Here is a 43,171-nt window from a genome sequence, read left to right on the forward strand (position 1 = left end):
CGTGCTGGTCTTCGCCGAATCGGGCGTCGAGCTGTGGATCGACCACACCGCGATGACCGGCTTCGCCGCCCGCGGCCGCGAACTGCTGGAGCGCTTCGGCACCGACGGCCGCACCCCGCGCATCATCGCCCACTACCAGCCGCTCTACGCGAGCCTGCTGTCGGACGCGCCCGACCCGATCCTGTCCTTCGACACCGCCGCCCGGATCACCCGTCTGCACCGAGGGTCGGCACCCGGTCCAGGCTGATTCCGAAGAGGTCGCGGTACGCCGCCAGCACCTCCGCGTCGTCGCCCAGCTCCCGCTCGTGACGGCCCGTCGCGTCGGTCGTCACGAGTGTGCGGCCGCTGAGCGTGATCCGGCCGCCGTCGACCGGAAGCGAACACACGAGCGACCGGGTGAAGTGCGCCTTCGGGGACGTGCACTGCCACCAGCAGGTCGCCTCGAAGTCGCCGAGCCGCCGCGGACGCGTCTCCATGCGGTATTCCGGCGTGCCGTCGAGCAGGACGTCCAGGTCGCCGTCGGGTGCGTCCCGGATCTCGAACACCCCGCCAGGATCGGCCTGTTCACCGCGCATGTCGAACCGCAGCGGGTACTCGCTGTGCCGGCCGAAGCCCACGTCGGCGAGCCACACCGCGTCCTCGCCGGGGGCGGTCACGCGCAGCGCGAGGTGGTCGTACGGCGGCCCGAGGCCGTCCCGGCCGTGCACGCGCGCGGCGAGCAGCTCGACGTCGTACCCGAGCGCGGTGAGCAGCAGGGCGAACGTGCCGTTGAGCTCGTAACAGAACCCGCCGCGCCGGTCGACGACGATCTTCCCGTAGAGCCGGTCCTCGTCGAGCGAGACGCCGTCGCCGAGGTGGATCGCCAGGTTCTCGAACGGGACGGCGCGCAGGTGGCGCGCGTGCAGCTCGCGCAGCGCGGCTCCGTCCGGGCGGGCCGGGCGCTCGGCGCCGATCCGCCGCAGGTACGCGTCCACCTGCTTGTCATCCATCGCCATTCGTCTTTCATATACCCGCGTGCCCTCGCGGGTCGTGATCGACGGCGGCGTCGGAGGCGCCGCGTACTGTCGGCCGGATGGACATGGACCCTGACGGCGGAGTCGCCGAGGACGCGCTGGCCCGGCTCCGGGAGATCTGCCTCGCCCTGCCGGACGCGTACGAGGAGGCCGCCTGGGTGGGGCGGCGGTGGCGGGTGCGCGACAAGACGTTCGCGCACGTCGTCACCGTCGTGGACGGCCGGCCGCCGGCGTTCGCGAAGGTCATCGGCCACGACGGCCCCGCCACCGTGGTGACCTTCCGCTCGGCGGGGGAGGAGCTCCAGGCGCTGTGCCGCGCCGGGCACCCCTTCTTCCGGGCGGGCTGGGGCCGCGACGTGGTCGGCATGTACCTCGACGACGCCACCGACTGGGGCGAGGTCGCCGAACTGATGACCGAGAGCTTCTGCGTCATGGCCCCCACGCGCCTGCGCGACCGCGTAGACCGCCCGGCGGAGTGACCATGACGGAGTGACTAGTACCGCGGTTTGCGGGTCAGGGCGAAGCCGCCGGCGAGGAAGACGACGCCGACGATGCCGGAGATGATCGCCGCGGTGGTCTCGGCGGGCTTGTCGGCGGCCTTGAGGACGGCGGTGACAAGGCCCGCCACGCCGCTGATGAAACAGAAGATCGTGATGAAGATCTTGAGGCTGGGGTTCACGGGGCATCCGGTCCCTTCGTGGGCGGGATGTCGGGCAGGGTGTTGACGGTGTTTTCAGACGGATCGCGCGAGGGGTCCGGCGCTGTACCGGCTGCGGTGAAGCCGAGGAGCATCACCCAGGCGTCCGGGTCGGCTCGGAAGCGGTTCCAGCGGTCGGCGGCCAGGGCGACGTCGCGGAGCGTCAGCACCCCGGAGGCGACCAGCGGTTCGAGGCGCTGCGGACCCAGGTGGGCGGCGAACGCCTCGACCGGGTGACGGTCGGTGGTGGCCGCGAACGGGCGCATCGCCACGTCGGCGAAGCCGGCGGCGCGCAGCATGCGGGTCAGCCGCCGCCCGATGTCGCGGTCGCCGCCCGCGCGGCGCTGCGCCTCGCCCAATGCGGCGTGCAAGTAGGCGAGTTCGGGATAGATCGGGTCGGCCATGCCCCAGCAGCCCGCGTCCACCTCGGTGACCGCGATGCGGCCGCCCGGTCGGAGCAGCCGCAGCGCCTCGGCCAGCACGGGCGCGGGATCCGGCACGTGCTGGAGGACGTAGCGCAGCAGCACGGCGTCGGCGCTGCGGTCCGGGAGCGGGACGCGGGTGGCGTCGCTGATGGTGACGGCGGTCTTGGCGTCCCGGGGGATGTGCGCGGCGAGCGCGGGGTCGTGGTCGACGGCCTCGACGCGCAGGCCGGGGTACGCGGCGCGCAGCCGCTGGGTGACCGCGCCGGAGCCGGCGCCCAGTTCGACCAGCACGCGCGCGTCGGGACGCAGGACGCCGAGCGAGCGCAGCGCGTCCAGCTCCTCGTCGAAGGACAGCGCGGCCTGCGCCTCCAGCCGGGCGAGTTCGCCGTGCAGGCCGCCCGCGGTGGTGTGGGCCGGGTCGTAGGAGCCGGGTTTGGGGCGGGGGCGTACGTACGGCTGTGCGGCGGGTACGTACGTGTCCGGGCTCATTGTGTCTCCCGCGGCCCGGCGACCATGCGCATGCCGTGCTTGGGCCGCAGCGTCACGAGTGCCTCGGGGACGACGGGGTGTCCGGGCACCAGCGTGAGGCGTACGTGCTGCGCGATGGTCGCGAGGACGAGCGTGGCCTCCAGCATCGCGAAGTGCTGTCCGATGCAGATGCGGTCGCCGCCGCCGAACGGCAGGTAGAGGTGGCTGGGAAGGCTCGTGGTGTCGGCGAACCGGTCGGGCAGGTAGGCGTCGGGGCGGTCCCAGTACTCCGGGTGCCGGTGCAGCATCCACTGGCTGACGCAGACCAGCGTGCCGGGGGCGACGTCGTACCCGCCGACGACGTCGGGCCCGGTCGCGCGCCGCGAGGTCAGCCACACGGGCGGGTACAGGCGCATGGCCTCCTGGACGGCCCGGCGGCACGCCTCGAGGCGCGGGTAGTCGGCGGCGGTCGCCCGGCGGCCGGCGAGGACGCGGTCGACCTCGCCGTACACCTTGGCCGCCTCCTCCGGATGCCGGTCGAGGAGATAGAGCGTCCAGGTGAGCGACTTGGCGGTGGTCTCGTGCCCGGCCATGACGATGGTGAGCACCTGGTCGCGCAGGTCGGTGTCGGACACGATGTGGTGCGAGGTCATCATCGTGTTGAGCAGGTTGGCCTCGTCGGTGCCGGTCGCGCGGCGGGCGCTGATGAGCGTGCGGGTGACGGCGTCGAGGAACGCGCGGCCGCGTCGGTAGTCGCGGTGCCGCTGGGCGGTGTCGGCGGGGTCGGGGTCCTCTGCGGGGATGTAGTGGCCGATGAACCTGTTGACGTCGTCCACAGCGCGGCCGAAGCCCTCGCCGACGCCCTCGATGTTCGCGCCGAGGATGGCCCGGGTGATGACCGCGAGGGTCAGCGCGGTCAGGTGGTGGTCGACGGCGAGCGGCTGGCCGGACGCGATGGCTGGACGCCAGGCGGCGAGCATGCGTTCGGCCGCGTCGACGATGACGGTGTCGAAGCGGGCGACCTCGGCCGGACGGAACGCCGGTGCGCACATGTGCCGTTGCGCGGCCCACTCGGGGCCGTTGCTGGTCAGCAGCCCGTTGCCGAGCAGCGGCCGCAGCATGAAGTCGTCGGGCGTGCGCTTCTTGGTGTAGTTGGCGCCGTTGTCGCGCAGCACGTGGCGGGCCCACTCGGGGCGGTTGAGCGTGTAGACCGTGTCGCCGTCGGCCTGATGCATCGTGATGTCGCCGTACCTCCGGGCGAGTTCGGCGAGGAAGTCGAGCGGTGCGCGGCGCATGGCCGGCATGTCGACGGGCCCGGCGGGGCCGGGCGGCCGCCTGCGGGCGAGTCCGACGTACGTATCCAGGGTGTCCATCGCGACGGAACCTCCGCATTCCGGCGGTGCCTCGGCAAGTGCGTACACGCTGTTTCGTATGAATGCGTAGGCCGGTCCCGGGAATTGCGTACACGGCGGTTCGGGAAGCGCCTACGTATTGCGTATCGACTATTCCGGCCGTCGTGAATGTACGGCGCCGCAGGGGGCCTTGGCAATACTTAGAGAATGCCCCGAATCGCCCTGTGAAACTTACGTCTTGGCAGTGTTCGGGCGGTGTGCCACTGTTCCAAACGACGCCGGCACACAAGGTGCTGTGGCGCTGAAATGAGGAGCGGTAAACATGGCTCTGGATCCTCAGAAGCGCGCGGAATTCGTCAATGCCTACACCCGTGCGCTGATCAACGCGTGGTCGAGTGAGGAATACGCGGCGCGGCTGTCCACCGACCCGCGCTCGGCGCTGGCCGAGGCCGGCCTGGAACTCCCGGCCGACGCCGAGGTCGTCATCGTCCGCACGGTGCCCGACGGCAAGCAGGACGGCAACCTCGACGTCCAGGTGGACTTCTGGGAGGTCGGTCTGGCGACCGGCCGCTACGAGTTCCACATCCCCGAGACCCCCATGGTCGACACCGCCGAACTCAGCGAGGGCGACCTTTCCGACGTCGCGGCCGGCGGCACGTACTGCTGCTGCCCGTGCTGCTGCTGCACCTGATATCGGGACCCGTCCCCGGCCGACGTTCTTCGGCGCCGCCCGCCATGCCGGAAAAGAGGGAAGCCGTGCGGAAGAACGTCGGCCGGGACCCCGTGGTCGTCCGCGGACTCACCAGGAACTACGGGAAAACGGCCGCGTTGCGCGGCGTCGACCTCGAGGTGCGGCGCGGCGAGGTGTTCGCGCTCCTCGGCCCCAACGGCGCCGGGAAAACGACGACCGTGGAAATCCTGTGCGGTGCGCGCGGGCGCACCGCGGGCGACGTGCGGGTCCTCGGCTGCGACCCGGCCGAGGACCGGCGCGCGTGGCGCGCCAGGATCGGCGTCGTCCCGCAGACCACCGGCGCGTTCCCGGACCTGACGGTCCGGGAGGTCGTCCGGTCGTTCGCCGCGATGTACCCCGCGCCGCTGCCGGTCGACCGTGTCCTCGACATGGTCGGCCTCGCCGCGCGCCGGGACACGCTCACGAGCACGCTGTCGGGCGGGCAGCAGCGCCGCCTCGATGTCGCGGTCGGGGTCGTGGGCGATCCCGAACTGCTGTTCCTCGACGAACCCACCACGGGCCTGGACCCGGCCGCGCGGCGCGAGGCATGGGAGCTGGTGCGGTTCTTCGCGGCGCGCGGCACGACGACGCTGCTGACCACCCACTACCTGGACGAGGCCGAGGAACTCGCCGAACGCGCGGCGGTCATCGTCGCCGGGCAGGTCGTGGCGTGCGGCGGCCTGGCGGACCTCGGCGGGCGCGGACACCGGCCCGCCACCGTCGCGTTCCGCGCGTCCGGCGCGCTGGCGGGACGGGCGATGCCGGCCGGGCTGCCGGGCGACGCGCGAGTGGACCGGGACGGCGATTCGGTCGTCGTCCACACGGACACCCCCACCGCGGCGCTCGCCGCGCTGCTGCCGTGGGCAGCCGCCGCAGGCGCTCTGGAACTGCCCGAACTGCGGGTGCACCGCGCCACGTTGGAGGAGGCCTACCTTGACCTGATCGGTGTGCGGAACGCCGCGCACCCGGGCGACGGCACCGACACCGACGGGAAGGAGCGCGCCGCGTGATGCCCGCGTCGACCACCAGGCCGCGCGGAGGCGGCCGTCCGGAGAGGCCGAAGGGGCCGGACGGCCGCACCGCCGCGCCGCGCACCGAGCCGGCACCGCTCCGCGGCGGACTGTGGCGCGCGTGCGCGGCCCGTTCGTCCGTCGAGCTCAAAGGCTTCTTCCGCAACAAGCAGTCGCTCGTGTTCACGCTGAGCTTCCCGCTGCTGCTGCTCGTGGTCTTCGGTGCCATCTTCAAGGGCAAGGCCGCCGGGACCGACACCGACCTGCGGCAGATGTTCATGGCCGGGACGATCGCCGCGGGCGTGATGAGCACCGCCTTCTCCGGCCTGGCGATCAGCGTCGCGATCGAGCGCGACACCGGCCTGGTGCGCCGCCTCGCGGGTACACCGATGCCCAAGTCGGCCTACTTCGTCGGCAAGTTGGTGCGGGTCGTCGTCACGACGGTGCTGGAGACGGCGCTGCTGATGACCGTCGCGATCGGGGTGTTCGGGCTGCCGCTGCCGGCGACCGGCGGGCGGTGGTTCGTCCTCGGCTGGGACCTGACGCTGGGCACCGCGGCGTGCACGCTCCTCGGCTTCGCCTACAGCGCGCTGATCCCCAACGCCCGCTCGGCCGCCGCGGTCGTCACACCGGTGTTCATGGTCATGCAGTTCATCTCCGGCATCTTCTTCCCGTTCCACGAACTGCCGCCGTGGATGCAGGAGATCGCGGCGTTCTTCCCGCTCAAGTGGATGGCCCAGGGGCTGCGGTCGGTGTTCCTGCCCGACTCGTTCACCGCGGTCGAACCCGCCGGTACGTGGGAACTGGGCCGCACCGCGCTGGTGTTGGCGCTCTGGACGGGTGCCGGCCTCGTACTGACCGCCGCGACCTTCCGGTGGCGCGGCCCGAGGGTGCGGTGAACCCCGCACCGGGGAGGGAGACGAGACGGCGATGCCCGTGACCGTGCGCCTGCCGGAGCACCTGACGCATCCGTTCGCGCCCGCCGGGCGGGCCGATCCGTACCCGGCGTACCGCTGGCTGCAGACCCACGATCCGGTCCACCACGACCCGTCCACCGGCATGTGGCTGGTCACCGGGCACGCGGACTGCGCCGCCGCGCTGCGCGAGCCCGGGCTGTCGGCGCAGCAGGGGCAGCGGGAGCGGGCCCGCGACGACGCCCTGCCGCCGTCGATGCTGACGACCGACGGCGCGGAGCACCGGCGGCTGCGGGCGCCGGGCGCGCTGCTGCTCGGGGCGGGGGCGCTGGCGTCCGTGTGGAGCGGTGTCTCCGCCGAGATCGGTGCGCTGGTGGACGAGTTGACGCGTACCGGCAAGGAAGTGGACGTGGTCGCGGACATCGGGACGCCGCTGTCCACGGGGGTGTTCGCGCGGCTGTTCGGTCTGCCGGGCGAGGACCGCGCGGCGTTCGCGGCGCTGGCGCAGGCGGCGTCCGTCAACCTCGACCCGCTCGCCGGACCCGCGGCGGCCGCACGCGGCCGGTTCGCGATGGGCATGCTCACGCGCACGCTCGACGCGCACGCCGAACGGCTGCTCGCAGCCCCGGTCGGGACGGCCTGTCCGATGGCGGCGCTCGTCGCCGACACCCGGCTCACGCGCGCGGAGGCGCTCGGGATCCTGGCGCTCGCCGTCGTCGGAGGCTGGCAGCCGCTGGCGGAGGCGACCGGCAACGCGCTCGCCAGGGTGTCGCGTTCCCTGGTGCTGCGCGGGGGCCTGGCGGCCGCGAACGAGCGGACCGCGTTGCGCTACGCAGACGAACTGCTGCGGCTGGAAACGCCGATCCCGTTCACGGCCCGGGTCGCCGTGCGGGACGTCGCGCTCCCGGGCGGGACCGTTCCGGTCGGGGCCAGAGTGCTCGTGGTGCTGGCCGCCGCGAACCGCGACCCTGCGGTGTACGACCGGCCCGACGAACTCCTGCCGGACCGCGACGCGGCACCGCACCTGGCGTTCGGAGGAGGCGGGCACTACTGCCTCGCCGCCCAGCTCGTCCGGCAGGCACTGGCCTCGCTGCTGCCCGAACTCGCCCGCAGGTTCCCGCACATGGCGGCGTCGGCGGCGCCCCTCGACTGGGACACGTCGCGGCTCGTCCCGAGACGGCTGCGGCGGCACGCGGTGCGGCTCACGGCGGACGAACCGGCGACGAGGGTGGAGGGACGCGCATGAGCGGGCGGACCAACGGGCGGACGACACACGTCGTGGAGGCGACGACCGTGCGGCGGCTCGCCGCGGGTACGGCCGGCGATCCGCTGGACGTGCTGGTGGTCGGTGCCGGCGTTGCGGGCCTGGCGTGCGCGGCCCGGCTCGCGTCCGCCGGACTGCGGGTCGTGGCGTACGAGGCGTCCGGACGGATCGGCGGGCGGATCCGCAGCCACCTGCCGGACGACGGCACACAGGCGTGGGAGCTCGGCGCGCAGGTGGTGCACGGGGACCGCAACCCGGTGCACGCGATCCTGGGCGGGGGCGGCCCCACGCGGACCGAGGGGGGAACGGTGCCCGGGGTCAGGCCGGGTACCGCCGGGGCGCCCGGAGCCAGGCCGGGCGCCGCCGGGACACCCGCCCTCACCCCCGTCCCGCGCGACATCCGTGCCCGGGTCGTCGACGGCGGCATCGCCCGCGACATGGGCGTCCTCGCCGCAGGGCGCCGCGCCCCGTGGGTGTTCGAGCGAGCGCTGCTCGCCGACCCGGACCTGCCCCTCGGGCTCACCGTGGACGAATGGCTGCTGCGGCAGAACCCGACCGCCGACGAACTGCGGGCCTGCCGCGCGTGGTTCCGGCAGAACCAGGGCGCCGACCCGGAACGGCTCAGCGCGTACGGCGTCGCCGCCATGCTGCGCGGTGACCGGAGCGGCGTCGGCGAGTTCGCGGTACGCGGCGGCTTCGAGGCGCTGCCCCGTCACCTCGCGGCCGGGCTGGACGTCCGCCTGAACCGTCCCGTCGCCGCACTGCGGCACCGGCCCGGCCACGTCGAGGCCGACACCCCGGACGGAACCGTGCACGCGAGGGCCGCGGTCGTCGCCGCGCCGCCGTCCGTCGTCGCCTCGGGGCGCCTCGCCCTGGATACCCTGCCCGCCGACAAGGCCAAGGCCGCCGCCGAACTTCCCCTCGGCGACGGCTTCTGCGCGCTCGTCACGCTCTCCCGGCCCGCCCCGGCCGCGACCGTCGTGCTCGACCTGGACGGCGTCGCCGGCTTCGTCACGTGCCGGGCCGGGCGCCCCGAGGTGTCGGTCGTCGCGAAGGCCGGCGCCGCCGACCGGGCCCGGCAGGCCGCGGCGGACCCGACCGGACTGGCCGTCCTCCTGGCGACCGCGCTGCCGTGGACGCTCGGCGCCCGCGTCGTCGCCGTGGAGACGGCCGACTGGGGAACAGAGCCGTGGATCGGCGGCGCGTTCACGGCGCCGCTCGCCGGAGCCCCGGACGCGTGTGCGCGTTGGGCCGAACCGGTGGACGAGACCGTGTACTTCGCGGGCGAGGCGACCGTCACCGACAGCGGGCCGCCGTGGGTGCACACGGTGCTCGCGGGGGCCGAACGGGTGGTGCGGGACCTGCGGCAGGCGGTGGTGCGGCGATGAACGACGCGACGTCGCCCCCTGCGGGAGTGCCCGTGCCCGTGCCGGTGCACACCGGATGGCACCTGATCGCCTTCACCACCGAGCTGACCGGACCCGTCACGCCGCTCGCACTCGGCCGGAACCGCCTCGTCGCCGTGCGCGGCGGCGAAGATCCCTCCCAAGTACGGGTCTTCGACGCGACCTGTCCGCACCGCGGTGCGCACCTCGGGTACGGCGGCAAGCTCTCGGGCGAGCACCTGATCTGCCCGTTCCACGGCCGCCGCATCGCCCTCGGCGGTTCCGACCCGCGCCGGTCGGCGGCCGAACACCCCACGATCACGTGGGGCGAGGCGGTGTTCGTACGACTCGGCGACGACCCCGCCGACGACCGGGGGTTCACCCGGGCGGTCAAGGAGCTCAGCTCCTCCTACTCACTGGTGGGCGCGGTCTCGCAGCCGGTGTCGGCCGACCCGGCGCTCGTCGTCGAGAACGCCTTCGACCTCGACCACTTCACCGCGCTCCACAAGGTGCCCAGGATCCGCGAAGTGCGGATGTGCCCGGACGTGAGCGGCGAACTCGCCGTCGAGGCACGGTTCATGATGACCACGTCGCCCTGGCGCGATGATCGCGGTCGCGAGCAGGTGCGCTGGCGCATCGCGACCACGGGCGTCGTCACGTGGGACTACCAACCGCGCTTTTACGCACGGGCGTTCAGCCCAGGCGTCGTGGTCACCGAGTTCGGCCCCGACGGCGACGTGCACGTCATCGTGACCGGAGCCGTCCCGGCCGCGCGCGGCGGGAGCACGGCGCGCGTCGCCGTCGGGGTCCGGGCCGGCCGCGAGGCGGACCTGCCGATGCTGGTCGTCGGCAGCAAACGGGCGCTGGCCGAGGACGCGTTGATTTGGGACCACCTGGACACCACCGCCCCCGCGCACTACGGCGCGCGGGACCGGCCGGTGTTGGCGTACCACGCGTTCTGCCGGGGCTTCGGCGACGTCGGCGCCCCCGGGTGCGGGGAAGGCGGGCGGCCGTGACCGACCTGCACATCCGCACCCACGGCACCGGGCCCGCGGTGCTGTGGATCCACGGCTACACGATGGACTCCTCGACGTGGCGGCCCCTGTGGGACCTGCTGCCGGGCCACCGGCACCTCGGTGTGGACCTGCCCGGGCATGGGGCCTCCGGCCCCCTCGCCTACGGCACGACCCTGCCGGCGCTCGCCGCGCGACTGGCCGAACTGGCCGACGACGAGGACGCGGTGCGCGTCGTCGCCCTGTCCTTCGGCTCGCTCGCGGCCCTGCAACTCGCCGCCGACCACCCGGACTCCGTCGAACGCCTCGTCCTCGCGGCCCCGACCGTCGCCGGCGCCCCGCCGGACCTGCACGCCGCCCGCCGCTACCGCGAACTGGAGCTCCTGTACCGGATGACGGGCCGAAGCGAGGCGATGACCGACCTGTGGATGACCTCTCCTCCGGACATCTTCCGCGGCACCGAGCGCCACCCGGCCCTGCGTGCCGAACTGCGCACCGTGGTCAATCGCCATCGCTGGACCGAACTGGCGGACGGCGCCATGACGTTCCTCACCGCCCACCGGCACACCGACACGGACCTGGGCCGCATCACCGCCCGTACCCTGGTCCTGGTCGGCGACGACGACATGCCGCAGTTCACGGCCAACGGACAGCGGTTACGGGAGGTGCTCCCCGACTGCCGACTGGAGACAGTTCCGGAGGCAGGGCACCTGCCGCTGCTGGAACGGCCCGGCGATGTCGCGCCGTTACTCGCGGCGCATCTGGCCTGAGCTGCGGCGTCGTCACGCCACCTGCGTGCTCGGTCCACGACCGGGTGCGCCCGGGGCCCGGGCCGTTACCGCGCTGTGCCGTGTACGGCTCCCGCGCTGAACGCACGTCGTCGACCAACCGCGCCGCGTGCCGGCAGTCTTCGGCGAGCCCGCGCAGCGTCCGGTTGGCCTCGGGCCACAACTGGCCGGCCGGGTCGTCGGCCAGCTGCGTCAGGGTCTGGGCGACGCGCACCAGCGGGGCGTGCAGTTCGTTGTCGATCAACGCCGCGAACGTCCGCTGGTGCTCGATCAGGGCCTGGAAGGCGGACCGGTCCGCGAACGTCACCACCGCGCCGAGCACACGGTCGCCTTCGCACACGGCGACCGTTGACAGTTCGACCGGGAGGGGAGTGCCGTCCTTGCGCCACAGCGTCGCGACGGGGAGGCGGTGGTCGCGTCCCGACACCAGCGTGTCGAGGAGTGCCGACGCCTCCGCCGGCAGGACGGTGCCGTCCGCATGCGACGGCATGACCATGGGCAGCAGCGCGTGGCCGTCCAGTTCGCCGGCGCTGTAGCCCAGTGCCTGCGTGGCGACGGGGTTCGCGAGCACCACGCGGGCGTGGGCGTCCACACCGATGACGCCGTCCGTCGTCGCGCACAGGATCATCTCGATCTGCCGGTGCAGACGCCGTAGTTCCGCCTCGACGACGATGCGGCCCGTGAGGTCCTGAATGGTGATCAGCAGCAGGTTGGCGTCGTCGTGCACCAGGCTGCGGACGGCGACCTCCGCCGTGAACTCGAAGCTGTCCGTGCACCGCACGGTCATCCTGAAGGCCAGTTCGTCCGCGGGCGCGTGGGCGATGCCTCCCGGCGTGCAACTGAGGTCGAACTGCGGGAGTACGTCCAGAACACCGCGACCCACCAGATGGGTTCCGTGGGCCTGGAGGCTGTCGGCGGCTTCCGTGTTCGTCATGACGATCGTGCCGTTCGCGTCAATGAGCAGAACCGCCAGGGGAAGTGCGTTGAGCACCGTTGCAAGACGTGCGTGTTCCATGCGACCGCCAATCCCGAGTCGATGTCAGCTACGACGACGGCGCCACGCGAAGACCAGCATGACCGCGCCACCCGCCAGCACGACGGCCGCGGCCGCGACCACCGGGGTCATGGACGACCCGCCGGTCTGCGCGAGCGGACCGCCGGGCTGTGCCGGGGCGTCGGGTGCGCCGGGCGACGCGGGAGCGGACGGAGCGGGCGCGCCGGGCCCGCTGGACGGAGCCGAGGGCGTGGGCGCGCCCGGCGTCGCCGGCGGTGCCGGTGCGGCGGGCTGTCCGGGCTGTCCGGGCTTGCAGGTGAAGACGGGGGAGCCGGTCCACGGATAGTTGTGGGTCTCGTTGCCGGTGCCGTGCACCGTCAGGTTTCCGCCGACGTACACCCGGCCGTTGGTGCTCGCCGTGAAATCCCCGGACGCCTTCGGCGCGACGATGGAACCCATGAAATTCCCGCCGCCGCCGAGTGCGATCGACGCGCTGTCCCGGAAGTTGTAGAGAATGCGCGTGGCGGCGTCCCCGAAATGCGTCGAGCTGTACAGGTCGACGCGGTCGTCGTTGAAACCGACGGACATCGGCGAAATCTTCACGTCGTGCGTTCCGGTCACGTTGACGACCAGTGAGGAGCCCGCCGGAATCGCCCGGAAAACGAAGCTCGACGCGCCGTCGAGGTCTCCCGCGGATATCTCGAAGACCTGCAGCCCGCCGGCCGCGGTGCTCGTGAACGTGACCGTGCCGCCGGCGCGCACGCTGCTCCCGGTGGGCTTGAGCGACCCGAGCGAGGCGGACTCGCTCTCGACGGCCTGCCGGAACCCGGAGTACGTGCCGAGCGCGTCGGCGGCGCCGAGCCGCGCCGCCCGGCCGCCGCCGTTCGTCTGGAGCACGCCCTTCTCGTCGATCACGCCGCCCACCTGCACGGAGCCGCCGTACCGTGGGCCCGCCGTGAGGCCGGACCCGACGTCGACCGTCGTCCCCTTGGCGATCGCCAGGTCGCCGCCCACGGCCAGCATCACGTCGCCCGGCGCGGGGATGATCCCGGACCCGGCGCCGACGCGGCCGACGTTGAAGATCCCGCCGTTGTCCTTGGCGAAGGTCGCTTTGCCCTGCACGACGAGCAGCCCTTCCGCCTCGGCGGCCGCGCCGTCCACCGTGTAATTCCCGCCGGTGAAAAGCGCGACGTTGCCGTCGGTGAATCGCGGCACGTGCCCAATTCCCGGCGCGGCCCCCGAGGCGGGGCAGGACTGCGACTGTCCGGCTGTCTCCGCGGCGAATGCGTGCGCCCCGACCGACAGGCCGAATGCGGCCGCGAAGACGATTGCCGTGCGGCTCCTGGCTGTGTTGATGCTCACGGCAAGGACGCTAGCAGCCGTTCCCGCGGGATCGGCATTTGACGGGAAGTCGCTGGTTAATATTGGTTGTTCCGCTGCTTAAGAGCTTCCTAAGCGGGTGCGGAATGATTCCCGCAGGCCGCGATCCCGGTCGCGAGGGAGCGGGACCGCGGCGTCGGTGTGGTGTCGTCAGTCCCAGCCCACGGTTCACGCCTCCTTCGATGCCAGTCGTGCCGGGAGGGCGCCCGGGGCGTCGATGAAGGCGGAGCCGGGGCCGTGGGCCTTGCAGAAGCGGTTGACCATCAGCGGGAAGCCGCGGTTGGTGGTGGCCGCGTAGTCGGCGAGGGCGTTGACGCGTTCCGGGGTGCCGCCGGCGTCGAGTTCGGTGCGTAGGTCGGGGGAGCGGGACAGCTGGAACATGCCCGCCTCGGTCAGGCCGCGGTCGAGCCAGCGGGACCAGGCGGCGTCGCGGTCGGGCTCCTGGCCGGCGAAATGGTGGACGGCGCGCACGCGCGGCCCGGTCGGGGGTACGGCGTTCCCGGTCGGGGTGGTGCGCAGGGCGATGCGGCGGCCGGAGACGTACGCGACGCGGATGCCGCGGCGGACGCAGAACGTCAGGGCCTCGGCGGCCGTGTCGCAGATGGCCTCGCCCTTGTCGTTCAGCGAGGTGTTGCACAGCATCGGGACGCCGGTCGCGTCGCGGAAGGCCGCCAACGCCCGGTGGAGCAGCGGGTTGTCGTCGCGCGCCAGGGTCTGGTGGCGTGCCGAGCCGTCCAAGTGGACGACGGCCGGGACCCGTTCGCGGACCTCGGGCCGGACGTCGACCGCTTCGAGCATGTACGGCGAGGGCCGCCGCTGCACGAACCAGTCCTCGGCGTGCTCGGCCATCACGATCGGCGCGACGGGCCGCCACCACTGACGCTGTTTCACGTCGTTGAGCCGGTCCTTGACGGCGCCGGAGCGCGGGTCGCCGAGCAGGCTGCGGTGGCCGAGCGCCCGGGGGCCGATCTCGGCGGCGCCGTCGACCCAGGCGACGATGTCGTCGGTGACGTCGGCGGCGAAGCGGACCGGGTCGAACTCGGTGACGTCGGCGATCCAGGGCGCGAACTCCTCCAGAGAGGAGGGAAGATCGGACACCGGGGAGCCGTGGTACGCGTTGCCCAGCCGCCACTCGGCGTCCCGGAACGCGCCGGTCCCGTACAGTCCGAGCAGCCCGAGCCCGAGGGCCTGCCCCGAGTCGTTGGCGCACGGGGGCGCGAGCAGGCCGCGGAAGCCGTACTTGTCCAACAGACGTGTGTTTCCCGGGCAGTTGAGGGCGTAGCCGCCGCTCATCGAAAGGTAGGCGGTGGACGGGTCGACGTGGGCGGTGGCGCAGAGCAGGTCGATGTTGCGGGCGGCGACGAGTTCGCACGCCTCCTGCACGATCTTCATGACGGCGCTCTGCAGGTTCTCCTCGGGGGAGAACGCCGGGTCGTCGGCGCGGTTGGCGAGGCGGCGTCCGGCTTCGGCGACGACGCCGCGCACGAACCGGTGCGCGGGCGCCCAAGGCGCGGCCCGCCCGCCGAACAGCTTTATGCCGGCGAGGGCTTCGGCGGTCGGGTACGGGATCGCCGTGCGGCACGCCGAGGCGAGGGCCATGAGCGTGCCGGGTTCCTTGCCGAACATCGTCTCGGCGGCCGTGTACAGCGGCCCCGGCGACTCGACCGGGAGGAACGTCAGGGAACCGCGCACCGATACGCAGCCCGCGTACCAGAAGTCCTTGGTGGCGCGGTCCTGCACGAAGTCCGGCCCGCTGTCGACGGCCGTCGCCACGATGGTCTCGTCCTTGAACAGCCGGGTGTCCATGAGGAGTCCGCTGAACAGGTGGGCGAGGCTGTGCACGGGGAACGCGCCGGCCCCCGCCGGGACCGGGACCGGCGCGCTGCCCGGCAGTCCCGGGGTGCCCCACACGGTGCCGACGTCGTCGAGGGTGAGGCCGACGGTGCCGAGCAGCGCGTCGAGGAACTCCCGGGCCCGCTCAGGGGTGTAGAGCGGCCAGAAGTGGTGCTTCTGCCCGCTGATCCGCTCCAGTTCCCACAGCCGGACGAGGTCGACGCCGCGGGGCCCGCGCCGCCACAGGGCGATGCTCTGGTCGTGGCGCGTCCCGAGCACGGCGTGGTCGCCCGGCGGGGAGAGGTAGCAGGACAGCAGGTACTCGGACGGAGGCCCGACACCTCCGCCGACCCCGGCGCCCATCGGGTCAGGCCTCCGCGTCGGGCCGGTCGCCCGGGCGGTCGCAGCGCCGTACGTCGACCACGTTGCCGTGCACGAGCGGGATGCGCTCCGCCCAGTACATCGCCTCCTCGTCGCCGGGCAGGTCGATGATCCACAGTCCGCCGGGTTCCTGGACGCCGTCCTCGGCGCGGGGTTCCTTCGCGGCGATGTCGGGCCGGGCCAGGCGCGCCCCGTAACGGATCGTCAGCCGGGCCTCGGCGATCTCGCGGCCGAACCTGACGTGCTGGGCGAAGAGGTCGTCGCGCTCCTCGTCGGTCATCTCGTCCCAGATCTTCTCTTCACCGTAGATGACGAATGCGTAGTCCATGCGGTCCTCCGCGGTCGGGCCGGGTCTGGATGGTGGGTCAGGACATCTGGCGGGCCGCCAGCCGGGCGAACACCCCGTCGGTGTCCCGCAGCAACTCCTCGTAGCCGCCCTGCTGGACGACGCGGCCCCGGTCGAGCACGACGATCTTGTCGGCGTCGGCGACCGTGGAGAGCCGGTGCGCGATCACCACGCGGGTCGCGTTGAGCCTGCGGGTGCTCTCCGCGACGAGCTTCTGGGTCGGGTTGTCGAGCGCGCTGGTGGCCTCGTCGAAGAACACGATGCGCGGGCGGGCGACGAGCGCGCGGGAGATCATGATGCGCTGCCGCTGCCCGCCGGAAAGGGTGTTGGTGCCTTCGGACAGCACGGTGTGCATGCCCATCGGCATGGCGCGGATGTCGTCGGCGATGCCGGCCATCTCGGCCGCGGCCCACGCGTCGTCGAGGGTGCGCCCGGTGCTGCCGACGATGTTGGCCTTGATGTCGCCGGCGAGCAGCGAACCGTTCTGCAGGACGACGCCGCACTGTCGGCGTACGGCGGACACGTCGAGCTCGGCCAGGTCCTGCCCGTCGTACAGCACCGTCCCCGCGATCGGCGTCTCGAAGCCGAGCAGCAGCCGCAGCACCGTCGACTTGCCGCTCCCCGACGGCCCGACGAAGGCCACGAACTCGCCGGGCTCGATGGTGAACGACACGTCCTCCAGCGTCAGCGGACCTTCCGTGCCGTACCGGAAGGACACGTGGCTGAGCCCGAGCCGCCCGGACAGGTCGCCGGGGTCGGCGCGGAAGCCGGCGAACTCGGTCTCGGCGCGCAGGATCGGCTGGATCTTCTCCAGCATCGGGACGACGCCCATCGCGGTGATGGCCGCGGCGCTGAACTGGAGGCTTGCCGCGAGGAGCAGGTTGAACGCGGTGAAGAACGCCAGGAACGCGGCCACCGAGATCTTGTCGCCCATCGGCCCGGCCACCAGCGCGAACAGCACGCCGGAACACACGAGCGGGAAGGCCGAGTTGAACGTGGTGACGGTGTTCTGCACACGCCGCGAAGCGGCCGCCATCGCGCGGCCCTTGGTGAACTCGGCGGCCCACACCCCGAACACCCGGTCCTCGGCTGCCGTCACGCGCAGCTTCGGCACCGCGTTGAGGACCTGGAAGACCCGGGACGACATGGCCTGTTCGTGCTCGTAGAGCCGCCGCTGCCAGCGCACCTCGGCGCGTCCGGCCAGCGCCGCGAACCCGGCGCCGACGAGCACCAACACCGTCGCCAGCAAGGCCAGTTGCACGTCGTACCAGAACAGCAGCCCCAGGTTGGCCAGCCCGGTCAGCAGCCCGAGCGTGGCCGTGGTCATCATCCCGGAGAGCATCTCCTGCGCCGCGCTGACACCCAGCACCGTCGTGCCCAGTTCGCCGGTCGAGTAGCGCGTGAAGAACGCGGCGGGAAGGGACAGCAGCCGGGTCCACACGCCGACCTGCATCGCCGAGGTGGAACGGCTCTCGATGCGCAGGACCGCGATGTTCTGCACCACCGCCAGTGCCGCCACCACGAACGCCGAGGCGATGACCACCACGGAGCCCTGCACGATCAGGTCGCGGCGGGCCTGGGAGACGAACGTGCCCAGCACCGCCCCGGTCATGATCGGCACGAGCAGGCCGATGACTGCGACCAGCGTGCCGGTCAACGCGAACGTCCACAGGTCGCCGCGGTGCCCGCGGAACCCGAAGCGCAGCAACGCGCCCACGCTGCGCACGTCGTCGGGCAGCGGCTGGTAGAGCATGGTGGCCTGGTTGTGCAGTTCGGCGGCGAGCTTCGGGGTGACCGGACGGACCGCGCCCTGCTCGGCCACCACGTACCGGCCGCCGACCGGCAGTAGTGCGACCGGGCGGTTCCCGGCCTTGCGGCGCCCGACCAGCGGGCCGACGTCCCGTTGCCACCACGGCCCGTCGAGCCGGACGACGCGGGTGCGGACGCCGGACGCGAGGGCGATGGCCTGGAGTTCGTCCAAACCGCGGCCCTGAGCGCTCGTCACCGGCGCCTTGACCGTGAACCCGAGGTGCGAGGCCACCAGCCGGGCGGCGGCGAGCGTCGGCGAGTCGTTGGCGACGTCGGCCAACCTGATCCGCGCGTCGGTGTCGTGCAGCACGGCGTCGAAGCCGCGCGCCGCCCGCGCCAGTGCTCCCGAGTCGCGGTCGCGCCGCTCGGTGAGGACCTTCTCCTCCAGCGTGCGCGAACGCTGCACACGCCGGTCGACCATGAACAGCAGCCGCGCGGCGTGCGTGACGATGCGGCTCCACAGCACGCCCTCGTCCAGCAGCTCCGGCATGCCGCGCGCCCGCACCCGGGCGGGACCGCCGACGGCGACCAGCCAGTCGCGGCGCGTGACACACACGTCGGCGCCCGCGGTGAGCTGCCCGGCGATACCGTCCGGCATCTCCACGGTGCCCTGCTCGACGTGCACCCACAGTGTGCCGTCGACCGAGCGGGTGGCCTCGCCGTCGTCCAGCTCGGTGACGCCGCCGGACTCGCCGTCGGCCGCCAGCGGGACGAAGTCACGCGGCGGCAGCGCGTCCCGCAACGCCTCGGACAGCGCGACGATGCCGGACTCCAAGCCGTCGAGGAACTGCTCGACGGCGAGCCGCCGATCGTCGTCGCTCAGGTCAGCGGGGTAGGACGGCCCGGCGCGGCCGGTCAGCGCCTCGAGGCGGGCGTTGGGGACGTACCGCAGCACCGTGCCCAGCACCGGCCGCCCGACGATGCAGTGCCGGGGGCCGGGCGGCGAGCCGACCAGCACGGCGCCGGGGCCGACCCGGTTCAGGAACGTCCAGCGGCCGATCGGGGCGCCCTCGTCGAGCTGGACGGCGAACAGGTCGAGCGCACCGTCGTCGACGAGCAGCACGCGCTGGAGGTCGTTGAGGACGACGAACCGCTCGGTGGCGTCCAGGTCCAGCGGCGGCGCGCCGTCGGTGAAGAAGGCACAGAACGCCGAACCGCCGTGCGCGGCACCGTCGGCCGCGGTGTCCAGGGGCGCGGTCACCGGCCACCGCCCGCGACGCGAGCGGCCTCGGCGTCGTCGTCGCCGTTCTGCCGGCCGGACTCCAACAGGGCCGCGTAGTGCCCGCCGAGCCGCATGAGCTCCTCGTGCGTGCCGCGTTCGGCGATGCTGCCGCGGTCCATGACGATGATCTCGTCGGCGTCCCGCACGGTGGACAGCCGGTGTGCGATGGTCAGGCACGCGCAGCCGCGTCTCCGCAGGTTGTCCATGATCACCCGCTCGGTCTCCGGGTCCAGCGCGCTGGTCGCCTCGTCCAGGATCAGCAGCGTCGGCTGTGCCGCCAACGCCCGTGCCAGTTCGAGGCGTTGCCGCTGTCCGCCGCTGAAGTTCGCGCCGCTCTCCCACACCTGGCTGTGGATGCCGCCGGGACGGGTCGAGACGGTCTCCAGGATCGCGGCGTCGTGCAGCGCGTCGACGACGACGTCGTCCGGAACGTCGTCGTTCCACAGCGTCAGGTTGTCGCGCACGGTGCCCTCGAACAGCGACACCTCCTGGTCGACGTACGCGACGGAGGCCGCCAGCACGGTGCGCGGGACGCCCTCGCGCGGCATGCCGTCCAGCAGGATCGAGCCCGACCACGGCGCGTACAGCCCGGTGAGCAGCCGCCCGACGGTCGACTTGCCGCTGCCCGAACTGCCGACCAGCGCAACGCGGCGGCCCGGCACCACCCGCAGAGACAGCTCCTTGACGACCGGCTCCGCGAGCGGGCTGTAGCCGAAGCTGACCTGGTCGAACTCGAGGTAGCCGTCGAGGCGCGCGCCGCCGCCGGTGTCGGGGACGTCGAAGCACGCCGCGGTCGGGTACCGCTCCACGTCGTGCAGCCGCTTGATGTCGGCGGTGATGTCCTGGAGCCGGCTGCCGAGGTTGGTCAGCTGGGTGACGGGGCGGCTGAGCGCGGTCAGCAGCGTCTGGAAGGACACCAGGATGCCGATGCTGAGGGCCCCGTCGACCACCCGCTGCCCGCCGATCAGCAGCACCAGGCCGCTGTTGACGGCGGCCAGCAGCGGCGGCACCACGACCAGCACCGCCGTCGGGATGCCGAGCTTCTGCTTGGCGGTGACCACCTTGGCCAGGAACCCGGCCCAGCGGCTGAACGCGTCCGGCTCCGCGCCCGTCGCCTTGACCGTCTCGATCTGGCTCAGCGTCGTGAACGTCGTCGCGGTGAGGTTGCCGCGGTCGGTGCGCAGCGCCGCCACCGCGTCCTCACGGGCCCGCGAAACCCAGCGCAGCACCACGATGTTCAGCAGCGCCATGCCGACGCCGAGCACGCCGAGCAGCAGGTCGTAGCGCACCAGCAACACGGCGTAGAACAGCACCAGCACGAGGTTGACGACCGTCAACGCCAGGTCGCGGGACAGGATTTCGGCGACGGTGTCGTTGCCGGACACCCGTTTGGCGACCTCGGCCGGCCGTCGCTGGAGGAAGAAGTCGACGGGCAGGCGCAGCAGATGGCGGAAGAAGCGGGCCGAACTGACCAGCCCCATGCGGATTTCGAGGCGCAGTAAGTAGTGCCTCTGCACGGACGTGAGGATGAGCGTCGCGGCCGCCGCCATCGCCATCGCGCCCAGCAGCGGGACGAGGTAGCTGGGCGAATGCCCGGTCAGCACACGGTCGATGTACACCCGGGTGAACGCCGGCGCCGCGATGCCGGGAACGACCAGCAGCAGGCTCGCGCACAGCACGAGCGGCAGCGCCCGCCCCGACGGCAGCCGCCGGTCCATGAGCGCCGTCGACACCCGGGTCTTGCTGCCGCCCGGCGTGAAGTCGGGCCCCGGCTCGAAGGCGAGCACGATGCCGGTGAAGCCCGAGTCGAACTCGGACCACTCCATCAAACGCGGCCCTGCCGCGGGGTCGTTGACCGCCACGACGGTGCGCCCGTAGCGGGTGCGGACGCCCTCGACGACGAGGAAGTGCTGGAACGCCCAGAAGATGACGACCGGCCCGGGCAGGCCGCGCAGGTTCACCGCCTCGGTCTGATAACCGCGGGCGGTCAGACCGTACTTGCGCGCGGCCGCCAGGATGGTGGACGCCTTGGCGCCGTCCCGCGACACCCCGCACAGGCCGCGCAGCTCCTCGAGCGGCACGAACCGGCGGTAGTAGCCCAGGATCATCGCCAGGCACGCCGCGCCGCACTCGACGGCCTCCATCTGCAGGACGGTCGGCACCGCGTGCCGCCACGGCTGCCGCACAGCGGCCAGGCCGGTGCGGCGTCGTGTCCCGTCGGCCCGGCCCAGGCCCGCGCCGGGCGGATCCGGCGGCGCGGCCCCGGCCGACGGCGTCTCGGCGGTCTGCGTCACGGCGTTCCTCCTCTCCTGCTGCGCACGGTGGTCAGCGGCCGAGGATCAGGCTGAACGGCGTCTGACTGCCGACGTCGATCGACGCCGACACCGTGACCTGTGTGTTCAGCCGCATCGGCGGACCTGCGGTGGTCGACCACTCGTAGCCGCTGGCCGTCGCCGCGTTCGCCACCAGGTCGACCACCACCAGGCGCGGCGCGGCGCCGTGTGAGAAGGCCTGCGCGGCGGCCTCCCCGCCGACCAGCCCGGCAAGCGCCTCGGGCGTCAGCGGATAGGGGCTGACGGAGGTGACCTTGCCGCGCAGCAGCCCGAACGCGGCGGGCGGCGCCGTCGACACGGACAGGTCCACCGCGTTGCCGGGGCGCAGCCGCGCGGCCCGGTCGCCGGGCACGAAGATCATCGCGACCATGCGGTCGTTCGGCGCGTCCGAGCGCTCGACGGTCACCAGCGTCGCGCCGGGGCCGACGACCTGCCCTGCGTCCGCCGCCACGCCGATCACCTGGCCGGCGAACGGGCTCGTGACGACGCGGGTCTGGCCGTCCTGGCCCTGGATCGTGGCGATCGGCTGGTCGGCCGTCACCTTGTCCGTCGGACGGACGGCGAGAGTGCGCACCATCCCCGCGAACGGGCTCTGCACCCGCGCGGTTCCGGCCGGTCTCGTCAGCAGCCCGGGGGCGCCGACGCTGATGTCGAGGCGGCCGGCGAACGTCCAGACGACCCCGGCCGTCATCACGATCATGACCACGAACAGCGCGATCCAGCCGCGCGGCGCCGCGAGCAGAACGGGGGCGTCGAGCTCGTCCGGCTCCCGCATCCGCTGGAGGGCTTGGTAGCGGAACTTCACCGAGGCCTCCCGTCCTCGCCCGGCGGCCCGAACACCCGTGGCGCGCCCGGCGGCCGACTGCCCAGGACCAGTTCGCCGACGGTGCCCTCGACGTACGGGTCGACACCGGAGGCCGCGGCGAACGCGCCCGCGTCGCCGCCGCCCAGGGCGCACACCGCGAGGCCGAGCGCCTCGCCGAGCAGGTAGAACGTCTGGTAGAGCACGCCCACGTGCTTGAGGATCAGCGGGTAGCCGACCGTTTCGTACTTCCAGAACACCCGGCCGAAGCGCGCGGTCACCAGCAGCACGACCTGAGGGTCGGCCGTCATCAGAGCGCCGCTGCGGGCGTTGTCGACCAACGCCTGGGTACCCGGGCCCGGTTCGGCGACGAGCTCAAGCTCGTGGCGATCGGCCGCGTAGTGCCACAGGCCGGGCCGGACGCCCGCGCAGTCGGTGACCAGCGGGTAGACCTCCAGCTCGTGCAGCGAACCGCCGCTGGGGACCGGGCGGTCGGCGAGCTCCTGGCCGTCGGAGCCGGTGAACGTGCCGCGCAACCGGTCGGCCCGGTAGAGCAGTTCGCCGAGACGGTCGACGTCGATGGGAGCGTCCGCATCCTGTTCGCGAAGCGAGCGGCGTTCTTCGAGGACGGCGAACAAACCGGGGCCGTGCATGGAAGTGTCGGGCACCGCGAGCTTGACGGTCTCCCCGGCGAACGCGGTGAACGGAGCACGCACGGCAGGCTCGGGAGGGCACACGTCCCGGCCGGGATAGGTGCCGCCGTAGCCCCGCACAGTGCCCGGGTTGCGGGTGCGCGCATGAAAGACGAGGTCGTCGGCGTTCCAGAGGGCTTGCGAAAGCCGTTCGGCCTCGAACAGGCCGGCCGCCGAGCACATACGCACAGCAATTCGGACCGCCTCCTCGGGAACCCCGGGAAGCAGCGCGGCCAGGCCGTCGACCGTGCGCGGCAAAGCCAACTGCGCTGGCAATGCAGCAAGTTCCCGCCCGAGCAGGACCTCAAGAGAACTGCCCGGCGCCCGCCAAACAGTGCCTCCCAACGCAAAGCCCGGCGTCGACGCGGAGATTCGACCGGACGCATGCGCGGACATCCGCACCTCGACGTCCAACCCGGGCGCGGGCGCGAGCGCGACCGGCCCGCGGCCGACCGCGCCAAGGCGTGCGACCGGGACCTCGTCGACGGTGACCAGCACCTGCGTGAGACCCGCGCCTGACAGCCTGCGCAGCAGCATGTGCAGCCGCAGCAACCCGGCCTCGCCGTCGTGCTCCGCGACGAGCGCGGCCAGCCCGGCGTCGGTGACCGGCCCGGCCGCGAGCGCCTCGTACGCCGCGCGCAACCCCGGCGTGGGCAGCACCCCGGGACCGGGGTCGGCCGGGGCTCCCGGCCGCAGCAGAGTCGCGGTGGCTACGGCGCCCGCCCGGCTCAGAAGAAGACGTTCCACCGGTTCATCTCCGCCTCGGTACGCGGCCGTTCGAGCGCGCCGGTGCGCACCGGCGCGTCGTACAGCCGTCCGGGTCCGAGCCGCCGCCAGAAGTGCCGCATGCCCGGCATGACCACCTTGACGACGTGCAGGTCGAGGTCGGGTCGGGTCTGGTCGAGCACGATCACCTCGACCCCGCACGCCCGCGCACTTTCCACGCCGGACCGTACGCACGCCGACAGGTCGTGCCCGTCAGGGACCGCGAAGTCGCCCAGAACAGTCGCGGGTTGCCCGGGGTCGGGGAGCAGCCACGGTTCGTCCGCGACCCGGACCTCGCGGCACCAGGTGAGCGTCTCCAGGTCGTCGGAGCGGTAGAGCGTGTTGCCGTCGGCGTCCCGCCGGTCGACGAACGGCAGGAACTGGTTGACCTCGGTCAGCGCCCGCACCGCGGCGATCCGCGCGTCCGGGTGCGCGCCGAACCCGACCATGACGTCCTCGACGGCGTGGTGCCGCCGCGAGACTGCCGCGAAGGCCGGGAGGCCCAGGTCGGAGGTGATGTCGAGCATCCACAGCGAGCGGTCCATCGACGCGTAGAAGTCGCGCATCGTCGCGACGTACGGGTCGCCCAGCGAGTCGAGGTCGAATGCGGGCCGTCGTAGCCGGTTGTACCACCACATCGCGACCGCGTCCCGCTCGACGACCTCGCAGAAGCCTTGTAGGACCGCCTCTTCGAGGGTGTTGCCGCTCGCGCTGCCGTTGGAGTCGCCAACACAGAAGAAGTGCCGTGCCAGGTCCGGATGGCCGTACCAGACGTAGCCCGCCGGGAGTAGCCGCTCCTCGTCGTGGGTGAGCGACCAGGCCGCCGACCAGTCGAGCACGGCGTCCTCGGGGAACGGGTCGGGCACCAGTTGCAGCCGGTGCGCGGGGTCGCGGTTCCACTCCGTGCGGCCGGCGACCTGCCCGGGGGAGAACAGCAGCAGGCGGTCCATGTGCACCGCCGCCGCGGGGTCGAGGTCGCGGTACGCGGCGCGCACCACCGGCTCGTCGCCGCGCCACACCGCCGTGTACCGCTCGATGGCCTCGCACACCGCGCTGACCTTGGCCTGGATCTCGGAGCGGCCCTTGCCGCCGCTCTGCCCGCGCATGTTGCGGCGCAGCAGGTCCATGTTGTCGTTGACCATCGCGAAGTTGTGGCCCGCGGTGAAGCTGTACGTGATGCCGTTGGCGCTGTCGTCGTGCTCGGCAAGACGCGTGATCGCGCCGAGGTGCGGCGAGATGTGCCGCTCCAGCGCGGCGAACGTCGCCTCGGGCGGACGGACCCGGTAGCCGCCGTCGGTGGTGTGCGTGGCCGTGCCGGTGGCCAGCACGACCTTGGGGCCCCGGCCGCCGAACAGTGCGGGGTCGCCGCACGCGGGGCACTGGGGCTGGCGCACCAGGATGTGGCTCTCGCTGCCCAGGGTCGCCAGGTCGACGGTGACCATGCGGCCGTCAAGTGCGGGGGAGGCGCCGGTGGCGGCGCTGCGCAGCGCCTCGGCGGCGGCCAGCGCGGCGACCAGGGCGGGGCCGGCGGGGATGGAGGCGTGCGAGGCGTGCAGTGGCACGGACTCCCCGCGCTTCCCGGCCAGGTAGCGCTCGACCTGGCGGTTCCCGGCCACACGCTGGGCCAGGCAGCGCCAGCAGCCGGTACGGCCGGGCGTGAGCAGCGGGCCGACCCAGGGCGTGACACCGGCAGGCTTGACGGGCAACCACGGGCGGCCGGCGGCCAGATGGGCGGCGTTGACGGCGTCGAGCTCGGGCGCGAGGTAGTCGTCGGTGACCACGACGGTCAGGTGGCTGTCGCTGATCGGGACGTCGGCGGGCGTGGCGGCGTGCGCGCTCATGCCGTGCTCGGCGAGCGCGGCCAGCACCGGGCGCGGGTCGGCGGTGCCGCACGCGACGACGGCGACCCCGCGGTCGCCGCCCAGGACGGACGCCACCGCCGCGGGGTCGACGCCTTGCGCGTCCCAGAACGCCAGCGCGGACTCCGGCAGCCGAGGCCGACCCTCGGCGAGGTGGCCGGCCGTCTCGTAGCGGCGCAGCGTGGTCAGCAGGGCGGTAAGCGGAACCCGGCCGGACAGCGCGGCGGCGATCTCGCCCACCTGGTGGGTGCCGTCCAGATACGGCAGCAGCGCGACCGCGGCCTCGCCCGCGACGAGGAAGTCGCGGCCTTCACCGGTGAGGAACACCTTGTCGTCGTCGACCACTTCACACAGGTAGTGCGCCTTCAGACGCGGACGCTCCACGGGCGGCCCCCCGGATGGTCGTGGCGGTCGAACGGGCGGTGGGGCGATGGCGGCGACGTGTGCCCGGAACCACCGGTGGTTGGTGCCGACTGCCCGGAATCCGCCGGTGGTCATGCCGAATCGCGATCCGCCGTCAGTGAACCCGTGGGCGAAGGGCCCTGTAAATACTGAAAGTTCCGGTCGGAAACCGGCCTACGTATGGCGCCGGCAATACGTACCGGACCGGCGATGCGTACGTGGATACGTATCCCCCAAAGGGGATGTGCGAAGGAATCACAGGCCCGAACTGCCGTATGGCACCAATCCACTCCGGGGAGTAATACTGGCTGCTGGGCCGCGCCGAGGCGGCCCGCGCCACGCCTCCGGGTCCGTCGCGCCGGGCGGACCCCGGCCGGACCGATCCGAAGGGCTGCGTGGACGTGAGCGATGCACTGCTGCACCGCGACCGGGAACTGGCGGCGATCGACGCGCTGTTCCGCACCGTGGAGAACGGATCGCCCGCCGTGGCCGTGGTCAAGGGCCCGCGCGGGATCGGGAAGTCGGCGCTGCTGCGGGAGGCCCTGCGCAGGCTGCCCGCCCGCGCGGTCGTGCTCCGGGCGCGCTGCCACAGCGCCGAGCGGGACTTCGCGTACGGCATGGTGCGGCAGCTGTTCGACCGGCCGCCGGCCGGCTTCCCGGAACGGACGCCCGGCTTCGCGGCCGGAGCCGAGCACAACGAGTTCGCGTCCGCAGGCCTCCTCGAACGGTCGGCCGTGCTGAACCCGGCAGCGGGCGAGCCCGCACACGCCATGCTCGACCAGCTCTTCCACACCACCCGCGCACTCGCCGCGACCGCGCCCGTCGTCATCGCCGTGGACGACCTCGGGCAGGCGGACGGGCCGTCGTTACGCTGGTTCACGTACATCACCCGGCGCCTGGACGCCGCGCCCGTCGCGGTCCTCGCAACCGTCGGTGACGCCCCGGACGACGCCGACCCGGCGGACCTGGCCGGCCTGCCGTACGTCCGGACGCTGCGCCCCCGCCCGCTGTGCGAGACATGCGCGGCCGAGCGGGTCGCCGCCGTGTTCGGGCGGCCGCTGGACTCGGAGACGGCCGCCGCGTGCCACTGGCTGTCCAGCGGGAATCCGCTGATCCTCAGCGAACTCGCCGAGCGACTCGCAGGCGACGCGGGGACGGCCGCCACCCCCGACCTGGACACCGTCCTGCGCGTCGGATCGGCCACGCTGGTCGACACCGCCGTCACGTGGGTCCGCGACCGCAGCCCGGAGACCGGCGAACTCCTTGACGCCTTTGCAGTGTTGGGACCAGGCGGTGACCTCGACATGTGCGCGGTCCTCACGGGACGGGGCGGCTTCGCGGCCACCGAGGCACGGGGGATCCTGCGCGCAGCGGGCCTGCTGGAGGAAGAACCACCCGACAGACTGCGCCACGCCGCGCTGCGGACCGAACTCCTGGCCCGACTCAATCCGGCGATACGGCTGGAACTCCATGAACACGCCGCAGAGTTGCTGTCACGACTGGGCGCCCCGGCCCGCCAAACCGCCGACCATGTGATGTCCCTGGGCTCGCTCGGCGGGAGCGAACGCGCGTGGGCGGTACCCGTCCTGCGCGCAGCAGCCCACGACGCGGCGTCGACCGCGGACTGGAACGCCGCAGGCCGGTACCTGCGCCGGGCCCTGGCCGAACTCCCACCCGGCGCCGGGGCCGACACCGTAGAGCTGACCCGACGACTCGGTGCGGTCGAACTGCACCGAGACCTCCGCTCCGCGGTGCGGGCACTCGGCGCCGTCGTAGCCCGGACGGACGACGCGAGGGAACTCACCCAGGCCGTGACGGCCCTGACCGGCCCCGGTGCGGTGCCGGTGACGTCCGTGGAATCGGCGGAAGGCGCGCGGCCGTTCGTGGTGGCAGCCGCGGGACTGGGCGGCGTCCCCGACGCGCCGCGCGAACTCGTCCTGCTGACGGGAGCACAGGCCCTGCTCGCCGGACACCGCGTGGTCGACCGGCGCGTCGCGCGTGCGGTCGCCGGGAGCGGAGCGGAGAGCACGGGGGCCAGGGCGTACCTGGGCGTGCTGGCGGCGGGCCACGCGGCCGCAGGACGGCATCCGTACCGCGCAATGCGCCTGGCCGGACGATGCGTGGCAGGCGGCCCCACGGGCGTGCCGGACCTCGGACTCCTGTGCGCGGCAGCGGCGTTCGCGTGGAGCGGCGATCCGGCAGAGGCACTGCGCTGGTGCGACCCGCTCGTGGACGGACTACGACGGCGCAGACACGACACGGGGCTGGCACTCGCGCTCGTGGTCCGCGCGGACGCACGCGCGCGGGCGACAGGGACGGACCCCGACGTAACGGCGCGTTGGGACGAGTCCCTCGACGACGCCCAGGAAGCGCTCGAACTCGCCCGTGACCACGGCGCCCCGGGAATCGCAGCCGGCGCGGCAGCCGTCGCGGCCAGGATCCTGCTGACCCGGCCCTACCCGCGCGGGTTCTGGCACGGCCCCGAAGGCGCGGCCTCACCCGCCGCGGACGCCGCCGGCGCCGTGCTGGCGGGCAATCCCGTACCGACGGACGCCCACCCACTGGTCCGGGCGATGCACCTGGAGTCGCGAGGCCTGGCCGTCCTGGCAGCAGGCGACCCGGCGGCCGCCGCCGCGCTGTTCCTGGAATGCGGCCACCAGCTGGCGGTGCGGGGCATCGAGGCCGAGGGCTGCGTCCCGTGGCGGGCGCGCGTGGCGACGGCCTACAAGGCGCTGGGCGAACACGAGGCGGCCCGGGCGATCCTGGCGGACGCACCGACCCAGGCCGCGGACGCGACGGACGAGCCGCCCCCGGCCGCCGAGGCGCCGTCCCCCCAACGCCCGGCCTCGGCCCGTCTGACCGCAGGGGAGCGGCGCGTGACCGAACTGGTCCTGCAGAACCTGAGCAACCTGGAGGTCGCGGAACGGCTGTGCCTGAGCAAGCGGACGGTGGACACGCACCTGGGCCGGGTGTACCGGAAGCTGGGCATCAGGGGCCGCCCGGATCTGGCGGCGGCGCTGGAGGAGCTCTAGAAGCAAGGCCCGATGCGGTGACGCAAGTGTGACGCGAACACCCCCGAATGAGGGAGTTCTGGTGATTCGCATACGTGACAGCAAAGTGATGGGGGGTCGAGGCCGGGGCCCCGGCCGAGTCAGGCAGGCGCGCCCACGCTGGGAGAGGAACCCGGCAGCGCAACAAACCCCAGCAACAAAAACCGCCCGCCCCACACGCAAACCGCAACCCGGCGGAGCAAAGCCAACAAAGCGCGTCCACACCCCGCGCTCCTCCCGCCAGTCGCCAAGGTAGTCAGCGCGGACGGCCCGCGGGTCAAGGCGCCTCCCGAACCCCGGGACAGGCCAACAGTCCGAAGAAGACCCCACTGCGCCTTGACGCGCGGGCCGTCCAAGCGAAAATCCCAAAGCGGGAGGGGCGTCAGGCCAAAACCACAAACCAGGTCAGGAACGGTGCAGCCAGGACCCCGTCACAAAGACAGCTCAACGATCCCCAACAACGCCCCCTCCGGATCCCGAACCACCATCGACGCCAGATCCCCCAACATCTGCGGCACCTCCACCAACCCACCCCCCGCCTCCAGCGCCCGGGACGCCGTAGCGGTCAGATCCTCCACGCCGATGTATGGAATCCACCGGGCCCCGCCGAGCCGCCCCGTCCGTTGGACGGTAGCCAGCGTCAACCCGTCAAGCATCAACCCGTCAAGCATCAACACCGGGTCACTGATCTCCCGGTACCCGAACAACCCCCCGTAAAAGGACTCCACGTCATCCGCAGACCCCACCCGCAAGGCGAACCCACTCACCGCACCCGGTTCGTCGCCCAGCACCACACCCTCAGCCCGCGCCCCCGACCAGAACCCGACCGCCGCTCCCGCCGGATCCACCGCCAGGAGCAGCCGCCCGTTGTCGCCCACGGTCATCGGACCCATGACAACACGTCCGCCGAGCGAAGCGACGCGGGAAGCCGTCGCATCAGGGTCCTTCACCGCGAGGTACACATGCCACGCGGCAGGCAACGCAGGTGGGGCCTGCCCGAGCCCCGCAACGATCTCGCCCCGCACCGAAGCAATGCGGTACGCACCCCGCCCGCCCCCCGGACCGTCCTCGTCCGCGAACGACCACCCGAACACCGCCCCGTAGAACGCCGAGGCGGACGTCAGGTCCGGACCGACGCGGTCGATCCAACAGGGGTGGCCTGCGGCGTACGCGGTGCGTCGGGGCATGGTTCCTCGCATTCGTCGGGGAAAAGCGTCGGGTCGGTGCACCGCCCACCCGCGAGCGAGTCGACGAGCCCCGCGGCCTCCTCCGCCCCACCCACAGGCGGGAGTTCGAGCCGAAGCGTCTCGGCGTGCACCAGGGCTTCCGCGGCGTGGTCGGCGGGCCAGGCCGCAGGCACGAAGTTCCAGTAGTCGAGCCGGGCCTGCTCGTCGTCACCCCGGCACAGGCGGATCAGGACCGGGTTCTTGACGGCCGCTCTGACCCGTGCCGTCGGTGCCACCGCCTCCGGCCGCACCAGAACGACTTCGCCGCTGACCGGGGAGACGATGCTGCGATGGGGCGTGCGGGTGCCGATGGTCCCGCGTAGTTCGGCGAGGGCTTCGCCACGTAACTCCAGCGGTGCGAGATAGGGCATGACGACACCCGAGTCCCTTTCCAGTACCAGCAGTTGGGGTGAGACAAACGACCAACCACGCTGAGCGAGCGCGAGTCCGACGCGGGCGCGCGGCGACTGGGGGCTGCCGATGAGCGCGACGGTCGTGCCGTTCCGCGTGAGCACCGCGGCCTGCACCAGCACGTACCGGCTGCCGAGCACGGCGAACGGTGGTACGGGCGGGGGTACTCCCTCCCACCCGGGCCAGCCCCGGTACGGGCGATTGAGCAGCGGTGTGCCGTCGGGCGCGCGAACGACCACGTGCGGTGGATCGCCGTCCACGAAGTCGACGTGCAGCGTGCTGGCGGAGGCGTGCGCCGGGCGGGCGGCGTCGGCGACGATGTGCGGGCCGAACGCGAAACGCAGGTCGGCGGGGGCGGTGGTGGTGGCGCGTACCGTGATTCCGAGGAATTCCAGGGTCAACGATTCCGCAGAAGGCATGGCGGATCCTCGTGGTGATCGAATGGTGATCGAATGCGAGGCGCGTCGAAGTCGTCGGTGCCGGGGGGTGGGGCGCGACGAAGTCGTTGTTCCGACCTCTTCTCTCAATGTTACTGACGGTAAATCAGTTATCCGCGACCACGGCCCGCCGGGGGAACACGCCGCAGTAGCTGAGAACCAGCGCAGAGGGACGGATTTCAGCCGCCCTATGCCCAGCCCATCGGTGGAATTCCCGGTTGGTCTCCCGGAATTCCGCGACAATCATCCTCAGTCGACCCGGGCGACCGCCCAGCCGTTCAGCTGCGCCGCCGCCGCGAGCGCCCGCCCGCACAGCGCCGACACCGCCGCCCCGGCCGCGCACGGACTGCCGCCCGTGGTGAAGACCACCAGCTCGACCTGCCCCGGCGCGACCGCCACCGCGACGTGCTCCAGGCCGTCGTCCGGCCCGGCCACCGCCCGGATCAGGCTGCTCAACAGGGCCGCGTCGGGCACGATGGGCCGCGGCGCGCCGTCAGGCGGAACGTCGGCCGCCACCAGCGTCACGGACGTCATCTGCACGACCGTTCCCTCCTCGTCCCCCGTCGGCGCGTCAGTCCCAGTTCATGTTCTCGCCGGTCTGCGTGTCTCCGCTGCCGGTGCTCTGCGCGAGGTCCTGCGGTAAAAGCGCGGCGGTGGCCTCGGCGACTATCGCGGCGAAGGACATGGCTGTCTCCTTCCGCTGGGGGAAATGCCTGATCGGGCGCCACCGGAGCGAAGTCCGGTGCCGAGGGTGCGCCTACCGGACGTTGCGTAACCCGGCGATTACGCAGTCTGCTAGGCGGCGGACCCACCCGGAACCGTTTCGCGCTGGCAGCAAATGCAACGTGGCACGACCCTGCCAAGCCCGGTCAATGCGTCGGCCGGAATCTTGTGCTTGTCGGCCCGAAGTGCAGCTGCAAGCATGACGATTCGAGGTCGTCGCGGGGGCGGCCTCGCGGCGACCTGCCGCGCTTCGGGGAGTCGGGGGCAGCGTGCTGGAAGGACTGGGGCTCGACACGACGGCGGAGGCGGTCTACCGGCTGATGCTGGAGGACCACCGCCGGGGGGTCGCCGAACTCGCGAGACTCTCCGGCCTCGACGAGGACGCCGTCCGCCAAGCCCTCGACCGGCTCGCGGACTTACGCCTCCTGCGGATCAGCGACGACGGTCCGCACGGCGGCCTGGAGGCCATCGACCCGAACGTCAGCCTGCACGGCCTCCTGCGCCGCCGCCAGGAGGAACTCCTGCGCAACCAGTGGGAACTGGAACGCTGTCAGGCCGCCATCAGCACCGTTCTGGCGGAGTACTCCGACCTCCACTACGGCGGCGGACACCCTGACGCCGAACGACTCATCGGCCTCGGGGCCATCAAGAGCCGCATCGCCGAACTCGCCGCCACCGCCGCCACCGAGTGCCTCACCTTCAACCCTGGCGGCGCCCAGTCCGCGGCCAGCCTCGCCGCCAGCAAACCCCTCGACCAGGCCGTCATCACCCGCGGCGTCGCGATGCGCACGGTCTACCTCGACAGCATGCGCAACGACCCCGTCACCGCGCACTACGCCGAATGGCTCACCACGCTCGGCGGCCAGGTCCGCACCGTCCCCTCCCTCCCGCTCCGCATGCTCGTCGTCGACCGCTCCGTCGCCCTCGTCCCGGTCGACCCCGACAACACCCGCCGTGGCGCCGTCCAGGTCTCCGGACCCGGCGTGATCACCGCCCTCGTCGCCCTCTTCGAACACATCTGGGCCGCCGCCACCCCCTGCGGCACCGTCCACGAACGCGACGACCAGGGCCTCACCCGCCAGGAGTCCGAACTCCTCCGCCTCCTCGCCGACGGCCTCACCGACGCCGCCGCCTGCAAGCGCCTCGGCCTCTCCCTCCGCACGGTCCGCCGCATGATGGCCGACCTCATGGAACGCCTAGACGCCCGAAGCCGCTTCGAAGCCGGCGCCAAAGCCGACCGCCGCGGCTGGCTCTGAACTCCCCACCGCGACCTCGTTCGTCGGGAACCGAAACCCGCTAGCGAAAGATATGTCGTAAGACATAGGTCGTACGACATAGACACCGACTGTCGTACGACATATCTTTCGAGTGTGAATCCGCGACGACTTGCCGGTGGCGGACCGACGGGGCGCTTCTTCGGGCCCGGGGAGTTGCGTCTTGCGCTCCTTGCGTTGATCGCCGAACAGCCCGGCCACGGCTACGAACTGATGAACCGTCTCGAGGAACGCTTCGCGGGCGCCTACAAGGCGAGCGCGGGTGCGGTGTATCCGACGCTGCAACTGGTGGAGGACGAAGGCCTCGTCGAGGTGCAGCGCGACGGAGGGCGGAAGGTTTTCCACCTCACCGCCGACGGGCGGGAGGTCGTCGACGCGCACCAGCGCGACATCGACCGGATCTGGGCGCGGGCCACGGCGCGCGGTGAGTGGGGGTTGCTGCGCGATCCCGACGCCGCCGAGATCGTCGCGCCGGCGTTGCGGCTGTTCAAGACCGCGGTCGGCGTCATCGTCCGCGCGCACGGCGACCCTGTCGTGGTCGAGCGGGTGCGCGAGGTGCTGGACGACGCGCGGCGTGAACTCAAGGAGATCAAGAGGGACGCGAAGGCCCGCCGCAGGGCGGTCCGGCACCACCATCACCGCAGGCATCACCACGACCACCACCACGACCGCGAACGGAACGAGTGAGGCACCCAGAGGGGGAGGGTCCATGACGGCTCCGACGCACAAAGGCCACGAGACCGCACCGCATGATGCGGAACACCGGCCGCAGGTCGCGGAACGCGACCCGCACGATGCGGAACACCAGCCGCAGAACGCGCAACGCGACCCGGGCGACGCCGAACACGGCCCGCACGACCCGGTCTGCACCGAACCACCCAGCCGCGCGGCCCGTTCCGGCGGACTGACCCGGCGACTCGTCGACCGCTTCGTCGTTACCGGGTCGGTCCTGGAGACCGAGCGGATCGCGGCAAGGATGAACCGGATCCGGATCGGAGGAGAGGCACTCCGGAAGCTCAGCAGCAGTCCGGGCCAGCAGGTGCGGGTCCTGGTGCCGGACGAATCCGGTCGCGGACTGCGCGGCAGGATCGGCGAGTTGCGCACGTACTCGGTGTGGTCGTTCGACGCGACCGCAGGCGAGTTGGACCTGTGCGTGATGGACCACGGTGAGGGGCCGGGTGCCCGCTGGGGCCGGACCACTCGCCCTGGTGACGAGGTCCGTTTCCGGGCGCCAGAAGGCTCCTTCACGCTCCGTCAGGACGCGCCGTACCACGTGTTCGTCGGCGAGGAGACCGCCTCGGTCCCGCTCGGCGCGATGCTCGCCGCGGTGCCGGATGACGTGCGCGTGTACGGCGTCGTCGAGACGGCGGCCGAGGCCGACCGGCTGCCGCTGCCCCGGAGCGCCGAACTCACGTACGCGGTACGAGGGAACGCCTCCGCGGCCTCCTCGCAGGTGCTGCCCGACGCCCTGCGCCGCCTCGAGCTCCCGGACGAGCCGGGCGTCGCGTACATCGCGGGCGAGGCCCGGACCGTCCAACGGGCCCGCGCCGTCCTGGTCGAGGAACGCGGGTGGCCGCGCCGGTCCGTGGTGACCAAGCCGTTCTGGACCCCGGGTCGGACGGGCATGGACTGACCCTCCAAAACACAGGGCCGCCGCCCGCCCGGAAGGACGGACGGCGGCCCACACGGGGTCACATCAGCGTCGCGGCGATGTTCGCCGGAACCTGGGCGTACGAGTCGAACCGCATCGTGAACGCGGCCCGCCCCGAGGTGCGCCCGCGCAGATCTCCGACGTAGCCGAACATCTCCGCCAGCGGCACAAGTGCCGTGACGACCTTGGCGCCTGACCTCTCGTCGAGCGAACGCACGTGGCCGCGACGCGCGTTCAGGTCACCGATCACATCGCCCACGTGGTCCTCCGGCGTGATGACCTCGACCTCCATCACCGGTTCGAGCAGCACGGGTGTCGCGAGCCGCACCGCCTCCTGGAAGGCGATCGAGCCGGCCCGCTCGAACGCCATCTCGGACGAGTCGACCTCGTGGAAGTCGCCGTCGAGCAGCGTGACCCGCACCCCGGTCAGGGGGTAGCCCGCGAGCACGCCGGAGTCCATCGCCGACTGGCAGCCCGCGTCCACGGACGGGATGAACTGCCGCGGGATGCGGCCGCCGGTGACGCGGTTGACGAACTCGTAGTGCTCGCCCGCGAGCGGCTCGACGGTGATCCGGACCTTCGCGAACTGCCCCTTGCCGCCGTTCTGGTGACGGTAGGTGAAGTCGTGCTCGGAGACCGTCGCCAGCACCGTCTCGCGGTACGCGACGCGCGGCCGCCCGATGGTGGCGGTCACGCCGAACTCGTCCCGCATCCGTTCGACCAGCACCTCGAGGTGCAGTTCGCCCATGCCGGACACGATCGTCTGGCCGGTCTCCTGGTCCGTCTTCACCTGGAACGACGGGTCCTCCTCACCGAGTCGCTGGATCGCGACGGCGAGCTTGTCCTGGTCGGCCTTCGAGGCGGGCTCGATGGCCACCTCGATGACCGGCGCCGGGAACTCCATGGACTCCAGCAGCACCGGAGCCGCCGGGTCGCACAGGGTGTCGCCCGTCGTGGTCAGGCGCAGACCGGACACAGCGACGATGTCGCCGGGGCCCGCATACGCGATCTCCTCCCGCTTGTTGGAGTGCATCCGGTAGACCTTGCCGATCCGTTCCTTGCGTCCCTGGCCCGCGTTGCGGACCTGGTCGCCGGGGGTGAGCCGGCCCGAGTACACGCGCACGAACGTCAGCTTGCCCAGGTGCTCCTGGACGGCGACCTTGAACGCGAGCGCGGCGAACGGCTCGTCCTCGGCGGGCCGGCGCACGACCACGGCACCGGAACCGTCGACCGCGTGCCCTTCGACGCCCTCGGTGTCCAGGGGCGACGGCAGGTAGCGCACGACGGCGTCGAGCAGCGGCTGAACGCCCTTGTTCTTGAAAGCCGTTCCGCAGACCACGGGAGTGACGGTGACACCGTCACCGCGGCCCGAGGCGAGCGTCACACGACGGATCGCGGCATGGATCGCCGCCTCGTCCACCACGTCACCACCACCCTCCGACAGGTACACGTCGAAGAACTCCTCGTCGAGCTCGGCCAACGTCTCCAGCAGCCGGACGCGCGCCTCGGCGGCGGCGTCGGCGAGGTCCGCGGGGACGGCCTCGACGGCGTACCGCTCACCGAGCGCCGCCTCCGCGGACCAGACCAGCGCACGCATACCGACCAGGTCGACGACGCCGGTGAAGCCTGCCTCGGCGCCGATCGGCAGCTGCACGACGAGCGGAACGGCGCCGAGACGCGTCCCGATCATGTCGATGCAGCGCGCGAAGTCCGCGCCCGTGCGGTCCAGTTTGTTGACGAAGCAGATCCGCGGCACCCGATAGCGGTCGGCCTGCCGCCACACCGTCTCGGACTGCGGCTCGACCCCGGCGACACCGTCGAACACCGCGACGGCGCCGTCGAGTACGCGTAGGCAGCGTTCGACTTCGACCGTGAAGTCCACGTGGCCCGGCGTATCGATGATGTTGATCGGGTGGTCGACGCCGTCCACCGGCCAGTGGCACGTCGTCGCGGCGGACGTGATCGTGATGCCGCGCTCGCGCTCCTGACGCATCCAGTCCATGACGGCCGTACCGTCGTGCACCTCGCCGATCTTGTACGAGACACCCGTGTAGAGCAGGATCCGCTCGGTGGTGGTGGTCTTGCCCGCGTCGATGTGCGCCATGATCCCGATGTTGCGGACCTGGGCGAGCGTGCGGGTGCTGGTGTTCCCGGACATGGTCATGACGGAATGGCCCTTCCTCGGGCGTGGTTGCGTGAGACAGGAACTGCGTGCGGGCATGCCGAAGCGACGGCGTCCGTCGCACGGGGAAGTGTGCGGCGGCGTCGCTCGGCGAGAACACGGCTGAGGTGCGGCCGGCGGACACGCACGGCCTTGGAGACGTCGTCAGGTCAACGGACGACGCCTAGAACTGACGGAAGGTCAGCCCGAACGGCTCAGCCGCGGGCGGACAGTGACCAGGCGGGCCAACCGCCCTTCCAGACCCGGCCCGACACAGGATGCACGCCCCGCGGGCGGTCGCCGAAAGCACGGCACCGCGCGTCGATGAGCATGAAGGTCGCATCCATGCGCACACCATAGATCGCGGGGGTGACGCCGGTCATCCGGATTTCCCTCACGCTCGCCGGCCCCGACGGGACGAGGCCGCCGCACGAACGGGTGAGGGCGCGGGCCAGGGACAGGGGCAGGTGGGCGGGACAAGGGCCAAGGGGGCGGGAGGACGCGCGGCACGAGCACCGCGGGCGCGCGCCGCGCCGGCAGCGGGATCAGCGCGGTCGCCGTGCGCACGGGATGCGCGAACCGCTCCACCGGGCAGGGGGCATGGGGCAAGAGGCAAGGGGCGAGGGGGCAGGGGGGAGGGGGCGGGCACGGGGCAGCAGGCACGGGGGAGCGGGCACGGGGGAGCGGGCAAGGGGGCAGAGACAAAGACAAGGGCGGTCGGGGCGGGGGCGGGGGGGGGGGGGGGGGGTTTTGTGGGCCCCCCCCCCCCCCCCCCCCCCCCCCCCCCCCCCAGGGGGGGGGGGGGGGGGGGGGGGCGCGGGGCCGGATGTTGGGCCCGCCCCGCCCCGCCGCTCAGACCGAGCCGCGCAGCAGTTCGCGCGCCGCCCGGCCCGCGATCGCCAGTGCCTCGTCGAGCGCCTCGACCTGACGGCCGCCCGCACTCGCGACCGCCCCCTTGCCTCCCGCCCCGCCACCCACCAGCCGGGACGCCTGCGAGAGCAGGTCGCGCGCGACGCCGCCGCGCTCCACCACGTCGCCGGAGACCGCCGCGGTCAGCAGCGCCTTGCCGCCGGACACCGAGCCCAGGACCGCCACCGACGGCCCCGACCCGAGCCGAGCCACGACGTCGCCCGCCAGCGTCCGCAGGTCGTCCGGCGAAAGGACGTCCACGCGGCCGACGACCACGCGACCGCCGCCGTCCACCCGTTCGCCGAGCGCCACCAACGCGTCCGCACGTCCCCGCAGTTCCGCCGCACGCAGTCGGCCGAGTTCCGCCTCGGTCGCCGCGAACGCCGCCAGCCGCCTGCGCAGCGCCTCGGGCGCGTCGTCCGGCCGGGACTCGAGCAGTTCCGCGACCTCGCGCAGCAGCCGCCGCTCGGTGTCGCCGCGGCGCAGCGCGTCGAACCCGGTCAGCGCCTCCACGCGCCGCAGGTTCGCGCCGACCGACGCATCGCCCAGCAGCCGGAACGCGCCGACCTGCGCGCCGTGCGCGACGTGGGTCCCGCCGCACAACTCGCGGGAGAAGTCGCCGATGTCGACGATGCGCACCGTGTCGCCGTACTTTTCGCCGAACAGCGCGATCGCGCCCGCCGCTTCCGCCTCCGCGCGGTCCGCGTGCCACGCCCGTACGCCGGGGTCCGCCAGCACGTGCCGGTTGACGGTCTCCTCGATCTCCGCCAGTTCCTCCGGGCGCAGCGCCGAGAAGTGCGCGAAGTCGAAGCGCAGCCGGTCGGGTTCGACGAGCGACCCCTGTTGGCGCGCGTGGTCGCCCAGGACCGACCGCACCACCGCGTGCAGGATGTGCGTCGCGGAGTGCGAGCGGGTGAGCGCCGCCCGCCGGTCGCCGTCCACGGACGCCTCGACGCTTTCGCCGGTGCGGAGTTCGCCGTCGAGGACCTCCGCTGAATGGACGCGGAAGCCGTCGAGCCCGTAGCGGGTGTCGGTGACCCGCAGTCGCGTGCCGTCCGCGCCGACGACGGTTCCGGTGTCGCCGACCTGGCCACCCGCCTGCGCGTAGAACGGCGAGCGGCTCAGCGTGAGTTCGACGTGCTGCCCGACGCCCGCGGACGGCACGACCCGGCCGTCCGCGACGATCCCGGTGACCCGGCCCTCCGCGGTCAGGTCGGTGTAGCCGACGAACTCGGTGTCCGGCAGACGTCCCGCGAGCTCGCGATAGACGTCGAGGCGGCGCAGCGCGTCCGCGGTCCTCGCGCGGCCGGTGCGCTTGGCGCGGGTGCGCTGCTCGTCGAGCAGTGCCGCGAACCGCGGTTCGTCGACGTCGAGGCCCGCGTCGTGCGCCGCCTCGACGGTCAGCTCCAGCGGGAACCCGTAGGTGTCCGCGAGTTCGAACGCCGTCTCGCCGGGGAGTGTGCGCGTGCCGCCGCCGCGGGTGCGGGTGATCGCCGCGTCCAGCAGCCTCGTCCCCTGCGTGAGGGTGCGCGCGAACGCCTCCTCCTCGCTGGTGACGACCTTCTCGATGAGCGACGCCTGCCGGGTCAGTTCGGGCCACACGTCGCCGAGGTTGCCTATGACGCTCGCGGTCGCCGTCGGCAGCACCGGGCCGGGGACGCCGAGCAGCCGCGCGTGCCGGATCGCGCGGCGCATGAGGCGGCGCAGGACGTAGCCGCGGCCGTCCTTCGCGGGCAGCACGCCGTCCGCGATCAGGAACGCGATCGAGCGCGCGTGCTCCGCGACGACCTCGAACGACACCTTGTCGGACCCGGATCCGGGGTAGTCGCGCCCGGACAGCTCGCGCACCGCGTCCAGCGTGGGCCGCAGCAGGTCGGTCCCGACGACGTTCGGCACGTCCTGGAGGACCGCCGCGAGCCGGTCGAGCCCGAGGCCGGTGTCGATGCTCTTGCGCGCGAGCGGGCCGAGGACCGGGTAGCCCTCCTCCTCGGGGCCCTCGCCGCGGACGTCCGACATGAAGACGAGGTTCCACAACTCGACGTACCGCTCGCCGTCGACCGCGGGGCCGCCCTCGGGACCGAACGCAGGGCCCCGGTCGTACGCGATCTCCGACGACGGGCCGCTCGGCCCCGGCACGCCCATCGACCAGTAGTTGTCCGCCATGCCGAGCCGCTGGATGCGGGACGCGGGCACGCCGATCGCGCGCCACAGCCGCTCCGCCTCGTCGTCGTCCTTGTAGACGGTGATCCACAGCCGGTCCTCGGGCAGCCCGAAGCCCTCGGTCATCAGCTCCCACGCGAACGCGATCGCGTCCGCCTTGAAGTAGTCGCCGAAGGAGAAGTTGCCGAGCATTTCGAAGAACGTCGCGTGCCGGTTGGTGCGCCCGACGTTCTCGATGTCGACCGTGCGCGCGCATTTCTGAATGCTCGTCGCACGGGTGAATTCGGGCTCGCGCTCGCCGAGGAAGTACGGCTTGAACTGGTTCATGCCCGCGTTGGTCAACAGCAGCGTCGGATCGTCCGGCACCAGCGGGCTGGAGGGTACGGAGCGGTGGCCCCGGGAGGTGAAGAAGTCGGTGAAAAGCGTGCGGATCTGCGTCGAGCGCATGGCGGCGTTACCTCACGGAGGAGTCGCGGGAGGGGGGAGTGGACGACACGCCGAGCCGGGCCGAGAACGGGACTGAGAAGGCTCTCAGTTCTCCGGCTCGACGCAGCTAGCTCGCGCTCCCGCGGTGTACACCGTGACTCCTGATCCGTCGTGGCACATGGCTGTACCGGACTACGACCTTACACGAGCGCCGGAAATTCCCGGATGTCCGGAGTGCGCTCCCCGGTACGATGCCGGGGCATGACGCCCACCTCTCGGCATGCAGACGTCCCGGACCGGCCCGCCCTCGAAGGGCTGGAGCGCAAGTGGTCGCGTGTCTGGAACGAGACGGGCGTATATGCGTTCGACCGGACGAAGACGCGTGAACAGGTCTACTCGATCGACACGCCCCCGCCGACGGTCAGCGGCGCGCTCCACGTCGGGCACGTCTTCTCGTACACCCACACCGACGCCATCGCCCGGTACCAGCGCATGCGGGGCAAGGAAGTGTTCTACCCGATGGGGTGGGACGACAACGGGCTGCCCACCGAGCGGCGCGTGCAGAACCACTTCGGTGTGCGCTGCGACCCGGCGCTGCCCTACGACCCGGACTTCGAGCCGCCGGCCCAGCCCGGGAAGACCCAGCTCCCGGTGTCCCGGCGGAACTTCATCGAGCTGTGCGAACGCCTCACCGGCGAGGACGAGAAGGCCTTCGAGGACGTCTGGCGCACGCTCGGGCTGTCCGTCGACTGGTCGCACACCTACCAGACCATCGACGCGGCGGCGCGGGCGGCGTCGCAGCGGGCGTTCCTGCGGAACCTGGCGCGCGGCGAGGCGTACCTCGCGGAGGCGCCGACGCTGTGGGACGTGACCTTCCGGACCGCCGTCGCCCAGGCGGAACTCGAGGACCGCGAACGACCGGGCGCGTTGCACCATTTGGCCTTCATCCGGGCCGACGGGGGGCGGCTGGTGATCGCCACGACCCGCCCCGAACTGCTGCCGGCGTGCGTCGCCGTCGTCGCGCACCCCGACGACGAGCGCTACCGCGAGCTGATCGGAACCACCGTCCGCACGCCGGTGTTCGGCGTCGAGGTTCCGGTCCTGGCACACCACCTGGCCGACCCCGACAAGGGCACCGGCACCGCGATGGTGTGCACGTTCGGCGACACGACGGACGTGACCTGGTGGCGCGAACTCGACCTGCCCGTCCGCGCGGTGCTGGGCTGGGACGGGCGGTTCCGCGCCGAACCTCCGGCAGGGCTCGACACGGACGCGGCGCTCGCCGCGTACGCGCAACTCGCGGGAGCCACACCGCACACCGCGCGGGAACGGATCGTCGCCCTGCTGCGTGAGTCCGGCGAACTGATCGGCGAGCCCGAGCCCGTGACGCACGCGGTGAAGTTCTACGAGAAGGGCGACAAGCCGCTTGAGATCGTGACCACGCGCCAGTGGTACCTCAGGAACGGCGGACGCGACGCCGGGCTCCGCGACGAACTCGTCGCCCGCGGACGTGAACTGCGCTGGCACCCCGAACACATGCGGGTCCGCTACGAGAACTGGGTCGAAGGACTCAACGGGGACTGGCTGATCAGCCGCCAGCGGTTCTTCGGCGTGCCGGTGCCCGTGTGGTACCCGCTCGACGACGAGGGACAGCCGCGCCACGACACGCCGCTGGTGCCGGACGAGGCCGCGCTGCCGGTCGACCCGAGCACCGACGTTCCGCCGGGGTACGACGAGGAACAGCGGGGCGTGGCCGGGGGGTTCGGGGGTGACCCGGACGTGATGGACACCTGGGCGACGTCCTCGCTCACCCCGCAGATCGCCGGCGGATGGGGGCGCGACGAGGACCTGTTCGCCCGGGTGTTCCCGATGGACCTGCGGCCGCAGGCCCACGAGATCATCCGCACCTGGCTGTTCTCGACCGTCGTGCGGGCGCACAGCGAGTGGGGCGTGCTGCCGTGGCGGCACGCGGCGATCTCCGGCTGGATCCTCGACCCCGACCGGAAGAAGATGTCCAAGTCGAAGGGGAACGTGGTGACTCCGGCCGCACTGCTGGAGCAGCACGGCTCCGACGCGGTGCGGTACTGGGCGGCGAGTGCCCGGCCCGCGACGGACACGGCGTTCGACGTCGCCCAGATGCGGATCGGGCGACGGCTGGCCGTGAAGGTGCTCAACGTCTCGAAGTTCGTCCTCGCCATGGGCGAGGCCGACGAGACCGCCCCCGTCACCGCACCGCTCGACCGCGCGCTGCTGGCCGAACTGGCGGAGGTCGTCGACGCGGCGACGGCGGCGCTCGACGAGTACGACTACGCGAAGGCACTGGACCGCACCGAGCGGTTCTTCTGGTACTTCTGCGACGACTACGTCGAGCTGGTGAAGGCCCGCGCGTACGGCGACCTGAGCCCGTCCGGCGCCGCCTCGGCCCGGGCGACGCTGCGGACGGCCCTGTCCGCCTTCCAACGCCTGCTCGCCCCGTTCCTGCCCTTCGCCACCGAAGAGGCCTGGTCGTGGTGGCACGACGCCTCGGTGCACCGCGCCCCGTGGCCGACCGCCGACGAACTGCGCGCGGCGGCAGGCGAGGCCGACCGCGAACTCCTCGCCGTGGCCTCGGAGGCGATCGCCGGCATCCGCAAGGCCAAGTCCGCGGAACGCCTGTCCATGCGGGCCGACGTCCGCCTGGTCCGGGTGACCGGCCCGCAGACGGTCCTCGACCGCTTCGCCGAAGTAGCCCAGGACATCCGCGCCGCGGGCCGCATCAGCGAGGTGGCGAAGGCCGTGGCGGAGGGGGACCTGCTGGTTGAGGTCGAGCTCTAGAGGGCGTGTGGTGGAGCGCCGGCCGCGTGAGCGGGCGGCGCGAGTGCCGGGT

General features: G+C 72.5%; 32 protein-coding genes and 1 pseudogene (1 of these 33 running past the window's edge). 14 read left to right on the forward strand and 19 right to left on the reverse strand.

What is annotated here, in order from left to right; genetic code table 11:
- Nucleotides 1-247, forward strand: the final stretch of a protein-coding gene (locus tag QI554_RS28360; RefSeq protein WP_281473673.1) for a Gfo/Idh/MocA family protein. Its footprint begins 716 nt before the window's first position; only the last 247 of its 963 coding nucleotides appear in the window; its start codon lies beyond the left edge, outside the window; it ends in the stop codon at nt 245-247.
- On the opposite strand, the gene QI554_RS28365 is transcribed toward QI554_RS28360, so the two are convergent.
- Nucleotides 207-989, reverse strand: a complete 783-nt coding sequence (locus QI554_RS28365) for an arylamine N-acetyltransferase family protein (RefSeq protein WP_281473734.1) — start codon at nt 987-989, stop codon at nt 207-209. The two genes, QI554_RS28360 and QI554_RS28365, sit on opposite strands and share 41 nt — an antisense overlap.
- An 83-nt stretch (nt 990-1,072) precedes the next feature.
- Here QI554_RS28365 and QI554_RS28370 point away from each other — a divergent pair, with 83 nt between their 5' ends.
- On the forward strand, nt 1,073-1,492 hold the full coding sequence (locus QI554_RS28370; RefSeq protein ID WP_281473675.1) for an MmcQ/YjbR family DNA-binding protein: 420 nt from the start codon (nt 1,073-1,075) through the stop codon (nt 1,490-1,492).
- Between the two features lie 14 nt (nt 1,493-1,506).
- Here the strand turns inward: QI554_RS28370 and QI554_RS28375 are convergent, their stop codons facing one another.
- The 3 genes from QI554_RS28375 to QI554_RS28385 are packed head-to-tail and all read right to left on the reverse strand — an operon-like array spanning nt 1,507 to nt 3,976.
- Entirely contained in the window at nt 1,507-1,692 is a 186-nt protein-coding gene (locus tag QI554_RS28375) for a hypothetical protein (RefSeq protein ID WP_281473676.1), read from the reverse strand.
- Nucleotides 1,689-2,624 (reverse strand): class I SAM-dependent methyltransferase, encoded by a 936-nt coding sequence (locus tag QI554_RS28380; protein ID WP_281473677.1) that lies wholly within the window; start codon nt 2,622-2,624, stop codon nt 1,689-1,691. The genes QI554_RS28375 and QI554_RS28380 overlap by 4 nt, the downstream gene beginning before the upstream one ends.
- On the reverse strand, nt 2,621-3,976 hold the full coding sequence (locus QI554_RS28385) for a cytochrome P450 (protein WP_281473678.1): 1,356 nt from the start codon (nt 3,974-3,976) through the stop codon (nt 2,621-2,623). Before QI554_RS28385 ends, QI554_RS28380 begins: the two co-directional genes overlap by 4 nt.
- 301 nt (nt 3,977-4,277) lie before the next feature.
- On the opposite strand from QI554_RS28385, the gene QI554_RS28390 reads away from it, so the two are divergent.
- The 7 genes from QI554_RS28390 to QI554_RS28420 all read left to right on the forward strand — a co-directional run bounded on the left by QI554_RS28390 (nt 4,278) and on the right by QI554_RS28420 (nt 11,041).
- Nucleotides 4,278-4,646, forward strand: a complete 369-nt coding sequence (locus QI554_RS28390) for a hypothetical protein (protein ID WP_281473679.1) — start codon at nt 4,278-4,280, stop codon at nt 4,644-4,646.
- 65 nt (nt 4,647-4,711) lie between these two features.
- Nucleotides 4,712-5,695, forward strand: a complete 984-nt coding sequence (locus QI554_RS28395) for an ABC transporter ATP-binding protein (protein WP_281473681.1) — start codon at nt 4,712-4,714, stop codon at nt 5,693-5,695.
- Nucleotides 5,695-6,594, forward strand: a complete 900-nt coding sequence (locus tag QI554_RS28400; protein ID WP_281473682.1) for an ABC transporter permease — start codon at nt 5,695-5,697, stop codon at nt 6,592-6,594. Before QI554_RS28395 ends, QI554_RS28400 begins: the two co-directional genes overlap by 1 nt.
- A gap of 31 nt (nt 6,595-6,625) precedes the next feature.
- Complete coding sequence (locus QI554_RS28405) at nt 6,626-7,855, forward strand: cytochrome P450 (protein ID WP_281473683.1); 1,230 nt, start codon at nt 6,626-6,628, stop codon at nt 7,853-7,855.
- The gene (locus tag QI554_RS28410) at nt 7,852-9,261 is read left to right on the forward strand and encodes a flavin monoamine oxidase family protein (protein ID WP_281473684.1); all 1,410 of its coding nucleotides are present in this window, start codon (nt 7,852-7,854) and stop codon (nt 9,259-9,261) included. The genes QI554_RS28405 and QI554_RS28410 overlap by 4 nt, the downstream gene beginning before the upstream one ends.
- Nucleotides 9,258-10,274, forward strand: a complete 1,017-nt coding sequence (locus QI554_RS28415; RefSeq protein WP_281473685.1) for a Rieske 2Fe-2S domain-containing protein — start codon at nt 9,258-9,260, stop codon at nt 10,272-10,274. The genes QI554_RS28410 and QI554_RS28415 overlap by 4 nt, the downstream gene beginning before the upstream one ends.
- A complete protein-coding gene (locus QI554_RS28420) occupies nt 10,271-11,041 on the forward strand; it encodes an alpha/beta fold hydrolase (RefSeq protein WP_281473688.1) in 771 nt (256 codons plus the stop codon). The genes QI554_RS28415 and QI554_RS28420 overlap by 4 nt, the downstream gene beginning before the upstream one ends.
- A 310-nt stretch (nt 11,042-11,351) precedes the next feature.
- On the opposite strand, the pseudogene QI554_RS43420 reads toward QI554_RS28420, so the two are convergent.
- The 9 genes and pseudogenes from QI554_RS43420 to QI554_RS28465 form a co-directional block, all read right to left on the reverse strand.
- Nucleotides 11,352-12,074 (reverse strand): annotated as a pseudogene (locus tag QI554_RS43420) (PAS domain-containing protein); the annotation flags it as partial.
- Nucleotides 12,075-12,098: 24 nt separating this feature from the next.
- The gene (locus tag QI554_RS28430; protein WP_281473690.1) at nt 12,099-13,415 is read right to left on the reverse strand and encodes a choice-of-anchor A family protein; all 1,317 of its coding nucleotides are present in this window, start codon (nt 13,413-13,415) and stop codon (nt 12,099-12,101) included.
- A 186-nt stretch (nt 13,416-13,601) separates the two neighbouring features.
- Entirely contained in the window at nt 13,602-15,629 is a 2,028-nt protein-coding gene (locus QI554_RS28435) for a carbamoyltransferase C-terminal domain-containing protein (protein WP_281473692.1), read from the reverse strand.
- Nucleotides 15,630-15,633: 4 nt separating this feature from the next.
- A complete protein-coding gene (locus tag QI554_RS28440; RefSeq protein ID WP_281473694.1) occupies nt 15,634-15,975 on the reverse strand; it encodes a YciI family protein in 342 nt (113 codons plus the stop codon).
- A 37-nt stretch (nt 15,976-16,012) separates the two neighbouring features.
- Complete coding sequence (locus QI554_RS28445; RefSeq protein ID WP_281473696.1) at nt 16,013-19,003, reverse strand: NHLP bacteriocin export ABC transporter permease/ATPase subunit; 2,991 nt, start codon at nt 19,001-19,003, stop codon at nt 16,013-16,015.
- Nucleotides 19,000-21,318 carry an NHLP family bacteriocin export ABC transporter peptidase/permease/ATPase subunit gene (locus tag QI554_RS28450; protein ID WP_281473698.1) on the reverse strand — a complete coding sequence of 773 codons (2,319 nt, stop codon included), beginning with the start codon at nt 21,316-21,318 and terminating at the stop codon, nt 19,000-19,002. The genes QI554_RS28445 and QI554_RS28450 overlap by 4 nt, the downstream gene beginning before the upstream one ends.
- Before the next feature lie 31 nt (nt 21,319-21,349).
- Entirely contained in the window at nt 21,350-22,162 is an 813-nt protein-coding gene (locus QI554_RS28455) for a biotin/lipoyl-containing protein (RefSeq protein ID WP_281473699.1), read from the reverse strand.
- Nucleotides 22,159-23,598, reverse strand: coding sequence for a SagB family peptide dehydrogenase (locus QI554_RS28460; RefSeq protein ID WP_281473700.1), 1,440 nt, complete (start codon nt 23,596-23,598; stop codon nt 22,159-22,161). Before QI554_RS28460 ends, QI554_RS28455 begins: the two co-directional genes overlap by 4 nt.
- On the reverse strand, nt 23,580-25,859 hold the full coding sequence (locus QI554_RS28465) for a TOMM precursor leader peptide-binding protein (protein WP_281473702.1): 2,280 nt from the start codon (nt 25,857-25,859) through the stop codon (nt 23,580-23,582). Before QI554_RS28465 ends, QI554_RS28460 begins: the two co-directional genes overlap by 19 nt.
- A 419-nt stretch (nt 25,860-26,278) precedes the next feature.
- Between QI554_RS28465 and QI554_RS28470 the strand changes: the two genes are divergently transcribed.
- Entirely contained in the window at nt 26,279-28,909 is a 2,631-nt protein-coding gene (locus tag QI554_RS28470; protein ID WP_281473703.1) for an AAA family ATPase, read from the forward strand.
- 449 nt (nt 28,910-29,358) lie between these two features.
- On the opposite strand, the gene QI554_RS28475 is transcribed toward QI554_RS28470, so the two are convergent.
- The 3 genes from QI554_RS28475 to QI554_RS28485 all read right to left on the reverse strand — a co-directional run bounded on the left by QI554_RS28475 (nt 29,359) and on the right by QI554_RS28485 (nt 31,541).
- On the reverse strand, nt 29,359-30,114 hold the full coding sequence (locus QI554_RS28475) for a VOC family protein (RefSeq protein WP_281473705.1): 756 nt from the start codon (nt 30,112-30,114) through the stop codon (nt 29,359-29,361).
- Nucleotides 30,048-30,983 (reverse strand): hypothetical protein, encoded by a 936-nt coding sequence (locus QI554_RS28480; protein ID WP_281473706.1) that lies wholly within the window; start codon nt 30,981-30,983, stop codon nt 30,048-30,050. The genes QI554_RS28475 and QI554_RS28480 overlap by 67 nt, the downstream gene beginning before the upstream one ends.
- A gap of 267 nt (nt 30,984-31,250) precedes the next feature.
- Nucleotides 31,251-31,541, reverse strand: a complete 291-nt coding sequence (locus tag QI554_RS28485) for a hypothetical protein (protein ID WP_281473707.1) — start codon at nt 31,539-31,541, stop codon at nt 31,251-31,253.
- A gap of 452 nt (nt 31,542-31,993) precedes the next feature.
- On the opposite strand from QI554_RS28485, the gene QI554_RS28490 reads away from it, so the two are divergent.
- The 3 genes from QI554_RS28490 to QI554_RS28500 all read left to right on the forward strand — a co-directional run bounded on the left by QI554_RS28490 (nt 31,994) and on the right by QI554_RS28500 (nt 34,631).
- A complete protein-coding gene (locus tag QI554_RS28490) occupies nt 31,994-32,980 on the forward strand; it encodes a helix-turn-helix transcriptional regulator (protein WP_281473709.1) in 987 nt (328 codons plus the stop codon).
- A 195-nt stretch (nt 32,981-33,175) separates the two neighbouring features.
- Nucleotides 33,176-33,685: a PadR family transcriptional regulator gene (locus tag QI554_RS28495; protein ID WP_281473711.1), complete on the forward strand. Its 510-nt coding sequence runs from the start codon at nt 33,176-33,178 to the stop codon at nt 33,683-33,685.
- Between the two features lie 22 nt (nt 33,686-33,707).
- Nucleotides 33,708-34,631, forward strand: coding sequence for a siderophore-interacting protein (locus QI554_RS28500; protein ID WP_281473713.1), 924 nt, complete (start codon nt 33,708-33,710; stop codon nt 34,629-34,631).
- A 58-nt stretch (nt 34,632-34,689) separates the two neighbouring features.
- On the opposite strand, the gene fusA is transcribed toward QI554_RS28500, so the two are convergent.
- The 3 genes from fusA to alaS all read right to left on the reverse strand — a co-directional run bounded on the left by fusA (nt 34,690) and on the right by alaS (nt 40,326).
- Nucleotides 34,690-36,807: an elongation factor G gene (fusA, locus tag QI554_RS28505; protein ID WP_281473736.1), complete on the reverse strand. Its 2,118-nt coding sequence runs from the start codon at nt 36,805-36,807 to the stop codon at nt 34,690-34,692.
- A 218-nt stretch (nt 36,808-37,025) separates the two neighbouring features.
- Complete coding sequence (locus tag QI554_RS28510; RefSeq protein ID WP_281473715.1) at nt 37,026-37,193, reverse strand: hypothetical protein; 168 nt, start codon at nt 37,191-37,193, stop codon at nt 37,026-37,028.
- A gap of 469 nt (nt 37,194-37,662) precedes the next feature.
- Nucleotides 37,663-40,326 (reverse strand): alanine--tRNA ligase, encoded by a 2,664-nt coding sequence (gene alaS / locus QI554_RS28515; RefSeq protein ID WP_281473717.1) that lies wholly within the window; start codon nt 40,324-40,326, stop codon nt 37,663-37,665.
- A 240-nt stretch (nt 40,327-40,566) separates the two neighbouring features.
- On the opposite strand from alaS, the gene valS reads away from it, so the two are divergent.
- The gene (gene valS / locus QI554_RS28520) at nt 40,567-43,119 is read left to right on the forward strand and encodes a valine--tRNA ligase (RefSeq protein WP_281473719.1); all 2,553 of its coding nucleotides are present in this window, start codon (nt 40,567-40,569) and stop codon (nt 43,117-43,119) included.
- The last annotated feature ends 52 nt before the right edge of the window (nt 43,120-43,171 follow it).

The organism is Yinghuangia seranimata, assembly GCF_029953285.1.
GTDB lineage: Bacteria > Actinomycetota > Actinomycetes > Streptomycetales > Streptomycetaceae > Yinghuangia > Yinghuangia seranimata.

Bases quoted from the DNA above. Each gene is read 5' to 3' on its own strand.
- QI554_RS28370 (WP_281473675.1), top strand. From the start codon at position 1,073: ATGGACATGGACCCTGACGGCGGAGTCGCCGAGGACGCGCTGGCCCGG.
- QI554_RS28365 (WP_281473734.1), bottom strand. From the start codon at position 989: ATGGATGACAAGCAGGTGGACGCGTACCTGCGGCGGATCGGCGCCGAG.
- QI554_RS28435 (WP_281473692.1), bottom strand. From the start codon at position 15,629: ATGGGCGCCGGGGTCGGCGGAGGTGTCGGGCCTCCGTCCGAGTACCTG.
- QI554_RS28405 (WP_281473683.1), top strand. From the start codon at position 6,626: ATGCCCGTGACCGTGCGCCTGCCGGAGCACCTGACGCATCCGTTCGCG.
- valS (WP_281473719.1), top strand. From the start codon at position 40,567: ATGACGCCCACCTCTCGGCATGCAGACGTCCCGGACCGGCCCGCCCTC.
- QI554_RS28390 (WP_281473679.1), top strand. From the start codon at position 4,278: ATGGCTCTGGATCCTCAGAAGCGCGCGGAATTCGTCAATGCCTACACC.
- QI554_RS28500 (WP_281473713.1), top strand. From the start codon at position 33,708: ATGACGGCTCCGACGCACAAAGGCCACGAGACCGCACCGCATGATGCG.
- QI554_RS28400 (WP_281473682.1), top strand. From the start codon at position 5,695: ATGCCCGCGTCGACCACCAGGCCGCGCGGAGGCGGCCGTCCGGAGAGG.
- QI554_RS28415 (WP_281473685.1), top strand. From the start codon at position 9,258: ATGAACGACGCGACGTCGCCCCCTGCGGGAGTGCCCGTGCCCGTGCCG.
- QI554_RS28510 (WP_281473715.1), bottom strand. From the start codon at position 37,193: ATGACCGGCGTCACCCCCGCGATCTATGGTGTGCGCATGGATGCGACC.
- QI554_RS28410 (WP_281473684.1), top strand. From the start codon at position 7,852: ATGAGCGGGCGGACCAACGGGCGGACGACACACGTCGTGGAGGCGACG.
- QI554_RS28440 (WP_281473694.1), bottom strand. From the start codon at position 15,975: ATGGACTACGCATTCGTCATCTACGGTGAAGAGAAGATCTGGGACGAG.
- QI554_RS28480 (WP_281473706.1), bottom strand. From the start codon at position 30,983: ATGCCTTCTGCGGAATCGTTGACCCTGGAATTCCTCGGAATCACGGTA.
- QI554_RS28475 (WP_281473705.1), bottom strand. From the start codon at position 30,114: ATGCCCCGACGCACCGCGTACGCCGCAGGCCACCCCTGTTGGATCGAC.
- alaS (WP_281473717.1), bottom strand. From the start codon at position 40,326: ATGCGCTCGACGCAGATCCGCACGCTTTTCACCGACTTCTTCACCTCC.
- QI554_RS28385 (WP_281473678.1), bottom strand. From the start codon at position 3,976: ATGGACACCCTGGATACGTACGTCGGACTCGCCCGCAGGCGGCCGCCC.
- QI554_RS28380 (WP_281473677.1), bottom strand. From the start codon at position 2,624: ATGAGCCCGGACACGTACGTACCCGCCGCACAGCCGTACGTACGCCCC.
- fusA (WP_281473736.1), bottom strand. From the start codon at position 36,807: ATGTCCGGGAACACCAGCACCCGCACGCTCGCCCAGGTCCGCAACATC.